This is a genomic window from Streptomyces sp. NPDC058773, assembly GCF_042746015.1.
In the GTDB taxonomy this organism is placed as follows: domain Bacteria; phylum Actinomycetota; class Actinomycetes; order Streptomycetales; family Streptomycetaceae; genus Streptomyces.
Genome location: NZ_JBHYPE010000049.1, coordinates 1 through 50,521 on the forward strand (window position 1 = coordinate 1; position 50,521 = coordinate 50,521).

Consider the following 50,521-nt stretch of genomic DNA (forward strand, 5'->3'; position numbering starts at 1 on the left):
TCAGCTTCACACCCCGCTGTTACCGGCGACGCATGTGAGCGCGGGAACGGATATGGACACTAATCCGGGGTCAGCACATCTCTCCTTCCTTCGCGACTTTCCCACTTAACGTGTGCGACTTCGTGTCGCACCTTCAGGCGGTTGATGCACCGCTCGACGGTGTTGCGCTGCTTGTAGGTCTCACGGTCGAAGGCCGGCGGCCTGCCGCCCCGGCTGCCCCGTCGCAGCCGGTGCCCGCGCTGATCCGCCGGAACCGGGATCACCATCAGGATGCCGCGTTTGCGCAGGTGGTCGCGTAGGGCGCGTGAGGAGTACGCCTTGTCCGCCCGGACCACGTCCGGCCGGGTCCGTGGCCTTCCGCGGCGGCGGGGAACGCGCAAGCGGGCCATCACGTCCGTGAAAGCGGGTGCATCGCCGGCCTGTCCGGCGGTGAGAACGAACGCGAGGGGCCGGCAGCGGGCATCTGCGGCGAGATGAATCGTCGTGCTCAGCCCGCCGCGGGACCGGCCGATGGCATGGTCGGCCGGTTCTCCGTCCAGGGCCCCTTTTTGCGGGCCCCGGCCGCGTGCTGGTGAGCCCGCCCGACACCCGCGTGCACAAACACGCGGGAACTCCAGGGAAACCGCAGGTACGGGAGGGAAGGCCACCGGGACGCACAATGGCTCCACCCATGACATTTGTCCAGGTCAGAGCCGTAATGGCGGACGAGTCGGCCTGTACGCCGGGTTCTGTCGCCCCCGGTCCTTGCGGGCCGGGGGGAGACGGCCATCCATCTAGGGCTGTCGTTGCCGGCAGCCTCGTGCGGTCTACCCGCGGACTCGGGCGGGCAGCCCTCGGTCGTCCGCGCAGGGGCATCAAACGATGCCCCCTCTTGACCTTGCTCCGGGTGGGGTTTACCTAGCCCTCCGAGTCACCTCGGAGGCTGGTGGTCTCTTACACCACCGTTTCACCCTTACCGGAGGCCGAAGCCTCCGGCGGTTTGCTTTCTGTGGCACTGTCCCGCGGGTCACCCCGGGTGGGCGTTACCCACCACCCTGCCCTGTGGAGCCCGGACGTTCCTCGGGAGGATCGTGAGATCCCCACGCGGCCGTCCGGCCGGCTCGTCCGCCGTGCCGACCATGCTACCCGTAGGGGACACCGGTCCCCGCCAGGGCCGTTCCCCTCCCCCGCGCCCCTGCTCCCGCGTTCCCGGCGGGAACGTGCTTGACCTTGTCGCAGCGGCAACGTTTCTACTGAGCGCATGAGAATCGGTGAGCTTGCAGGGCTGATCGGGATCAGCACCCGTGCCGTACGCCACTACCACCACCTCGGGCTGCTGCCCGAGCCGGAACGCCGGGCCAACGGCTACCGGGAGTACGGGCTGCGGGACGCGGTGGAGCTCGCGCGGGTGCGGCGGCTGACGGAGCTGGGGCTCGGGCTGGACGAGGTGCGGGACGTGCTCGCCGAGGACGCCGGGCGCGAACTGCACGAGGTGCTGGACGAGCTGGACGCGGATCTGGCCCGTCAGGAGGAGGCGCTCCGGGTGCGGCGGGCCCGGCTGGCCGCCGTGCGGCGGCAGGCCGACGAGCACGGCGGGCTGCCCGCCGAGGGGCCCGTGTCGGACGAACTGGCGGCGCTCTTCGCGGAGATGGCCCGCACCTCGGCGGCACAGCCGGGCCCGGAGCCCGCCATGGCGTCGAAGGAGCGGGAGCTGCTGGCGCTGCTGGAGTCGACGGGTGGGGAGGGGGGCAACCAGCGGATGCTGGAGATGCTCGGGCAGGCGACCGCGGAGCCGGGGGCGATGGCGCGGATGTACGAGGTGTACGGGCTGCTCGATGCGCTGGTGGACGTCGGGGTGGACGATCCGCGGGTGGAGCAGGCAGCGCGGGCACTCGCCGACTGCATTCCGGACGCGGTGGTCGCGGAGGTCGGCGCGGAGCACTGGGGGCAGGCCGCCGCGCCGGACGCGGGCGACAGCTTCATGGCGGCGTACTACGCGGAGTTCGCGCCCGCGCAGGCCGGGGCCGTGCGCCGGGCGATCCAGCTGGTCGCGGAGCGGGCACGATGAGCCGGGGTACCGCGCTGCGCCGGCTGGCCGCCCATGAGGGGCGGTGGCTGCGGAGCCTGGCCTGGTGGGTGGCCCGGCGGCGGATCGGGGTGGCGCCTGGTGAGCGGGCCCTCGGGTACGCGGGGGCGCAGGCGGCGATGGTCTACGGGCTGACGTTCGTGTGCGTGGTGGAGACGGTCGGGCTCGGGGTGCTGCTCGCCGGGAAGCCGGTGGTGCACGAGGTGGTGCTGTTCCTCGATGTGTACACGGTGCTGGCGGTTCTGGGGCTCCAGGCGGCGGCGGTCACCCGGCCGCATGTGCTGGGGGCGGAGGAACTGCGGCTGCGGGACGGCGCGCGCCGGGAGATCCGCATACCGCTGGAGCGGATCGCCGCGGTCCGCTCCGACCTCCGGTTCACCAGGGAGCAGCAGAGGGGCGGCGGCGCCGAAGTGGCCGAACTGCCGGTCGGCGGGCAGACCTCGGTCACCGTCGAGCTGACCGAACCGGTGGTGGCCGTACGGCTGTTGGGGCAGCGGGAGACGGTCCGTACGGTGCGGTTCCACGCCGATGACGCGCGGGCGGTGGTGGCGGCCGTACGGGACGGGATGGCGGCGCGGGGCGGGACGCCGGAGACGGCCGAGGCGGCGTGAGCGGGGGGGGGCGGGGAGACGGGAGCCGGGGGCAGAGGCTCCGCACACGCACGAAGCGCCGCGAGCCGGCGGGATGCCGGTGAGCCGGCCGACCGCCGGACGTCGGCGACCGCCCGGAGCCGCCCGCCGTCACGCCGTCACGCCGTCACGCCGTCACGCCGTCACGCCGGAGTGAAACGGACCGGATGGTGGCCCGGTTCGGCCTCGGTGAGGCGGACCGGGATGCGGTGGCCCAGGGGCAGGGCGGGGCCTTCGGGGGCGGCTTCGACGGTGCCGATGACGGCCGGGTCGTAGAGGTGGACGGTGCCGTGGGTGGGGTCCTTCTCCTGGATCTCGACGACCAGTGCCTCGAAGATCTCGCCGACCCGGTCGCGCAGCAGCGCCGCCTCGACGAGGTCGACACAGGCCCGCTCCACCTGGTTGGCCCGCTGGGTGCCCAGCTCCATCTCCCGCGGCAGCGCGGGCAGCGCCGTACGGACCCAGGCGGGCGGTGCGGCGCCGGCCGACGCCGCGAGGCACAGCTCGGAGGTGTAGCGGTCCACCAGGCGCCGCAGCGGTGCGGTGGCATGGGCGTACGGGGCGGCGACGGCGGCGTGCAGGGCGTGGTCGGCGGGGGGCGGGGTGCCGTCGAAGACGGTGTAGCCGGCGCCGCGCAGCAGGGCGGTGCACTCCTGGAGGAAGGCGGCGTGCGCGGCACGGCGCGGGTCGAGGGTGCGGATCAGCGCCGCGTACGAGGTGTGGTGGGGCCAGTCGACGCCGAGCGCACGGGCGGTCAGCCGGAGGCGGGCGACCGAGCCGTCCGGGGCGGTGGGGAGCGTACGGAGGATGCCGGTGCCGGAGGCGAGCATCAGGTCGGCCGCGGCCATTCCGGTGAGCAGGGAGAGCTGCGCGTTCCAGGCGTAGGCGGGCAGCGGGGCGCGGTAGACGAGGCGGTAGTGGCCGTCCTGCTCGGCGATCTCCTGCTCGGGGACGTTCAGGGATATCGCGCCACGGGCGACCTCCCGCTCCTCCCGCAGCCGCCCGATCTCACGCAGCAGGGCGAGGGGCTCCTCGGCCGTGTCGTCGTCGAGGACCCGCTGCACGCCCGCGTAGTCCAGCTTGGCCCGCGAGCGGACCAGGGCACGGCGTACCGAGACCTCGGTCAGGGCGCCGTCCGCGTCGAGGTCGAGCTGCCACAGGACGGCCGGGCGGTCGCGGTCGGGCAGCAGGCTGGCGGCGCCCTCGCTGAGGATGTACGGGTGCAGCGGGACCCGCTCGTCAGGGAAGTAGAGGGTGGTCACGCGGTGGTGCGCCTCGGCGTCCAGGGCCCCGCCGGGGGTCACGAAGGAGGCGACATCGGCGATGGCGTAGTGGACGCGGTAGCCGCCCCGGCCCTTCGCCCCGGGCGGCGCCGGGCGCCGGGACAGGAACACCGCCTGGTCGAGGTCGAGCGAGCCGGGCGGGTCGATGGTGAAGAGCGGGAGGTCGGTGGCGTCCTCCAGGGTGTGCTCGGTCGCCACGGCACCGTCGGCGGCCGGGATGCGCGGCGCGCGGGCCGCGCTGTCCGCCTCGGCCTGTGCCGTGGGCGGGAAGTGGTCCGGGATCTCCAGCGCGCCGCGCAGCTCATGCAGCGCGACACGCAGCGGGGCCTCGGCTGCGTCGGTCACATGCATATGGAGACGGGGCATGACACCGAGCGTATGGCGGGCGGCGGCGCACGGCGCGCCGTGCGGGCCGCCCCCGGGCCGCGGGCGGTCTTCACCCGGCCCCACCAAGCTCTAGGCTTTTCCGGGGGCCGCACCCCCGCCCGTACCGCCGTGAAGGAGAAACACCGTGCTCGTGCTGTTGCCGCCGTCCGAAGGGAAGGCCGCCGGGGAGGCCGGGGCGCCGCTGGACACCGGTGCGCTGTCGTTGCCGGGGCTGACCGCGGCGCGGGAGACGGTGCTGACGGAGCTCGTCGAGCTGTGCGCGGCGGACGAGACCAAGGCCCAGGAGGTGCTGGGGCTCAGCGACGGGCTCCGGGGCGAGATCGCCAAGAACGCGGGGCTGCGGACGGCGGGGACCCGGCCGGCCGGGGAGATCTACACCGGGGTGCTCTACGACGCGCTGGGCCTGGCGACGCTGGACGCGGCGGCGCGGCAGCGGGCCGAGCGGTCGCTGCTGGTGTTCTCGGGCCTGTGGGGCGCGGTACGGATCGGTGACCGGATTCCGTCGTACCGCTGCTCGATGGGCGTGAAGCTGCCGGGGCTGGGTGCGCTGGGCGCCTACTGGCGGGCGCCGATGGCCGAGGTGCTGCCGGCCGCGGCCGGTGAGGGACTGGTGCTCGATCTGCGGTCTGCGGCGTATGCCACGGCGTGGAAGCCCAAGGGTGAGGTGGCCGGGCGGACCGCGACGGTGCGGGTGCTCCAGTCGAAGACCGTGGCCGGCGTGGAGAAGCGCACGGTGGTCAGCCACTTCAACAAGGCGACCAAGGGCCGCCTGGTGCGGGACCTGCTGTCGGCGGGGCTCGATCCGGAGGGTCCGGCGGAGCTGGTCGCCGCACTGCGCCAGCTGGGATACGCGGTGGAGGCGGAGGCCCCCGCGAAGGGCGGCAAGGCATGGGCCGTCGATGTGATCGTCACGGAGCTGTAGCGGGAGCTGCGGAGGGTGCCCGCCCGCGGGCCATCACTGACGTTGCAGCATGTGCAACTCTCGTTGCGGAGAGTGGGATGCGGGCGCACCATGGGCGGCGTGACCAGCGCCGCCGGTTCCTCCGCGTCCTCTGCCCCCTCGGTTCTCGGGCTCGCCCCCGTCATCCCGGTCGTTGTGCTGCACGATGCCGCCGACGCCGTGCCGCTCGCCCGTGCGCTGGTCGCCGGCGGGCTGCGCGCGATCGAGGTGACGCTGCGGACGCCCACGGCGCTCGACGCGCTCCGCGCCGTCGCCGAGGAGGTCCCCGAGGCGGTGACCGGTGCGGGCACGGTGCTCACCCCCGAGCAGGTCGAGGACGCGCTCGTGGCCGGCGCGCGGTTCCTGGTCAGCCCCGGGTGGTCGCCGCGGCTGCTGGGCGCGATGAAGGACTCCGGGGTGCCGTTCCTGCCGGGGGTCTCGACGGCCTCCGAGGTGGTGACCCTGCTGGACGAGGGCGTCACCGAGATGAAGTTCTTTCCCGCGGAGGCGGCGGGCGGCACACCGTATCTGCACTCGCTGGCCGCGCCCCTCCCCCGGGCCCGCTTCTGCCCGACCGGCGGCATCGGCCGGGCGTCGGCGCCGTCCTATCTGGCGCTGCCCAACGTCGGCTGCGTCGGCGGCACCTGGATGCTGCCGGCCGACGCCCTGGCCGCGAAGGACTGGGACCGGGTGCGCCAACTCGCCCGGGAGGCGGCTGCGTTGGCGGCCTGAGGGCGGTGTGTACGGTGGCGGGGCCGGGCGCCTCGGTGTGGCCCGGCGCGCCTCGGTCCGCGCCTCCGTGCGTACGCGCAGGGGCCCGGCACCTCGCTCATCCGAGGTGCCGGGCCCCTGTACGTACGACAGGTACGCGACGGCGCACGACTGGTGCGCGACGGCGTGCGGGAGACGGGGGCAAAGCCCCTACCGCAGATGCGACGTGTCGTTCAGCAGTCGCACCGAGGCGTTGCCGTCGGAGAAGTACGCGACCGCGGAGAGCGACGCCGCGGAGAGCTCCATCCGGAAGAGCGACTCCGGCGGGGCACCCAGCGCCAGCCGGACCAGGGTCTTGACCGGTGTCACATGCGTGACCAGCAGCACCGTCTTGCCCGCGTACCGGGCCAGGAGCTTGTCGCGGACGACGGCGACCCGGCGGGCGACCGCCGCGAAGGACTCGCCGCCGCCGGTGGGCGCGACCCGGGCGGAGCCGAGCCAGGCGTCGAGGTCCTCGGGGAAGCGCTCGCGCACCTCGGCGAAGGTCAGCCCCTCCCACGCCCCGAAGTCGGTCTCGCGCAGGCCCTCTTCGATCCGGACCTCCAGGCCGAGCCGGACCGCGACCGCCTCGGCGGTCTCCCGGCAGCGCCGCAGTGGTGAGCTGACGACGGCCTGGACCGTGCCCCGGGCGGCCAGCGCGGCGGCGGTCACCTCGGCCTGGCGGCGTCCGGCCGCGGAGAGTTCGGGGTCGGTGCCGCCGCTGCCGGAGAACCGCTTCTCGGGCGTCAGCGCGGTCTCGCCGTGCCGGAGCAGGACGAAGGTCGCGGGCGGGCCGAGGTCGGGGGCGCCCCAGCCGGCCGGCGGGGCGCCCGGGGCCGCGTCCGCCGCCTCGGCGGCCTCGTCGGCGGCGCGGGCCGCGGCGCTGCGGGCGGGCGCGGCGGCCGTGTCGAGCGCCGCCCTGGAGTCGCGCGGCTCCCACTGCCTGCCCGCCTTGCCGGCGTCCATCGCCTCGTTGGCGAGCCGGTCGGCGTGCTTGTTCTGGGCGCGGGGAATCCACTCGTACGTGACCCGGTCGGCCGGGAAGACCGACCGGGCCTCGGCGGCCAGCGGCTTCATGCCCGGGTGCTTGATCTGCCAGCGCCCGGACATCTGCTCGACGACGAGCTTGGAGTCCATCCGCACCCGGATGCACGCCTCGGGGTCGAGGGCCAGCGCCGCCCGCAGACCGGCCACCAGGCCCCGGTACTCCGCGACGTTGTTGGTCGCGGTACCGATGAATTCGGCGGCCTCGGCCAGCGCCTCGCCGGACTCCGGGTCGAGGACGACCGCGCCGTAGCCGGCCGGTCCCGGGTTGCCCCGGGAGCCGCCGTCCGCCTCGACGATCAGCGTGCGGGCCACGGGCTACAGACCCGAGTCGGGCGTGCGGACCAGGATGCGGCTGCAGTTCTCGCAGCGCACGACGGTATCGGCGGCGGCCGCGCGGACGTCGTTGAGTTCGGTGATGTTCAGCTCCAGCCGGCAGCCCTCGCAGCGGCGCTGGTAGAGACGGGCCGCGCCGACGCCGCCCTCCTTGGAGCGGATCTTGTCGTAGAGCTTGAGCAGATCGGCCGGGATGTCGGCGACGGTCAGCTCACGCTCCTTGGCGACCGTCGCGCGCTCGGCGTCGATCTCGGTGTACGCGGCGTCCCGGCGCGCGGTGGCGTCGTCGACCTTGGCCTGGATGGCCTCGACCCGGGAGGTCAGCTCGGTGACCCGCTCCTGGGCGGACTCCCGGCGCTCCATGACCTCCAGGACGACGTCCTCCAGGTCACCCTGGCGCTTGGCCAGCGAGGCCAGTTCGCGCTGGAGGTTCTCCAGGTCCTTGGGGGAGGTGACGGCGCCGGAGTCCAGCCGCTTCTGGTCGCGGGCGGCGCGCTGGCGCACCTGGTCCACGTCCTGCTCGGCCTTGGTCTGCTCGCGGCTGGTGTCGCTCTCCTCGGTCTGCGCGGCGACGAGCAGGTCGCGCTGCTGGATGAGGTCGGCCTCCAAGGTCTGCAGCTCGGCCAGCTCGGGGAGGTTGTTGCGCCGGTGGGCGAGCTGGGTGAGCCTCACGTCCAGGGCCTGGACGTCGAGGAGGCGGATCTGGTCGGCGGGCGCGGCGTTCAGCGTGGGGCTCCTGTGGTGTGCGTCGGGGTGACGAATCGGGTGGACGCCGCGTGGGCGGTCCAGGGGTCGGTGACCGTACGGGAGACATGCGTGCGCAGTCCCCAGTCGTGCCGGTCGGAGACCGCGTCGAGCTGGGCCGCGGCCTGCTCGCACCACGGCCATTCGGTGGCCCAGTGGGCGGCGTCGAGCAGCGCCAGCGAGCTCTTCTGGGTGGCCTCGGAGGCCGGGTGGTGACGCAGGTCGGCGGTGAGGAACGCGTCCACACCGGCCGCCCGTACGTCATCGAAGAGGCTGTCGCCGGAGCCGCCGGAGACGGCGAGGGTCCGGATCTCGCGGTCCGGGTCGCCGGCCGCCCGGATGCCCTGCGCGGTGGCGGGCAGCCGCTCGGCGGCGTGGGCGGCCAGCTCGGCCAGCGTCATCGGGTGCGGCAGCTCGCAGATCCGGCCGAGGCCGCGGCGGCCCGCCGGGTCGCTCGGATCCGGGACCAGCGGGCCGGTGATGCGCAGGTCCAGCGCGCCGGCCAGGGCGTCGGAGACACCGGGGTCGGCGGTGTCGGCGTTGGTGTGCGCGACGTGCAGGGCGATGTCGTGCTTGATGAGGGTGTGCACGGCCTTGCCCTTGAAGGTCGAGGCCGCCACCGTCGTCGTACCGCGCAGATAGAGCGGGTGGTGGGTGACGAGGAGGTCGGCGCCGAGCGTCACCGCCTCGTCGACGATCTCCTGGACGGGGTCGACGGCGAACAGCACGCGGCGGACCTCCGCGCCGGGATCTCCGCAGACCGTGCCGACGGCGTCCCACCCTTCGGCCCGCTCGGGGGGCCAGAGGGCGTCGAGCGCGGTGAGGACTTCAGACAGTACGGGCACGGAGGGAAGGTTACCCCCCGGCTGTGACATGGCGTCGGGTCCTCCGGCCCTCCCCTCTGCCGCCTCCCCCCGGCGGCGCGCAAGGACGGTCGGCACGAGCCCGCTCGCGCCCGCGACCCCCGCCCCGCGACGGGCCCGGAGCACAACCACGCCGCCCGGCACCGACGAACCGGACAACTGCCACCCTTATGCGTGAAGTGTCACAACTTGCAGTGTTCGGCCGGAAGTACGAAAACTAGCTTCGGTTGCCGACTGGAGGTAACCACTCGATGACGATCTGTGCCACCGAGGAGACCATCGCGCCGGCCGGCCCGCTCGCCGGGCGCCTGACGATCGCCGCCGACGGCTCGTACGCCGCCCGGCTCGCCCGGCACGACGACGCCGCCGGAAGCTGGTTCCCGGAGCGCTGGACGCTGAGCGGCCCCGCTCCGTACGCCGTGCCCCTGCAGGGCACCCAGCCCGAGGAGCCGGACAGCGCGCTGCTGCCGCTCGCGGACGGCCGGGTGCTGATTCTGCGCCGGGTCGCCGACCGCTGCGCCGTCTCCCTGCTCTACCCGGCGGGCCCCGGAACCGGCGAACTCCTGCTGGGCGCCGTGGCGGCCCCCCGGCTGACCCTGCTGCCGCCCGCCCCCGGCGGGAGCCGCGCCTACGCGCTCGCCACCGAGGCGGAGCACACCACGCTGTGGCTGGTGCACGGCGGGGCGAGCGGGCGGCCCGAGCCGGTCACCCGCGTGCCGGGACGCTGCGCGGGCGGCGTCTGGCTGGACCGCTGCGGCCGACTGCTGGCGCTGGACCGGGAGTTGGCCGGCCGGACCAAGACCGTGCTGGTCGACCTGGAGCGGGGCGGCGAAACCGTTCCGCTGCCGCAGATCACCGAGGAGAGCAACGACCGGCTGCTGCTGGCCGATCCGGACAGCGGGCTGCTGCTCGTGCTCTCGGACGCCCCGGGGTACGACCGGCTGGGCTGGTGCGTCCTGGGCAGCAGCCTGCCGGTGCGCTTCCCCGACTGCCTGCGGCCCGCCGACGGGACGGTCACCCCGTTCGCCGTGCAACCGGGACAGATGCTGGCACCGGAGAGCTGCGCGGTGGCCTGTCGGGTCACTACGGCGAGCGGCAGCCGGCTCGGCGTCTGGCGCCCCTCGGAACGGCAGTTGCGGCAGTACCCGGCCCCGGAGGGCTGGCTGGCCGGAACCGGCCTGTGGACGGCGGCCGGTGAACTGCTCCTGCCGTACGCGACGCAGGCGGAGCCGTGCGGGGTGGCGCGGATGAGGGTGGGGGCGGAGCCGGTGGGGCCGGTGACCCCGCCGCGGCCTGTGGCACCAGTGGTGGCCGTGGAACCGGTACCGGCGGTGGAGGCCGTACGCCCCATGGGCCCCATGGGGCCCGTGCGGCAAGTGGTGGCGCCGGGGGCTGCGTGGCGCGTTGCGGCCGGAGCACCGCCGGGGTCCGGCGAGCCGGTGACGCCCGGCGGCCCCGTGGCACTCGCCGAGCCGGTGACAGCGGCGCCCTCAGGCGACGCCCCCTGGAACGGAGGGGAGATTGTCCCGGAAGCAGCGGATGCCGACAACCGCTGCACAGCATCTGCACATCCTCAGACCGTGGACGCGGAACCGGTACCCCTCCCCGGACATCCCCACATGTGCAGGCCAGTTCCCTTGCAGGAGGCACCTCTGGCGGCCCGGTAGACCCGGTGGAGAGCGATTTCCGGCCCCGTTAGAATTTCGGGCGGGGGCTCCGCAGCCGGTTGACCGGCCACCGGCAGTGCCGCTCGGGAGCAGCCGTGGCGGTCGTCGGGCGAGGTCCCGACGCGTACAGCTGTAAGCGAACTGACGGAGTGACTCTCTTCATGTCCGAAGCCCGAACCGACACGACCCAGGCGCGCCCCCAGGAGGCATCCGCCCAGGCCGCCGAGGCCGCAAGCTCCGGCAGGCACCGTGGCCCGGCCGCCACGGAGGAGTCCGGCTCCACCCCTCATGGCCGGCACCGCCGGGACAAGCAGCCGCAGGACGCGTGACGCCGCCCCGGCGCGCCCGGACCGGCGGACCACACCACGGCCGTGACCGCCGCACCGCTGAACGGCGGGCGGTGCTCACGGCCGTGGTGCGTTATCGGCCTCGCTTCCCGTCGTGCTTGAGGCCCAGCACCTCCGGCGCCGCGAAGGTTTCGTCCGCCGGGCGCCGTGCGTAGTACGGCGTCAGCAGATCGTCGAGCTCCTGGAAGCTGAAGACCTCCTTGCCGGTGTCGAACTTGGCGGCGATCCGCGGGCGTTCGGCGATGGCGACCATGCCGCCGTGGACGACCAGCAGCTGGCCGTTGACCCGGGCCGCGGCAGGAGAGGCGAGATAGCCGACGAGCGGGGCGACATGTTCGGGCGAGAGCGGGTCGAGCCTGCCGTCCGTGGTCTCCTGGCCGCCCTGCCCTCCAGGGAGGCCGGCGAAGACGTCCTCGGTCATACGGGTGCGGGCGCGGGGACAGATCGCGTTGGCGGTCACTCCGTATTTGGCCAGCGCCAGCGCCGTGGAGGTGGTCAGGCCGACGATGCCGCCCTTGGCCGCGGCGTAGTTGGGCTGGCCCGCCGAGCCCGCGAGGAACGCCTCGGAGGAGGTGTTGACGATCCGGCCGTGGACCGGGGCGCCGGCCGCCTTGGCGCGCTCGCGCCAGTGCGCCGCGGCGAAGTGGGTGGTGTTGAAGTGGCCCTTGAGGTGCACCCGGATGACCGAGTCCCACTCGTTCTCGGTCATCGAGAAGACCATCCGGTCGCGCAGGATGCCCGCGTTGTTGACCAGGATGTCGAGCTGCCCGTAGGTCTCGACGGCGAGCCGCACCAGGGCGCGGGCCTGGGCGTGGTCGGCGACGTCTCCGAGGTGGGCGACGGCGGTGCCGCCCGCCGCGCGGATCTCGGCGACGACGCCCTCGGCGGGCGCCGCGGAGGCCTCGCCGGAGCCGTCGCGGTGCGGCTGTCCGTAGTCGTTGACCACGACCTGGGCGCCGAGACGGGCGAGTTCGAGGGCTTCGGCGCGGCCCAGACCGCGCCCGGCGCCGGTGACGATCGCGGTCAGGCCCTCCAGTGGCTGTGCCATTCCTGTCCTCTCCAGTGGTCGCGGCACGCGGTGCGGTGCGGGCGCTGCGAGGGGTGAACGGTGGGCGTCAGAGCTCTATGCAGGTGCGCAGCGCGGTGCCGGAGCGCATCTGGTCGAGCGCGTCGTTGATCTCGGCGAGCCGGACGCGATGGGTGATCAGGCCTTCGAGGTCGATCCGGCCGGCCCGCCACAGGGCGATGGCCCGCTCGTAGGAACGCAGGACGTCCGCGCCGCCGTACAGGGACGGCAGGATCCGCTTCTCGTCGAAGAAGAGCTCGAACATATTGACCTGGAAGGTGTCGTCCATGGCGCCCGCGCCGACCACACACAGGGTGCCGCCGCGCCGGGTCATCTCGTAGGCGGTGCGGGCGGTGGCGGACTTGCCGACCACCTCGAAGACGTAGTCGAAGCCCTCCCCGGCGGTGATCCGGGCCTTGGCGTCGGCGAACTCCTCCGGGGCGACCGCCTCGGTGGCGCCGAAGCGCAGCGCGGCCTCCCGGCGGGCGGGCACCGGGTCGACGGCGATGATCTGGGCCGCGCCACAGGCCCTCGCGCCCTGGATGACGGAGATGCCGACGCCGCCGCACCCGATGACCGCCACCGAGGAAGCGGCCGTCACCTGGGCGGTGTTGAGGGCCGCGCCCAGCCCGGTGGTGACACCGCAGCCGATCAGCGCGGCGATCTCGTACGGGACGTCGTCCGGGATCGGGACCGCGCAGTTGGCGGCGACCACGACCTCCTCGGCGAAGGTGCCGGTGCCGGCGAAGCCGAAGACGTCGGAAGGTTCGGCTCCGGTGCGCCGGAAGTTGGGCGTGCCGGCGTTCGTGAATCCGGCCAGGCACAGATGGGTCTGGCCGCGCCGGCAGGACGGACAGCTGCCGCAGGCGGGCAGCCAGCACATCAGGACGCGGTCCCCCCGGTCGAGTCCGGTGACGCCGTCGCCGACGTCGAGGATCTCCCCGGCGCCCTCGTGGCCGGGAACGAAGGGCGCGGGCTGCGGCAGCACCCCGTTCATCGCCGAGAGGTCGGAGTGGCACAGTCCGGTCGCCCGGATACGGATCTTCACCTTGCCGGGCCCGAACCCCACCGCCTCGATGTCGTCGAGGACTTCGAGCTTGTCCTGCCCTGTCTCGTGCTGTACGGCTGCGCGCATGTCACGGCTCCTCTCGTACGGACGGCACTCCGGACCGGTCGGGGGTTGTCTCAGCCGTGCTCCACCACGGTGTCCGCCAGCACGGGCGCCTCCTCGCGGTCGGCCGCGGTGACCGACACCAGGACCCGGCCGGGCTCCCGCCACATACGGATGCGCAGCGCCTCCCCGGGGAAGACCACGCCGGCGAACCGGGTCGTGTAGGACCGCACCCGTGCGACATCGCCGCCGAGGACGGTGTCGACGACGGCCTTGAGCGTGACGCCGTAGGTGCACAACCCGTGCAGGATCGGCCGGTCGAACCCGGCGAGCTTGGCGAACCCGGGGTCGGCGTGCAGCGGGTTCCAGTCGCCGGAGAGGCGGTAGAGCAGCGCCTGATCCGGGCGGATGTGGCGTTCGGTGCTCAGGTCGGGGGCGCGGTCGGGGAGTTCGAGCCGGTTGGAGGGGCCGCGCTCGCCGCCGAAGCCGCCCTCGCCGCGGACGAAGATCTGGGTGTCGCAGGTCCACAGGGGACCGTCGTCGTCGGCCACTTCGGAGCGCAGCACGATGACGGCGGCCTTGCCCTTGTCGTAGACGGCGGGGACGGAGGAGGTCTGGGTGGCGCGGCCGCCCACCGGGAGGGCGCGGTGCACGGTGACGGTCTGGCCGCCGTGCAGGACCGCGGCGAGGTCGACGTCGATGCCGGGTGCGGAGAGCCCGCCGGCCAGCGCCATCCCCCCGCCGGCGACTGTGGCGAAGCTGGGCAGGACGTGCAGTGCGCTCTCCAGGGTGTAGCGCAGTTCGTCCGGGTCGGTGGCCGGGTGGGCGTTCTCCGGGGTGGCCGCGCCGGCGCCGATGCCCAGGTGGTAGAGCTGGACGTCCTTGTGGTCCCAGGCGAGTTCGGTGGTCCGCGGTTCGGCGGAGGTGGCCTTGGCGGCGTCGATGGGCATGGGGCTGCTGGCTCCTTCACCACGAGAGGAAGACCCCGGCCCGGCCGTCCGCACCGTCGACCGTGCCGGGGTCGTATCTGGTCGGCGCGGCCGCGCTCCGACAACGCACAGGGCACACTTCTAGAACGCGTTCTAGCCGATGGCTCTCATGTATAGCCGATCCGCCCGGCACCCGGAAGGCCCCTGACGGATTGTCAGATATGGGTCGCGCGAACGGCGGAGACCGCGCCCCGAGTCCCTGCTCCGGATCCCGCAGCGCAGCCTGCTTCTCTGCCGCGCGCCGGCCCGGCGGCACCTGCGCTGCGTTCACCGAGTTCACCGAGTTCACCGAGTTCACCGCGCCGAACCATGACATTTGTCAGAGGACTTCATACACATTCGCCCCTGCCGCGGCGCGGCCACGCTCCGTAACGTCGAAGACAGGCAGACGAGAGGCGGGGGAAGCATGGCAGGGGAGACACGACCGGTCAGCACGGCGGGAAGGGCGCGCGGCGCGACGGCGGTGACCTTCTCCGGGGTGACGCGGAGTTACGGCGCGGTGCGGGCCGTGGACGGGCTGGAGCTGGAGATCGCGGCGGGCGGGACGGTGGCGCTCCTCGGGCGCAACGGCGCCGGGAAATCCACCGCCCTCAACATGCTGCTGGGGCTGCTGCCGCCCGGCTCGGGCACGGTCCGGCTGTTCGGCGGCACCCCGGAGTCGGCGGTGCGCGCGGGCCGGGTGGGCGCCATGCTGCAGGACGGCAAGGCCATCCCGCGGGTCACCGTCCGCGAACTGCTCACCTTCGTCGCCGCCACCTACCCGGACCCGATGGAGGTCGATGAGGCCCTGCGGCTGGCGGGCCTGGAGAAGTTCGGCGGGCGGCGGGTGGACGGGCTGTCCGGCGGGCAGGCCCAGCGGGTCCGCTTCGCGGTGGCGCTGGCCGGCAACCCCGAACTGCTGGTGCTCGACGAGCCGACCGCGGCGCTGGACGTCGAGGCGCGCCGCGCCTTCTGGCACTCCATGCGGGCCTACACCCGCCGCGGCCGCACCGCCCTGTTCTCCACCCACTATCTGGAGGAGGCGGACGAGCACGCCGACCGAATTGTGGTGATGGACCGCGGCCGGGTGGTCGCCGACGGCAGCGGCGCGGCCATCAGGCGGCGGGCCGGCGGCTCGCGGGTCTCCTTCGACCTCGCGGGCGCGGCCACCGGAGCACTGTCCGGACTGCCCGGCGTGAGCGCCGTGGAAGTGCGCGGCGACCGCGCGCTGCTGCGGACGGCCGACTCCGATGCGACGGTCCTGGCCCTGGCCGGGCTCGGACTCGTCCGCGGACTGCAGGTCACCCCCGCCAGCCTGGAGGACGCGTTCCTGGCGCTCACCTCCGCCGAAACCACCCCCGAAGCCCCGGCGACCGCCGCCGGCTCCCGGGCCGCGAAGGAGCGCGTGTGATGCTCGACTACGTCCGTCTCGAAGTCCGCCGCACCCTCCGCGACCGCGGCTTCGTCCTCTTCGGTATCGGGATGCCGGTGGTGATGTATGTGCTGATGACCAACATCGGGGCGGGGCCGGGCGGCGCCGACCCGGAGTGGAAGCTCGCCGCGATGGTCGGCATGGCCGCGTACGGCGCGCTGGGCTCGGCGGTCGGCACCGGCACCGGCGTCGCCGAGGACAAGCAGCTGGGCTGGCTGCGCCAGCTGCGCATCACGCCGCTCAGCCCCCTCCGGGTGGTGGTGGGACGCGGGCTGACCGGCTCGGTGACGGTGCTGCCCAGCCTCGCCGCCGTCCTGCTGGTGGGCGCGCTGGTCAACGACGTCCGGATGCCGGCCTGGCAGTGGGTGGCGCTGGCGGGGCTGCTGTGGATCGGCACCGCCCCCTTCACCCTGCTCGGTCTCGGCAACGGCTACGGCCTGTCCGCGCAGACCACCGGCGTGGTCAACACGGGCTGTGTGCTGCTGCTGTCGATCGTCGGCGGTCTGTGGTTCCCGCCCGAGCTGTTCCCCGGCTGGCTGCGCTCGCTGTCCGCGTGGACCCCCGGCAACCGCTTCGCCGAGCTCGGCCGGAGCGTCACCCACGGCAGCGCACCGGAGCCGGCGACGGTAGCGGTGCTGGCCGTCTGGCTGGCAGTCTTCGGCGGATACGCGGTGTACGCGTACCGTCGGGCCGCACGAACGGTCTGACCGGCGATGGCGCAGACCCGGGAAGCGACAGTGCAGCACACGCAACGACGGACCGCGGGCGAGCGGGACCCCGACGGCGCGGACGGCGCCGAGGGCTCCTGCCGGCCCCCTCGGACCGGGCCCATGGGCCGGAAGCTGGGCCGCGGGCCGGGCAAGTACGCGTTCCTGCCCTGGCTGCTGATCGGCCTGGGCGCCTTCTCCAACATCATCCAGGGCAAGACGGGCAGCCCCTGGCTGGCCGGTCTCGGCCTGCTCGCCTTCAACTCCCTCTACATCAGCGTCGTCTTCACCTCCTTCAACCCACGGCTGCGGTTCTCCCGCCGCCCGCTGTACGCCCTGGGGCTGCTGACCGCCGTCACCTTCGCCATCGCGCTCGGGTTCGGCGGCAACTGGTTCATGTTCTTCCCGCTGCTGTCGCTGGCCTCCGGCACGGTCCGGTCACTGCGCGGCAGGAAGCTCGGCATCTGGCTGATCTCGCTCAGCGGGGTGGCCGGATTTCTGGCTGCCTGGCACGACGGTGACCCGTGGGGCGGGTTCAGCATCGGATACGGCACCTTCCTGTCCGGCATGGTGACGTCCACGGTCCTGAGCCTGTTCGACACCATCCAGGAGCTCAACACCACCCGCCAGGAACTGGCCCGCAGCGCCGTCGAACAGGAGCGGCTGCGCTTCTCCCGCGATCTGCACGACCTGCTCGGTCACACCCTGTCCGTGGTCGTCGTCAAGGCCGAGGCGGTCCGCAGGCTCGCCCCCCGCAATCTGGACGCGGCGCTCACCCAGGCCGCCGATATCGAGGCGGTCGGCCGGCAGGCGCTGACCGAGATCCGCGAGGCGGTCACCGGCTACCGCGAGGGCAGCCTCACCACCGAGCTGGACCGGGCCCGTTCGGCGCTGGAGGCTGCCGGCATCGAGCCCGCCGTACGGCAGGCCGGTCCGCCGCCGCCCCCGCAGGCCGGCGCCCTGCTGGGCTGGGTGGTCCGCGAGGGCGTCACCAACACCGTCCGGCACAGCGGCGCCACCCGCTGCGAGATCGCGGTACACGCCGACGAGGAGCGGGTCCGTCTCACCATCACGGACGACGGCCGCGGCCCCCTGCCCGCCGCCGCTGCCACCGCCCCTGGCCTGAGCTGGCTCCGCGACCGGGTGCCTGGGCGCGGTGGCGAGGGGGAGGGGGAGGGGGTTGAGGAGGGACACGTATACGGACGCGGGCCCGGAGACGGGGGCAGTGGCCGGGAGGCCGGCCGCATATCTGTCGCGGGCGGCATCGGTGGGGCTTCGGCTTCGGACGGTACGGGTGGAGCTGCCGCTTCGGACGGCACCGGTGGCCGGGCCGCTTCGGACGGCACCGGTGGCCGGGCCTCTTCGGACGGCACCGGCAGCCGGGCCGGTTCGGACGGTGCCGGCGGCTCGGGCCGTGCGGACGGCACGGGCGGCCCGGCGCCCACGGACGACACCGGTGGCTGGGCCCCTCTGGGCGCCACGGACCGTGCCGACAGCGGCGGGGCGCCGGCCGACCGCCCGGGGCCGGTGGGTGGCACCGGGCTGAAGGGGCTGGCCGAGCGCCTGGCCGCGGCGGGCGGAACACTACGGAGCGGCCCGGACGGCCGGCACGGCTTCCGGGTCACGGCCGAACTCCCGGTCGGCACGGGCGATATGGCGGATGTGGAGGAGTGGACCAGGTGATCAAGGTCCTGCTGGCGGAGGACCAGGGAATGATGCGGGGCGCGCTGGCGCTGCTGCTCGACCTGGAAGCGGATATGCAGGTGGTGGCGCAGGTCGCGGCGGGCGACCGGATCGTTGCCGCCGCCCTCGAAGCGCGCCCCGATATCGCCCTCCTGGACATCGAGCTCCCCGGCCGCAGCGGTCTGGACGCCGCGGCCGATCTGCGCGAACAACTGCCGTCCTGCAAGGTGCTGATCGTGACGACGTTCGGCCGCCCCGGCTATCTGCGCCGCGCCATGGAGGCCGGGGCGTCGGGCTTCCTGGTGAAGGACGGCCCGGTGGAGGAGCTGGCGGCGGCGATCCGCCGGGTGCTGGCCGGCGAACGGGTCATCGACCCCGGCCTCGCCGCGGCAGCGCTGAGCGCCGGCCCCAATCCGCTGACCCAGCGGGAGCGCGATGTCCTCACCGCCGCCGTGGACGGCGCCACGGTCGCCGACATCGCCGGCCGCCTCCACCTCTCCCGGGCCACCGTCCGCAACTACCTCTCCGCAGCCATCGGCAAGACCGGCACCCGCAACCGCATGGAGGCAGTACGGGCGGCCCGGCAGAACGGCTGGCTGTAGTTGCGCGCCCGCGCAATCCCGTACGGCTCGCGACGAACGCCCGCCGCGCACGCGGTTCGTTGGGGAGGGCACGGCCGGACGGGGAAGCTCAAGTCCCGGCCCGCACACCCACACCCACATCCCACCCCATCCGGCCGACGCCGACCGCCACCGGGCCCCGCCGTCAGCCGCTCGTCGTATCCGCCCGTCGCTGCGGCAGTGCGAAGAGCATCAGCAGAATGCTGCCGAGCAGGACCACCGAGCCGACCTGGAAGGCCAGCCCGTAGCCGTCCGCGAGGGCCTTCGGGCCGTGGCCCGTCTCGATCCGGGCCGCGGCGACGGTGGACAGTACCGACAGCCCCAGCGCGCCGCCCATCTGGCGGGAGGTGTTGATCAGGCCGGAGACCAGGCCCTGGTCGGCGGGGTCGGCCCCGGCGGTCGCGATCGAGGCGATCGGAGTGGCGGTCAGCCCCGCACCCAGCGCCATCAGGATGCCGGGCCCGAGGATGGTGCCGAGGTAGGTGCCGTCGACGTCCATCGTGCCCTGCCAGACCATGCCGCAGGCGGAGATCACCGCACCGGTGACGGCCAGTGGCTTGGCGCCCACCCGGTTCATCAGCCGTGGCGCGATCTTGGAGCCCAGGACGATGGACAGCGAATGGGGGATGAAGGAGAGCCCGGCCTCCAGCGGCCGGTAACCCAGCACGTTCTGCACGTAGAGGGACAGGAAGTACCACATGGAGAACATCGCCGCGCCGGACAGCACCATCGCCCCGTTCGCCGAGGAGACCGAGCGCAGCCGGAAGAGCCCCAGCGGCATCAGCGGCGCCTTGGCGCGCGCCTCCACGGCGAGGAAGACCGCGACCACCACCAGCCCGGCCGCCAGCGGCAGCAGCGCGGACAGCGACCTCCAGCCGTCCGTCTCGGTCTGCACGATCCCGTAGGCCACCAGCCCGAGCCCGGCCGTCACCAGCAGTGCACCGGGCACATCGAGCCGCCGCCCGGCACCCTGCCGGCTCTCGGTGAGCCACAGCACCGCACCGCACAGCACCAGCGCCCCGGTCGGCACATTGATCAGCAACACCCAGCGCCACGACAGGAATTCGGTGAGCACCCCGCCCACCAGGCCACCCGCCGCGCCGCCGCCGGCGCCGACCGCCGTCCACGTGGCGATGGCGCGGGTACGGGCCGGGCCGGCCGGGAACGACGTGGTCAGAATGGTGAGGGTGGCCGGTGCGAGCACGGCCGCGCCGATGCCCTGGACCGTACGGGCCGCGATCAGCTGCCAGGGCTGCTGCGCCAGCCCGCCTCCCAGGCTCGCGACCGTGAACAGCGCCAGCCCCAGCACGAAGATCCGCTTGCGGCCGAAGAGGTCGGCGGCCCGGCCGCCGAGCAGCATGAAGCCCGCGAAGGTGATGACGTAGGCGTTGACGATCCACTGGAGGCCCAGTTCGCTCAGCCCCAGACCCGTGCTCATGGCGGGCAGCGCCACATTCACCACGGAGACGTCCAGGACGACCAGGAACTGCCCGGAGCAGACCAGCAGCATCACCAGCCAGGCCGGGGGCGCCGCCCTCCTGCGCGCGGTTTCGGGCAGGGTCGCAGAGGTGGCTATCGGCGGCATGCCGACCATGCTCGCATTCGTCGCTCGCATCGCGCATCGGTATATCGCTGCATGAACCACCTGACAGGAGACTTAGGCCGGAAGTCCAGGGGGTGGGCGTACGGGGCGGCGGGCGGGGAGCTTGAAGGGTGCGGGCGCCTTGCGGGGTGGGGCCTTAGGGGGCGAGGGGGCTGGGCCCCTAGGGGTTGAGAGGGCCCCCGGGAGGCCAACTACCCACCACGCAATGCAAGTTAACGCACACCCGCCGAGCCGGCACCCCCGCATCGCCTCACCCACGGGCTCACCGGCGCATTGGCTCACCGCCTCACCGCCCCACCGCCTCACCACCTCACCACCTCACCGCCCCACCGCCCCACCGCCCCACCGCCCCACCGCCTCACCGCCTCAGCATCGTCACCACCGCGGCGCCGCCCAGGCCGATGTTGTGGGCCAGGCCGACCCGGGCGCCGGGGACCTGGCGTTCGCCCGCGGTGCCGCGCAGCTGCCAGACCAGCTCGGCGGCCTGCGCCAGGCCCGTCGCGCCCAGCGGATGCCCCTTGGAGATCAGGCCGCCGGACGGATTGACCACCCAGCGGCCCCCGTAGGTCGTGGCGCCGTCGGCGACCAGCTTCCCCGACTCCCCGTCCGGGCACATGCCCAACGCCTCATAGGTCAGCAGCTCATTGACCGAGAAGCAGTCGTGCAGCTCGATGACGTCCACGTCCTCGATGCCGAGCCCGGCGGCCGCGTACACCTGCCGGGCCGCGGCCCGGGACATCGGCTTGCCGACGACATCGATGCAGGAACCGCTCGCGAAACTCTCCTCGGTGTCCGTCGTCATGGCCTGTGCGACGATCTCCACCGCCCGGTTGGCCAGCCCGTGTTCCCTGACGAACCGCTCGGAGGCGACCACCGCCGCGGCCGCCCCGTCGGAGGTCGGCGAGCACTGGAGCTTGGTCAGCGGCCGGTGGATGGTCTTGGCGGCGAGGACCTCCTCGACCGTGTAGACGTCCTGGAACTGGGCGTTCGGGTTGTGGGGGGAGTGGCGGTGGTTCTTGGCGCCGACGGCGGCGAGCTGTTCGGCGGTGGTGCCGTAGCGCTCCATGTGCTCCCGGGCCGCGTTGCCAAAGATCTGGGCGGTGGGCGGGGTCATCTCGAAGCCGTGGGCGGCGGCCATCACCCCGTAGTGGCGCGCGACCGGCGAGGTGCTGAAATCACCGCTGTCCGCGCCGCCGCCCAGCGCGCCCCGCTTCATCTTCTCGAAGCCCAGGGCCAGGACACAGTCGTTGAGACCCGAGCCGACGAACTGGCGGGCCATCATCAGCGCGGTCGAGGCGGTCGCGCAGTTGTTGTTGACGTTGTAGACGGGGATGCCGGTCAGGCCCAGTTCGTAGGCGGCGCGCTGGCCGGCCGTCGAGGCCTGGTAGCAGTAGCCGACCGGCAGTTGCTCGACCGCCTCGTAGCCGATCCCGGCGTCCGCGAGCGCCCTGCCGCCCGCCTCCTTCGCCATGTCCCAGTACTGCCACTCACGGGTCTCGGGCTTCTCGAAGCGGGTCATCCCGACGCCGACGATGTACGCCTTGCCAGCCATATGTGTCCTCCTGGAGGTGGCCGAGTCCGGGGAGTCAGAAAGGAGTCAGAGCGGAACCGGAAGGGCGCGGAGGGGGTCAGATCAGGGGGCGGGGCTCCGGGTCGCGGGGCAGGCCCAGCAGCCGCTCCGCGACGACGTTGAGCTGCACCTGGGTGGTACCCCCGGCGATGGTCAGACAGCGCGACATCAGGAAGCCGTGCAGCGCCCGTTCGCCGGCCCCTTCCCGCACCGCGCCGGCCGGGCCGAGCAGCTCCAGCGCCAGCTCGGCGACCTTCTGCTGGTGCGGGGTCTGCACCAGCTTGCGGATGCTGGCACCGGCGCCCGGCTCCAGCCCCGACACCTGCTGGAGCGTGGTGCGCAGCCCGATGCAGCCCAGCGCGTGCGCCTCGGCGGCCAGCGCCCCCACCCGCGCCCGCACCGATCCGTCCAGCCCGGCCGCCCGGTCCAGCAGCGCCGACAGGCCGGTGTCGAAGGTCAACTGGTCGGCCATGTGGACGCGTTCGTTGTCCAGGGTGGTGCGGGCGACCTTCCAGCCGTTGTCGACCTCGCCGACCACCGCGTCGGCCGGCAGCAGCACCTCGTCGAAGTAGACCTCGTTGAAGAGCGAGTCGCCGGTGATCTCCTTCAGCGGGCGGACGTCGATGCCCGGGGCCATCATGTCCACGAGGAAGAAAGTCAGCCCCTTGTGCTTGGGCGCGTCCGGGTTCGTGCGGGCCAGCAGGATGCCGTGACTCGCACCCTGCGCGGCCGAGGTCCACACCTTCTGGCCGTTGATCCGCCAGCCGCCGTCCGCCGTCCGCTCGGCGCGGGTGCGCAGGGCGGCCAGGTCCGAACCGGCCTCGGGTTCGGAGAACAGCTGGCACCAGAGCAGATCGCCGCGCAGCGACGGCAGCAGATAGCGCTCCCGCTGCTCCGCGGTGCCATGGGCGATCAGCGAGGGGACGACCCAGGTGGCGATGCCCAGATCGCTGATCCGGACCCCGGCGGCCGCCAGCTCCTGCTGGATCGCGAGCTGTTGCACGGGGCCCGCGCCCAGCCCGTGGGGCGCGGGGAGGTGCGGGGCGGCGTAGCCGGTGGGGGCCAGTGCGCGGCGCACGGCGGCGGGGTCGAGGCCGCGGACGCCGTCGATGACGGTCCGGGCCGCGTCCCGGAACTCCGTGGCTGCGGCGGGGAGTTCGAGGTGCAGGGGGCGCCGGGCACCGTCGGCTGCGAGCCGGGCGGCGCGCTGCCGGTGGGTGTCGCCGCCGCCGAGCAGCTGACGGGCGACGGTCGCCCGCCGCAGATGGAGATGGACGTCGTGTTCCCAGGTGAAGCCGATGCCGCCGAGGATCTGGAGGCAGTCCTTGGCGCAGCTGACGGCGGCGTCCAGGGCGGTCGCGGTGGCCAGCGCCGCGACCAGTCCGCGGACCGCGGACGGCTCGTGCAGGGCGCGGGCCGCGTCCCAGACCAGGGCGGCGGCCTGCTCGTAGCGGACGAGCATGTCGGCGCAGAGGTGTTTGACCGCCTGGAACTGGCCGATGGGGCGGCCGAACTGCTCGCGCACGGCGGCGTATTCGGCGGCGGTGCGCAGCGCCCACGCGGCCGTGCCGCAGCTCTCGGCGGCCCACAGCACCCCGGCCAGATCGCGGACCAGATCACCGTCGACGCCGAGCCGCCGCTCGCGGGGCACCGGCACTCCGTCCGCGCTCACCTCGGCGGTCGGCCGGGTCGGGTCGGCGCTCTCCTGGACACGTACGGTCAACGAGGCGGCGTCGACGGCCAGCCAGACCGTCTCACCGGGGCGGCCACCCCGAACGGGACCGTCCGCCGCCCCGCCGACGCCGGCCGCTCCCCCGGCGCGCGCCGCCTCTCCGGCACCCGCCGCCGCTCCCGCACCGTCCGCTTCCCCGCCCTCCGCTTCCGCGACGACCTCCGCGGCCAGCACGATCAGATCCGCGTCGGCGCCGGCCAGGACCGGGGGCGCGGTGCCGTCCAGGACGTAGCCGCCGGGGCGTTCGACGGCGGTGAGTGAACCCGCGCCGAGCGCGACGGCGCCGATGCGGGTGCCGGTGGCGAGGTCCCGTACGAGGGCCGGGGCTCCGCCGCGGTGCAGGAGGGCGGCGGCGAGGGTGGTGGGCAGATAGGGGCCGGGGAACGCGGCACGGCCCCATTCCTCCAGCACGACGGCGAGATCGAGCAGTTCGCCGCCCCCGCCGCCGTCGGCCTCGGGCAGATGGAGCCCGAGCAGGCCCTGGGCGGCGAGGCCGTCCCAGTACGCGGGCCGCCCGGGGCGCGCGGGCGCGGTGTCGAGCAGCTTGCGCACCGCTTCGGGCGGCATGGTCCGTGTGGCCCAGCCGCCCGCCGCCTCGGCCAGGTCACGGTGTTCCGGTGTGATTCCGATGCCCATGCGGGGCAGGCTAGAACACGTTGCATTCTGACGGAAGGTCAGAATTACATGGCGTCGGGCACACCGCCCGGGAGCCCGCGGCACCCGCCCCGGCCGGCGAGGGCCCACACCCTCGGGGACCCGGCCCCTCGGAGCCCCCGAGCCCTCCACCGCCGATCAGGTCCACCCCGCCCCGGCAAGGACCGGCCGGACCCCACAGCAACCACCCGGCATTCCCCGGGAAACGGTTCGGATGCGAACAGGAGACGGTCCGATGAATTCCGCCGTCGCGAACGCATTTCCGCCCCCTTCCGCTTCCCCGGTTTCCCCCCCTTCCACCTCTCCGTTTCCACCCCCTTCGCCTCCCCCGGCCCCCGCAACTCCCGCGACTCCCGCGCCTCCGGAATTCGCCGCCTTCGGGCCTCACGGAAACCGCCGGCGCCAAAACGGCGGGAACAGTCCGGGAACGCACCGGAACCCGGCGGGAACCGACACTGCGGGAACCGACAGGAACTGCCCGCCTCCCGGCACGGAAATACGAACCGCCGTTCCGATATCCGAATGCCGCGCACCGGGACACCCGCACACCACCCGCGCCGCCCCGTACGGCACGATGAGCCCCTGACCGCACCACAGGAGGAAGCCCATGCCCGCTCCCACGGCTCCGACCGCTCCGCAGCCGGAGATACTCGCCGCGTTCGAGGCGGCGAAGGGCTTCATGCCCGTGGACGAGGGCCTCGCCCTGTACGCGGCGGCGGCCGAGGCGGCGACGCTCGGGCTGCCGCTGGTGGAGGTCGGCACCTACTGCGGCCGGTCCACGATCCTGCTCGCCGACGCCGCGCGCACCGCCGGGGTCGTCGCCGTCACCGTGGACCACCACCGGGGCAGCGAGGAGCAGCAGCCCGGCTGGGAGTACCACGACCCGGCCGTCGTCGACCCCGAGGTCGGCCGGATGGACACGCTGCCCACCTTCCGCCGCACCCTGCACGCCGCGGGCCTGGAGGACCAGGTGATCGCCCTGGTGGGCCGGTCCCCGCAGGCCGCGGCGGTCTGGCAGGCCCCGGTGGGACTGGTCTTCATCGACGGCGGGCACACCGACGAGCACGCCACCGCCGACTACGAGGGCTGGGCGCCGCATGTCGCGCCCGACGGACTGCTGGTCATCCACGACGTCTTCGCGGACCCGGCGGACGGCGGCCAGGCCCCGTACCGCATCTACCGCAGGGCCCTGGAGTCCGGCGCCTTCACCGAGGTCTCGGCCCATCGCTCGCTGCACGTTCTGCGGCGCACCGGACCGGGCATCTGAGCGGGCTACGATCGCCAACGTGTCGAACGGCAGTTCTCTCCCTCCGCCCCGCCGCCTGCGCGGCACCCTCCTCGTAGTCCTGGCCGCCGTGGTGGTCGCCGGCCTGGGGGGTGGCTGGCTGGCCTGGCGCTCGGCGGGCGGCCACGGCTGGCCCGGCGCCGGGAAGCCCGCGCCGAGCGACCCGGCGCACGACGCCGCCGGGGGCGCGACCGGCCCCGGCGACAGCCACGCCCCCGGCGGCAAAAGCGACAAGGGCGGCAAGGGCGACGCCCCGCACGACCGCCTCAAGGGCAAGGTCGTGGTGATCGACCCCGGTCACAACCCGCACAACAACGAGCACGGCCGGGAGATCGCCCGGCAGGTCGACATCGGCAACGACCGCAAGGAGTGCGACACCACCGGCACCTCCACCAACGACGGTTACGCCGAGGCGTCCTTCACCCTGGACGTCGCCCGCCGGGCGCGTACGCTCCTCCGGGCCGAGGGGGCGAAGGTCGTCCTCACCCAGGACGGCGACCGCCCCTACGGGCCGTGCGTGGACAAGCGTGCGGAGATCGGGAACAAGGCGCACGCCGATGCCGCACTGTCCCTCCACGCCGACGGTTCCGGCACCGGCAACCGCGGCTTCCACGTGATCCTGCCCGCCCGCGTCACGGCCGGACCGGCCGACACCGCCGCGATCGCCGGGCCCTCACGGCAGTTGGGCGAGGGACTGGCCGACCGGTTCCGCGCGATAACCGGAAGCGAGCCCTCCAATTACATCGGCCACGGCACCGGACTCGACAAGCGCTCCGATCTCGGCGGCCTCAACCTCTCCACGGTGCCGAAGGTGTTCATCGAGTGCGGCAATATGCGCGACCCGAAGGACGCCGCGCAATTGACCGACGCCCACTGGCGGCAAAAAGCGGCCCGCGGGATCACCGAGGGCATTACGGACTTCTTGGTGCACTGACCGGAGCACCGAACCGGCTCCGGAACTCACCCGATACCCGGTCCGTTACGACATACCGATAGCGCGCGGAAACAAACAGGACGGGCCGCCGGATTCGGCGACAGGTTCCCCTTTACGATGGGTGCCCACCGCCGTGCCTCGCACGGGCGCACCGCGACAGCAACGACCGGACCACGAAACCGACAAAGGACCCTTACGTGAACATCCGCTCCCTCACTCGAGGCGACGGCGTGGTGATCGGAGCAGCGGTGTTGCTGTTCATCGCCTCGTTCCTCTCTGCCGCCGGCAGCCCGGACTGCTCCGGAGCGCTCGCCAAATACTGCCAGGCCCAGGACTACGCCGGCGCCAACGCCTGGAGTTCGGTGGCCGTCCTGATGAGCATCTATCTGGCCGGGGTGATCGGCGCGGCGATCATCATCGTCAGCCGGGCGCTGCCGCAGGCGCGCAAGGTCGCCGGTCTCGACCTCGGCCAGTTCGGCGTCGCCCTCACCGTGTTCGCCGCGTGGACGGCGTTCTGGACCCTCATCCAGGTCCCCAGCGCCGGTCCCGGCCTCATCATCGGGCTGATCGCCGCCCTGCTCCTGGCCGGTGGCGCCATCGCCGGCCCGCTCCTCCCGCCCCTCCAAGTCGCCCTGATCGGCGCCCCGAAGCCGCAGGCCGCCACCCCCTACGGGGCCGGCCCCAACCCGGGTTACGGCTACCCCGGCGCACAGCAGCAGGCGAGCCAGGGCTACGGCTACCCCGGTGGCGGCCAGCAGCAGCCGCAGGCCGCCCAGCCGCACGGCCAGCAGGCGCCGGCGGCGGACGGCACGGCCGGCGGCCCGGCCGGAGTGACCCAGGCGGTAGGCGTCCCGGCGGAGTTCGCCCCGTTCTGGTTCGCGGTGCCCGTCGCCCGCCCGCTGTACGGCGAGGACGGCTCCCCCGCGCCGATCGCCGAACTGGCCCCCGGCACCTGGTACCTGGCGGTGGACCAGCGCGGCCCGGCCCTGGTCGCGCAGACCCAGGACGGCCGGCGCGGCGTGCTGCAGGACACCACCGGCATCCAGCGCGGCTGACACCGGACACCCAGCGGTCCTTTCCCGGCCCCTCGCCCCTACGGGCGGGGGGCCGTTGCGCTGCCCACGCCCCGGCCGTACAGTCACTCCACTCACCTGACGCACCGTCAGCAAGTAGTCGGCACTGGTCACGCTCGTCAACAGACATCCGTCCGCCGAGAGGGGCGATCGGTATGCGACTCGGTCTGGCACTGGGCTACTGGGGCCGCGGCCCCGACCCCCGGCACCTCGAACTCGCCCGGGAGGCCGAGCGCCTGGGCTACGACTCGGTGTGGACCGCGGAGGCCTGGGGCTCGGACGTGTTCACCGCCCTCACCTGGATCGCCGCCCACACCTCCCGGATCAGACTGGGCACCGGTATCGCGCAGATGGCGGCCCGCACCCCCACCGCCACCGCGATGCACGCGCTCACCCTCGACCATCTCTCCGGCGGCCGGCTGCTGTTGGGGCTGGGGCTGTCCGGGCCGCAGGTCGTCGAGGGGTGGTACGGGCGGCCGTTCCCCAAGAGTCCGCTGACCGCGACCCGCGAGTACGTGGACGTGATCCGCCAAGTGCTGCGCCGGGAAGGGCCGGTGCAGGCGGACGGGGTCTTCCACCCGCACCCCTACCGCGGCCCGGACGGCACCGGCCTCGGCAAACCCCTCAAGCCCATCACCCACCCGCTGCGCGCCGGCCTCCCCCTTCTGCTCGGTGCGGAAGGGCCCAAGAACATCGCCCAGACCACCCGGATCGCCGACGGCTGGCTGCCGCTGTACTGGTCACCGCAGCGCACCGAGGTCTACCGGGCGTCGCTGGCCGGGGCCCCGGAGGGCTTTCTCATCGCCCCCATGGCCCGCGCCGCGGTCTGCGACGACGTCGCCGAGGGGCTGCTCCCGGTCAAGGCGATGCTGGGCTTCTACATCGGCGGGATGGGCCACGCGGCCAAGAACTTCCACGCGGACCTGATGGCGCGGATGGGCTTCGAGGAGGAGGCCCGCCGGGTGCAGCAGCTCTTCCTCGAAGGCCGCAGACAGGAGGCCGTACGGGCCGTGCCGGACGCCTTCGCCGACGAGATCTCGCTGGTCGGTCCGCGGGAAAGGATCGCCGAGCGGCTGGAGTTGTGGCGCGCGGGCCCGGTCACCGACCTGCTGGTCACCGCGCCGGACCCGCACACCCTACGGGTGCTGGCCGAGCTGAACCGCTGACCGCGCCCGGCCGGTCACCCGAAGGTCGCCCAGCTCAGCCACAGGTCGAGCAGGGCGCGGTCGCCCAGCACCTCGACCCGGTCGCTGTCGGCGGGCAGCCTGCGGTGGACGACGCACAGCACGTCGGTGAGCGGGCCGCGCAGGGCGACCGCCGCCTTCTCGTGCGCGCGGCGGTGGGTGGGCCCGGGGCCGGTGAGGTCGAGGACCCATTCGGCGTGCAGTGCGGCCGGGGCGTCGGTGGCGTGGAAGTGGAGGGTGCGGCCGGGGCCGTACAGGGTCTCCCCGGATGCCGCGCGCTCGGCCAGCCGCTGCTGGGCGGCGGGGAGTTCGCAGATCTGCAGCCACTCCTCCAGGCAGTCCGCGGCGAGCTCCGGCGGGACGTCGAAGGCGGCGCCGGCGGCGAGCGCGGCGTCGATCCGGTGGATCACCGTCTCGTGGGCCATCCGGCGGGACCAGAAGCCGGTGCCGCCCTGACCGGCCCAGTTCCACACCGCCACGTCGGGCCCGGCCTCCCGCAGCGCCGTCACGGTCCGTTCGACGCCGTCCGCCAGCCAGGCGTCCAGCTCCGCGGCGTCGTCGCCGGGGCCCTTGGCGTCCGGGACGCCCTCGGGGTCCACGTAGTCCGTGGCGCGGCCGGTGACGACCGCGCCGACCCAGCGGTGTGCCCCGCCGACGTGCCGGGCGAGGTCGGCCAGCGTCCAGTCCGGGCAGGTCGGCACGGTCACGGAGAGGTCGGCGGTGCGCACGATCTCCCGGAGCCGGTCGGTCTCGGCGAGGAGATGGGCGCAGTATTCCTCATGGGTGAGGGAGCCTTGGAGTGTCATGTGACGGACAGTACGTGCCCGGCGCCGCCCCGGCCTCTTGATTTCGCCAGGAACGACGTCTGCAGGCCCCGTCCCGGTACCGGGCCCGGCGGCCGGTGCCGCCGGGACCCGTTGCGAGCCCCGGCGGCACCCCGCCTAGCAGCAGTTGGGCGCCAGCCCGGTCGGCAGCCGCTCGCCGCCGAAGACCGTGGTGGTGGCCTCGTCACCGCTCAGGGCGGCCACCGCGAGCAGCAGCGAACCGGCCGTCCAGGAGGTGCGTTCGCGGGGCCAGACCGCGTCGTCGTCGAAGACGTAGCCGGTCCAGTACATGCCGTCCTCGGCGCGGAGGTGCTGAATCCACTTGAGGATCTGCACGGACCGCTCGGACTCGCCCATCGCCCAGAGGGCGAGTGCCAGTTCCGCGCTCTCGCCGCCGGTGACCCAGGGGTTGGGCAGCACACAGCGCACGCCCAGACCGGGCACGACGAACCGCTCCCACTCCGCGTCGATGCGCTCGCGGGCCTGCGCGCCGCGGACCGCGCCGCCGAGGATCGGGTAGTACCAGTCCATGGAGTAGCGGGACTTGTCCAGGAACCGCTCGGGGTGGCTGCGTATCGCGTGGCCGAGGCGGCCGGCGGCCAGCTCCCAGTCGGGCTGCGGCTCCTCGCGCTGCTCGGCGAGCGCCAGTGCGCAGCGCAGCGCCTGGTAGATGGAGGACGAGCCGGTCAGCAGCGCGTCGTTGACGGGGGTGCCGTCGTCCTCGCGCTTCCAGCCGATCTCGCCGCCGGGCTGCTGGAGCCCCAGGACGAACTCGGTCGCGGCGTGGACCGCCGGCCACATCCGGTCGAGGAAGGTGTCATCCCCGGTGGACAGGTAGTGGTGCCAGACGCCGACCGCGAGGTACGCGCAGAAGTTGGTCTCCCGGCCGCGGTCGGTGGGGGCTTCGGCGTCGCCGTCGTCGTAGGCCGCGTACCAGGACCCGTCCGGGTTCTGGTGCCGCACCAGCCAGTCGTACGCGGCCTCGGCACGCTCGTGTTCGCCGGCCGCGTCCAGGGCCATGGCGGCCTCGGTGTGGTCCCACGGATCGAGGTGGTGGCCCCGGAACCAGGGGATCGCGCCGTCCGGCCGCTGGGTCGCCAGGATGCCGGCCACCGTGCGGGCGGCCTGCTCCGCGGTGAGCACCCCCGGCAGGACGAGCCGTTCGGTACGCCCGGGACTTGTCACTTGGCGGCCCCGGCGGAGGACTTGGCGGAGGACTTGGCGGCGCGCCGGGAGGCGGGCTCGGCGGGGGCCTTGGCGGCGGCCGCGGTACCGGACTTGGCACCGGACTTGCTGGCCGGTGCGGACTTCCGGGGCTTCGCGGCGGTCCCGGCCTCCGGCTCGGCGGCCGGGGCGGCAGCAGGGGTGGCGGGTGCGTCGGCGGACTCGCCCGTCGCCTCCGTGGTGGCCGGCTCCGCGGCGGTCTCGCCGGGCAGCTGCGGCTTGGTGGCGTAGACGACGAAGCTCTTGCCGATGACGGGGTTCAGCGCCCGCTCGGCGAGCCGGGTGGCCAGCGGCTTCTTCATGATGTCCCAGACCAGCAGCTTGTGGTACGCCTGCACCGGCAGCGCCTTGTCGTTGTCCACCCCGAAGGCGCACTTCAGCCACCAGTAGGGGCTGTGCAGCGCATGGGCATGGTGGGTGCCGTACGGCTCCAGACCGGCTTCCCGTATCTTGCCGAGGAGTTCGTCCCCGCGGTAGATGCGGATGTGGCCGCCCTCGACCTCGTGGTAGGCGTCGCTGAGCGCCCAGCAGACCTTCTCCGGGCCGTAGCGGGGGACGGTGACGGCGATCCGGCCGCCGGGGCGCAGCACCCGCACCATCTCGGCGAGCACGCCCTTGTCGTCCGGGATGTGCTCCATCACCTCGGAGATGATCACGACGTCGAAGCTGTCGTCGGGGAACGGCAGGTTCAGCGCGTCGCCCTCCATGGCGGTGGCGGAGGCACCCGCCGGTGCCTCACCGGCCTCCTCCATCGCGGCGAACCACTTGGCGACCTCGCGGATCTCGTCGCTGTTCTGGTCGAGGGCGACGACCTGCGCGCCGCGCCGGTAACACTCGAAGGCATGCCGGCCGGCGCCGCACCCCAAGTCGAGCACGCGGTCGCCCGGAGCGAGCGGGAAGCGGGAAAAGTCGACGGTCAGCACGGCGTTCTGCTTTCGTCCGGCGGTTGGTGGCGGTTTGGCTGCGGAAGGAGTACGGGCCGGCCGGCCGGCCGCTAGCCGCGGCCGGCCGGGCTCGGCGCGGAGGCGGTGCCGGCGGCTTCTGCGGACGCTCTCCGGGGGAGGGAGCGGCCGCCCTGGCGGGCGATGGCCTCGCGGTAGCGCTCGGCGGTGCCGAGGGCGGCCTGCCGCCAGGTGAAGCGGGCCAGCACCCGCTCCCGGCCGGCCGCGCCGAGCCGGCGGCGCAGCGTCTCGTCGCCCAGGAGGCGGAGCAGGCCGCCCGCCAGCGCACCGGCGTCCCCCGGGGGCACCGCGAGACAGGTCTCACCGTCCGGTCCGGCGACCTCGGGGATGGCGCCGCCCGTGGTGGCCAGCAGCGGCGTGCCGGTGGCCATCGCCTCGGCGGCGGGCAGCGAGAAGCCCTCGTACAGCGAGGGGACGCAGGCGATCTGGGCGCTGCGCACCAGGTCGACGAGTTCGGGGTCACTGATGCCCTTGACGAACTCGACGGCGCCGGACAGCCCGAGCCGCTCGATGGCGGCGGCGACCGGCCCGTCGTCGGCGCGCTTGCCGACGACCACCAGATGCGCGTCGGGGTGCTCGGTGCGCACCTTGGCGAGCGCCTCGACGAGGTGGATCAGTCCCTTGAGGGGGACGTCGGCGCTGGAGGTGGTGACGATCCGGCCCGGCACCTCGGGCACCGAGGCATCCGGCGCGAACAGGTCGGTGTCGGCGCCGATGTGCACCACGTGGATGCGGTCGGCGGACACCCCGAGGTCGTCGACGATCTCCTGGCGGGAGGAGCCGGAGACGGTCAGCACGGACGGCAGCCGCCGGGCCACCCGCTTCTGCATCCGGGTGAAGCCGTACCAGCGGCGCACGGAGGCCCGGCGCTTCCAGCCGTCGGCGGCCGCCAGGTCGAGCCGGCGGTCGACGGTGATGGGGTGGTGGATGGTGGTGACGAGCGGGGCGCCGAGCGCGCCGGTGCCGCCGAGCAGGCCGTAGCCGAGGGTCTGGTTGTCGTGGACCACGTCGAACTGGCCGCGGCGGGCGGCAAGATGGCGCCGGGCCCGCAGCGAGAAGGTCAGCGGCTCGGGGAAGCCGCCGGTCCACATCGTGCCGACCTCAAGGGCGTCGATCCAGTCGCGGTACTCGCCGCGCTTCGGCGTACGGAACGGGTCGGGCTGGCGGTAGAGGTCGAGGCTGGGCACCTCGGTCAGGGTCACCCCGTCGTCGACGACGGGGTAGGGCTGGGCGCCGATGACCTCGACGGTGTGGCCGAGGCGGGCCAGTTCGCGCGAGAGGTGGCGTACGTAGACGCCCTGGCCGCCGCAGAACGGGTTCCCCTTATACGTGAGCATCGCGATCCGCAGGGGACGCTCGCCGTTCGTCGGGGCGGAGGCCGGGGAGGCCTCTGCGGGGCGAGGCGCGGCTGCCTGGACGGCCTCTGCGGTCACGCTCGGCCCCCTTCTCACTGGACTTTCGCCGGAGCGTAACCGCTGGCGGTAATCTAGAACAAGTTTCAGAACTGATTGGCTACTGATCAGTTCAGCGAGCTTCGAATCTACCGGCCGAGAACGAGGCGAAAAGAGCCGCACCAGGTGATTCGCGCCACCACCCGCCCCCCTGCCATGCTGTGCCGAGCACACCACCGGCACTCGCCGCATCGCGGACGGAATGCCACGGAATGGGAAATATGACTACGGAATCCAAGGCGGCCAGACCGACCCTTCCCGCGAGTCCTCCCCTGACCGAGCGTCAGGAGGCCAGGCGCCGCCGCATCCTGCACACCAGCGCCAAGCTGGCGTCCCGTGGCGGCTTCGACGCCGTGCAGATGCGCGAGGTCGCCGAGTCCTCGGGCGTCGCCCTCGGCACCCTCTACCGCTACTTCCCCTCCAAGGTGCATCTGCTGGTCGCCACCATGCAGGACCAGCTCCAGCACATGCACGAGACGCTGCGCAAACGCCCGCCGTCGGAACAGGACCCGGGCGCGCGGGTCGCCCAGACCCTGATGCGGGCCTTCCGCGCGCTGCAGCGCGAACCGCATCTGGCGGACGCGATGGTGCGCGCGCTGACCTTCGCGGACCGGTCGGTGAGCCCGGAGGTGGACACCGTGTCCCGGCTGACGACGGCGATCATCCTGGACGCGATGGGGCTGGACGCCCCGCCCACCCCCGAACAGCTCTCCGCGGTCCGGGTCATCGAGCACACCTGGCACTCGGCCCTGATCACCTGGCTGTCGGGCCGGGCCTCGATCGCCCAGGTGAAGATAGACATCGAGACGGTGTGCCGGCTGATCGAGGTCACATCGCCGGAGCGGGGGCGCTGACTCGCCGGTCCCTCACGGTCCGCGGGCGCTGACTCCGCCCCCCCGCCGGTGAGCGTGGGCCCCGCCCCGGAAGCGGACGTTAACTCCGCCGCCGCTGCGGGTAGTTGGCCCGCAAGGGGCCCACCGGCCCCCTACGGGACACCGCCCCACACCCCCTACGGGCCCCGCCCCGGGGCTTTCGCCCCGCACCCCGGGCCCGCCCCTCACTCCTCCGGAGGGAAGACCGCCTCGCCGCTGTCGGCCACGGTGAGGGTGATCGCCTCCACGGGGCACCCCTCGGCCGCCGCCAGCACGTTCTCGGCGGCGTCCGTCTCCGGTGCCACCGGGTGCGACTGCCGGGCCGAGTCCAGCCGGAAGCCGTCCGGGGCCGCGGCCGCGCACATCCCCGACCCGATGCAGACGTTCCGGTCCACCACCACCTCCCAGCGGTCCCCCATCAGGCACCCGCCGGCAGATGGATCATCTTGTGCTCCAGGTATTCGCCGAAGCCCTCGGGCCCGAATTCCCGCCCGATACCGGAGTTCTTGTAGCCGCCGAACGGACCGAGCATGTCGATGCTGAAGGTGTTCACCGAGTACGTACCGGTGCGCACCTGCCGGGCGATCTCGATGCCGTGGTCGACATCGGCCGTCCACACCGAGCCGGAGAGCCCGTAGTCGGAGTCGTTGGCGATCCGCACCGCCTCCGCCTCGTCGTCGTACGGCAGCAGGCAGATGACCGGGCCGAAGATCTCCTCGCGGGCGATCCGCATGCCGTTGGACACCTCGCCGAAGAGCGTCGGCTCGACGTACCAGCCGGTGGTCTGCCCCTTCGGGCGGCCGCCGCCGGTCAGCACCTTGGCGCCCTCCCGCTGACCGAGCGCGATGTAGTCGAGTGAGCGCTGCTGCTGGCGACGGGCGACCAGCGGGCCGACCTCGGTGGCCGGATCGAGCGGGTCGCCGACGGTGAGCGCCGAGGCCGCCGCGGTGAACCGTTCGGCGATCTCGTCATAGTGGCCGCGCGGGGCGAGAATCCGCGTCTGGGCCACACAGGCCTGGCCGTTGATCATCCAGGCGAACGGCACGATCCCGGCCACCGCCGCGTCCAGATCCGCGTCCGGCAGGATCACCGCGGCCGACTTGCCGCCGAGCTCCAGCGTGACCCGGCTGAGGTTGCGGGCCGCGACCTCCATGACCCGCTTGCCGGCCGCCACAGAGCCGGTGAACGACACCTTGTCCACGCCCGGGTGCCCGACCAGGTATTCGCTCACCTCGCGGTCCGCGGGCAGGATCGACAGCACGCCGTCCGGCAGCCCGGCCTCGGTGGCGATCTCCGCGAGGAGGTACGCATCGAGCGGCGTCTCCGGCGACACCTTCAGCACCACCGAGCAGCCGGCCAGCAGCGCCGGCGCGAGCTTGGCGGCGGCGGTGAACTGCGGGACGTTCCACGGCACCACGGCCGCGACCACACCGGCCGGCTCCCGGCGCACCAGCAGCTGCCCGAGCACCCCGCTGCGGCGCTCCTCGAACGGGAAGTCACGGGCCACCGTGAGCGCCGCGTCCCACACCAGCATCGCGGCCAGCGACTGCACCATGACGCCGGAGGTGAACGGGGTGCCGTTCTCCGCGCTGATGACCTTGGCGATCTCCTCACTGCGGGCCGCGAAGGCGTCCTTGATGCGGGCCACCACCGCGATCCGGTCCGCCAGCGGGGCGTTCGCCCACACCCCGGACGCGAAGGACGTACGGGCCGCGGTCACCGCACGGTCGACATCGGCCCGCGAGGCGTGCGGTACCCGGCCGATGACCTCTTCGGTGTGCGGCGAGACGACCTCGATCGTGTCCCGGCCGGCCGGGTCGGCCCACTCACCGCCTATGTAGAGCTTTCCGTGCTCGACGAGGTCGCTCATCGCTGCCGCCTCCTGCGGGTTGGCCGCCTGTCCGGCGATCCCTGCCGGTTCCGGTGGTTGCTGACGTGCGTGGGACGTTGCCGACGTACGGGGGACGCGTGTGCCGGCAGACCATCGGGTGCTGATGCGGCGGGGTGGGTCCCCCGCACCGCATCAGGAACTGATACCAGTTCTAGTTGGAGGAGTCCACGGCGCCGACCGAATCCCGACTCCACCGCGCGGGCAGGGCACTTCAGGACACTTTGAAACCAGTTCTAGTTATAGTGAGGCCGGGTACCGGGTGTATGGCACACCGAAAGGGGACCGGGATGACCACACAGGTGACCGACCACAAGGGCGGGGTGTGGAGCATCGCCGTCCCCATCCCGGACAACCCGCTCGGTCACACCCTCGTCCACCTCCTGGAGACCGACCGGGGGCCGGTGCTCATCGACACCGGCTGGGACGACCCGGACTCCTGGGACACCCTCGTCGCCGGCGTCACCGCCTGCGGATTCGCCCTCACCGACCTCCACGGCGTCCTGATCACCCACCACCATCCGGACCACCACGGCCTGTCCGCCAAGGTCCGGGAGGCCTCCGGCGCCTGGATCGCGATGCATGCCGCCGACACCGCGGTGGTCCGCCGCACCCGCGCCGCCGAACCGGGCCAGTGGCTCGACTACCTGCTCGCCAAGCTCACGGCGGCGGGCGCACCGGACGAGCATCTGGCACCCCTGCGGACCGCACGCGCCACCGGGGGCGGCCGGAAGCTGCCCGGCCGGCGGGCCGCGCTGCCGGACCGCGGGATCGACCCCGGTGAACTCCTCGGCCTGCCGGGGCGCCGGGTGCGCGCCATCTGGACGCCCGGCCACACCCCCGGGCATGTGTGCCTCCACCTGGAGGAGGAGCATCCCTCGGCGCGCACCCCCGGCTTCGGCCGGCTGTTCTCCGGCGATCATCTGCTGCCCGGCATCACCCCGCACATCGGCCTGTACGAGGCTCCGGACGGTGACGATGGGCCGCCCGGCCCGCACGGCATGGGGAGCCCGGGCGAGGACGCCGATCCGCTCGGTGACTACCTCGACTCCCTCGAACGCGTCGGCCGGCTCGCGCCCGCCGAGGTGCTGCCCGCGCACCAGCACGCCTTCACCGACGCCGGCGGGCGGGTGCGGGCGCTGCTCGCCCACCACGAGGAGCGGCTGGCCCGGCTGCGGGACCTGCTCCGGGAACCGCGGACCGTATGGGAGCTGGCCGTGGCCATGGAGTGGAACCGGCCCTGGGAGCAGATTCCTTACGGCTCCCGCAACATCGCCGTATCGGAGGCGGAGGCCCATCTGCGGCGGCTGGTGAAGCTGGGGCGGGCGGAGTGGGTGCCGGGGTCCGATCCGGTGCGGTATCGCGCGGTGTGAGGGCGGGGGCTATCCGGCGGGCGGGCCGGTTCGGTGGTGGGCGGTTCCGGTGCGGCGGGCGGGGGCGGTTCGGTGGGAGGGGCGGTTCGGTGGGAGGGGCGGTTCGGTGGGAGGGGCGGTTCGGTGGGAGGGGCGGTTCGGTGGGAGGGGCGGTTCGCACGCCCGGTTCGTATCCGCCCGGCTCGCGGCTGATTCCGCCGGCTCGTACGTGCGAGCGAGCGCCCTACGGGTGCCGGTTAAGGTGTGCGGGACAATTTCATCCGTACCCGATCGGGGAAAGCCGGTGGAAATCCGGCGCTGACCCGCAACCGTGAGAACGGACCCTCCGCAGGCGCCGGCCGGCCCGGCGGGGGCGGCCGTACGAGCCGGAGCACCCGAAGGGGCACAACCAAGGCTCCCGCCACCGGAAACGTCCGCCACAGGGACGGCCGGTGCGCGGCACCGTCGAGGTATACGGAGCTGAGCCCGGTGCCACCGCGTCCATGATCCCTGGGATCGGCGCGCGGGTGGCCGGCCGAGCGCGGCTGCGTACATCGCCGCGACCCGACCCGAGAGGCACCGACCCGATGGCCCCCATGGCTTCCATGGCTCACCAGGCCCCCCTGACGCACCCCGTCGCCTTCCTGGCGCGCCGCGCCGCCACGGCGCTGGCCGCCGCGGTGGTGCTGGGCGCGGCCGCTGCCCCCGCCGCGTACGCCGCCGAGTCCCCGTCCGCGTCCGCGAAGAAGCTGCCGGACGGCCTCTACGGCACCACGGACCCGAAGTACGACGGGGTCTGGCGGCAGTCGCTCGCGCTGCTGGCGCAGGACTCGGTGGGGCTGCGGCCCGCGGCGTCCGCCGTGCGCTGGCTGGCCGGGCAGCAGTGCGCCGACGGCGCGTTCACCGCCTTCCGCGCCGACCCCGGCAAGGCCTGTGACGCCAAGACCATGCGGGACACCAATCAGACGGCCGCCGCGGTGCAGGCGCTGGCCGCGCTCGGCGGGCACGGCGAGGCCGTGAAGAAGGCCGTGGACTGGCTGAAGTCGGTGCAGAACGACGACGGCGGCTGGAGCTCGATGCCCGGTTCGGCGAGCGACGCCAACTCCACGTCCGTGGTCATCGGCGCGCTCGCGGCGGCGGGTGAGAAGCCGCAGTCGGTGACGTCGAAGAAGGGCGGCAAGACCCCCTACGACGGGCTGCTCACCTTCCAGCTGGGCTGCGACGAGAAGGAGGGCGAGCGCGGCGCGTTCACCTTCCAGCTCAAGGGCGCCGCCCCGAACGCCGACGCCACCGCGGCCGCCGCCACCGGAGCGCTCGGCAAGGGCTTTGTCGTCGCGCCCGCCGGCCCGCGGGCCAACACCCCGGTCAAGGCGCTGAACTGCAAGGACGGCGGGGACAAGCAGGCAGAGAAGGTCGATGAGGCGGGCAAGGGCGATCCGGGGCAGGCCGCGGAGGGCGGTGCCGCCTACCTCGTCGCGCAGCTCGACAAGAATGGGCAGCATCTGCTGTCCGCGATGCCGGGCGCCGAGAAGCAGCCCGATGTCGGCAACACCGCCGACGCCGTGGTGGCGCTGGCGGCCGGCGGGCACGGTGCCGCCGCCGCGAAGCCGCTGAAGTGGCTGGAGAAGAACGCGGCGGACTGGGCGAAGCAGAGCGGCCCCGCCGCGTACGCGCAGCTGGTGCTGGCCGCGCACGCCACCGGCACCGACCCGCGCTCCTTCGGCGGCACCGACCTGGTGGCCGCGCTCAACGCCACCGGCCCCAAGCCGGGCGCCGCACCCGCGAAGGACTCCGGGGACGACGCTTCGGACGGCGGCGGGATGGGCATGTGGTGGGTCATCGGTGTCGGTCTCGCCCTCGGCGCCGGCATCGGGTTCCTGCTGAGCGGCCGTAAGAAGAGCCGGCTCTGATGCGGCGCACCAGGATCGCCGCGGCCGTGCTGCTGGCCGGTACGGTCACCGGCCTGGCCGCCGGGCCCGCGCAGGCGCAGGAGTACCGCTACTGGTCGTTCTGGGACGGCAAGGGCAGTTCCTGGACGTATGCCACCGAAGGGCCGGCCACGCTGCGGCCGGCCGACGGAGCGGTCCAGGGCTTCCGCTTCACCGTCGGCGCCGACTCCGCCGCGGCCGGAAAGCCGCGCGCGGCCGCCGACTTCGACGCGATCTGCCGGAACACCCCGGCCGAGGACGGCCGCAAGCGGATCGGCATCGTCCTGGACTTCGGCACCACGGCGGACGCGCCCGGCGGCGAACGGCCGCCGAAGGCCAGGACGGAGTGTGCGCGGGTGCCGGAGGACGCCTCGGCGGGCGAGGCGCTGGCCGCGGTCGCCCGGCGGCTGCGCTATGACGCCAACGCCCTGCTGTGCGCCATCGCCGGCTACCCGAAGGCGGGATGCGCGGAGGCCGTGAGCGGATCGCGGGACGGGGCGAAGAGGTCCGGGACTTCGGCTGCGTCCTCCGCGGGGGCGGCGGGGGACCGTGACGGTGCGAAGGACGGGGGCGGCGGGAGCGGTGACGGCGGGCCGTCCGCCGGGCTGCTCGGTGGGGTCGCGGCCGTCGTCGTGCTGGGTGCGGCAGCGGTGTGGCAGGCACGCCGCCGACGCGGATGAGCGCCCCGCAGGCGACCCGTACCACCGCGCTGCACGCCGGCGCCTGGTGGGTGTGGGCGCTGGGCCTGGCCACCGCGGCCTCCCGCACCACCGACCCGCTGTTGCTGGGGCTGCTGGTGGGGGTGGCCGGTTATGTGGTCGCGGCCCGTCGCACGGATGCGCCGTGGGCCCGCTCGTACGGCGCGTTCGTCAAGCTCGGGCTGGTCGTGATCGCCGTCCGGCTGGTCTTCGCCTTCTTCCTCGGCTCGCCGGTCCCCGGTACGCACACCCTCGTCACCCTGCCCGAAGTGCCGCTGCCGGACTGGGCGAAGGGCGTCCGGATCGGCGGCCGGGTCACCGCGGAGGGCATGGTCTTCGCCCTGTACGACGGGCTGAAACTGGCCACCCTCCTCATCTGTGTCGGCGCCGCCAACGCGCTGGCCAATCCCGCCCGGCTGCTGAAGTCCCTGCCCGGCGCGCTGTACGAAGCGGGCGTCGCGGTCGTCGTCGCGATGACCTTCGCACCGAATCTGGTCGCCGACGTCCAGCGGCTGCGCGCCGCCCGCCGGCTGCGCGGGCGTCCCGACCGCGGGGTCAAGGCGCTCCTCCAGGTCGGACTGCCCGTGCTGGAGGGCGCGTTGGAGCGGTCGGTGGCGCTGGCCGCCGCCATGGACGCACGGGGCTACGGCCGCAGCGCCCAGGTTCCGCCCTCCGTCCGCCACACCACGTCCGTGCTCACCCTCGGCGGGCTGCTCGGCGTCTGCGCCGGGACCTATGGGCTGTTGGGCGACACCGGCGGCGGTTACGGGCTGCCGCTGCTGGTCGCCGGGCTGGCGGCGGCGCTCGCCGGGCTGTGGCTCGGTGGCCGCCGGTCGGTGCGCAGCCGTTACCGGCCCGAGCGGTGGGGCGCTCGCGCCTGGCTGGTCGCGGGCTCCGGTATGGCCGTCGCCGCCCTGATGGTCTGGGCGAGCGACTATGCGCCGGCCGCGCTGCATCCGCCCGCCGTCCCGCTCACCGCCCCCGTCCTCCCTCTCTGGCCGGCCGTTTCCGTCCTGGTGGGGCTGCTGCCCGCGTTCGTCGCCCCGCTCCCGTCGAGCGCGGACCGTACCGGGTCCCGTGCCGCCGCCCCTGAGCGTCGCCGCCGTGCCTCTGCTGTCGACCCGCATATGAAGGAGCCCACCCAGTGATCCGGTTCGAGCAGGTCTCGGTCACCTACGGCGATGCCGCGGCGCCCGCCGTCCAGGACGTCGACCTGACCGTCCCCGAGGGCGAACTGTGTCTTCTGGTCGGCCCCTCCGGCGTCGGCAAGTCCACCGTCCTGAACGCCGTCTGCGGCCTCGTCCCGCACTTCACCGGCGGCACGCTGCGCGGCCGGGTCACCGTCGACGGCTTGGACACCCGCACCCACAAGCCGCGCGAACTGGCCGATGTCGTCGGCACCGTGGGCCAGGACCCACTGGCGCACTTCGTCACCGACACCGTCGAGGACGAACTCGCCTACGGCATGGAATCGCTCGGCCTCGCCCCCGAGGTGATGCGCCGCCGGGTCGAGGAGACCCTCGATCTGCTGGGCCTGGCCGAGCTGCGCGACCGTGCGATCGGCACGCTCTCGGGCGGCCAGATGCAGCGGGTCGCGATCGGGTCCGTCCTGACCACCCACCCCAAGGTCCTGGTCCTCGACGAGCCGACCTCCGCACTCGACCCCGCCGCCGCCGAGGAGGTGCTGTCCGTCCTCCAGCGGCTGGTCCATGACCTCGGCACCACGGTGCTGCTGGCCGAACACCGGCTGGAGCGCGTGGTCCAGTACGCCGACCAGGTCATCCTCCTTCCTTCTCCGGGCGCGCCCCCCGTCATGGGCGCACCCGCCGACATCATGGCCGTCTCCCCCGTCCACCCCCCGGTCGTGGCCCTCGGCCGCCTCGCCCACTGGTCTCCCCTCCCCCTCTCTGTCCGCGACGCCCGCCGCAAGGCCGCTCCGTTGCGCGAGCGGCTGGCGGACGTCCCACCGCAGGGGCCGCGAAGGAACGCGGGCGGCACACCGGCCACTTCGGGTGCCGCCGACGCCTCGGGGGCCGCCGGTGTTTCTAGGGCCGCCGGTGTTTCGGGGGCCGCCGGCTCTTCGCGTGCTGCCGCGGAGGTCTCCGGGCTCGGTGTGCGCCGGGGGCGGACCGAGGCGCTGCACGGGGTGGATCTGACCGTGCGGGGCGGCGAGACGATCGCTCTGATGGGACGCAACGGTGCGGGGAAGTCCACCCTGCTCACCACTCTCGTCGGGATGCATGAGCCGTCCTCCGGCACGGTGCGGGTCGGTGGCACCGTCCCGCACCGCACCAGCCCCCGGACCCTCCTGCGGCATGTCGGGCTGGTGCCCCAGGAGCCGCGTGACCTTCTCTACGCGGACACCGTCGCCGCCGAGTGCATCGCGGCCGACCAGGACGCGGGCGCCCCCGCGGGCAGTTGCCGGGAACTGATCGCGCGGCTGCTGCCGGATGTCCCGGAATCCGTTCACCCCCGTGATCTGTCCGAGGGCCAACGGCTCGCCCTTGCCCTCGCGGTCGTGCTGACCGCCCGTCCACCACTGCTCCTTCTCGACGAGCCCACCCGCGGCCTGGACTACGCCGCCAAGGCCCGTCTGATCGAGGTGCTGCGCACCCTGGCCGACGAGGGTCACGCCATCGTCCTGGCCACCCATGACGTGGAACTCGCCGCCGAACTGGCGCACCGTGTCGTCATCCTCGCCGACGGCGAGATCGTCGCCGACGGCCCGACCGACGAGGTCGTGGTCTCCTCTCCCTCCTTCGCGCCCCAGGTCGCCAAGGTCCTCGCCCCACTGCCCTGGCTGACCGTTCCCCAGGTCGCCCGCGCCCTGGAGGCCCGCCCATGACCGTCCCCTCAGCCCGCCCGGAGGACCCCACACCCGGCTCCGACCCCGACCGGCCCGGCTCCGGTAACCACGGCTCCGGAGGTCTCGGCTCCGGAGGTCTCGGCTCCGGCCACCCCGGCTCCGGCCCCCCCGACTCCGGCCGCCCCGGCTCCGGCCGCCAGGCGCGTGCCGTTCGGCTCGGTCCGCGCTCCGTCGCCGCCCTGGCGCTGATCTCGGCGATCGGCGTGATGGCGTTCGGCTGGCCGCTGCTCGCCGACTCCGCCTCCGGACTCGCCCATTCCAAGGACGCGCCCTGGCTGTTCGCCGCGCTGCTGCCGATGCTGCTCGCCGTGGTCGTGGCGACCATCGCCGACACCGGTCTGGACTCCAAGGCCATCGCCATGCTCGGCGTACTGGCCGCGGCCGGGGCCGCGATGCGCCCCCTGGGCGCGGGGACGGCCGGTATCGAGCCGATGTTCTTCCTGATGGTGCTGTCGGGGCGGGTCCTCGGGCCCGGGTTCGGGTTCGTCCTGGGTTCCGTGGCGATGTTCGCCTCGGCGCTGCTGACCGGCGGTGTCGGTCCCTGGATGCCGTTCCAGATGCTGACGATGGGGTGGGTGTCGATGGGCGCGGGGCTGCTGCCGGGCCCGGCCCGGCTGCGCGGGCGCGCTGAACTCGCCCTGCTCGCCGTCTACGGAGCCGTCTCCGCCGTCCTCTACGGTCTGGTCATGAACCTCCAGGGCTGGCCCTATATCGCCGGACTGGCCTCAGGGGTCTCCTTCGTCCCCGGCGATCCGCTCGATCAGAATCTCGCCCGCTACCTCGCCTACTGCCTTGCCACCTCCCTCGGCTGGGACCTCCCCCGGGCCCTGGTCACCGTCGTCCTCACCTGCACCCTCGGGGGCACCGTCCTCAGGGCCCTCCGCCGCGCCACCCGCCGCGCGGCCTTCGACGTGCCTGCCTCCTTCACCCCCGATCCCGGTCCGACGCGAGGGGCCGCCACCGGGTGACCGGCGCGCGGGGGCCCGCTCCCTGGGCCCCGCAGGCCGCCTCTGTCCTCGCGTACGTCCCTGGCCTTCCGGGCCGTGTCAGCGGGCGACGGGCAGCAAGCAGGCGATGGACGGCTGTGAGCGCAGGAATGCCGTGTGGTGGTCGGCAGCGGCACCGTGGTCGACCACCGTGGCCTTGGTGCCGTGGCCGGCCGGCTCCCGTGCGCAGGTACGAGCGTCGGCTATCGGAACGTCTCGGTCGTCGGTGGCGGAGTAGAGAGTTATTCGCACACCCCGGCCCGGCTTCCCGTCGCAGGTGCGGTCGTTGGCACGGACCGCTTTCAGCAGTGCCCCGGAAGGGTGCTTCAGCTCTTGGTACCAGGTGTCGGTCACGCGGCGCCGACGGCCAGGCCACGGGGGACGCGTCGTCGTCGCCTCGCGGTGCCGGACCGGGCCGGAGCGGAGGAGGCTTCGAGGGGATGAAATGGAGACGGAGGGATGCCGTCGCGGTGCTCTGTTCGTCATGTCATCGACGGTAGGGAGATCGCGAGCCTCGCGGTATACAGCTCTCTCCCCAAGTCAGTTGCAGTTTTCCCCAGGTCGGGGAGGGGAGTTAGGTCCACCCCCGCCTCCCTCCCCGCGCGCCGTGGACGGCCGCCGGACCCGGCCCCGCGCCCGCACCCGCACCCGCACCCGCACCCGCATCCACATCCGCCGCGACCAAACGCCTACAGCCGCTGAATGATCGTCCCCGTCGCCAGTGCCCCGCCCGCGCACATGGTGATCAGGGCGAACTCCTTGTCGCGGCGTTCGAGTTCATGGAGTGCGGTGGTGATGAGCCGGGCACCGGTGGCACCGACCGGGTGGCCGAGGGCGATGGCGCCGCCGTTCACATTGACCTTCTCCAGGTCCTGTTCGAAGACCTGCGCCCAGGACAGCACGACGGAGGCGAAGGCCTCGTTGATCTCGACGAGGTCGATGTCCTTGAGGGACATGCCGGCCTTGCCGAGCACCGCGCGGGTGGCGTCGATGGGGCCGTCCAGGTGGAAGTGCGGATCGGCGCCGACCAGAGCCTGGGCCACGATGCGGGCCCGTGGCTTGAGCTTGAGGGCGCGTGCCATGCGCTTGGAGGCCCACATCAGTGCGGCGGCGCCGTCGGATATCTGCGAGGAGTTGCCCGCAGTGTGGACGGCGGTGGGCATGACGGGCTTGAGGCCGCCCAGCGCCTCCATGCCGGTGTCGCGCAGGCCCTCGTCACGGTCGACCAGCCGCCACATGCCCTGGCCTGTGGCCTGCTCGTCCTCCGTGGTGGGCACCTGGACGGCGAAGGTCTCCCGTTTGTAGCGCTCCTCGGCCCAGGCGGCGGCCGCCCGCTCCTGGGAGATCAGGCCGAGGGAGTCGACGTTCTCCCTGGTCAGCCCCCGGTTGCGGGCAATGCGCTCGGCCGCTTCGAACTGGTTGGGCAGATCGACGTTCCACTCATCGGGCCAGGGTTTGCCGGGGCCGTGCTTGGAGCCGCTGCCGAGCGGCACCCGGGACATCGCCTCGACGCCACATCCGATGCCGATGTCGATGACTCCAGCCGCGATCATGTTGGCGACCATATGGTTGGCCTGTTGGGAGGATCCGCATTGACAGTCCACGGTGGTCGCGGCGGTCTCGTACGGGAGGCCCATGGTCAGCCAGGCGTTGCGTGCCGGGTTCATGGACTGTTCGCCGGCGTGGGTGACGGTGCCGCCGACGATCTGTTCGACGCAGTCGGGCTGGATGCCCGTACGGGCGAGGAGCTCGCGGTAGGTCTCACCAAGGAGATAGGCGGGGTGAAGATTGGCGAGCGCACCGCCGCGCTTGCCGATGGGGGTGCGTACTGCTTCGACGATGACGGGTTCCGCGGCCATGACTGACTCGTCCTCTCCTCGCGTCCGCGGATGTCCCGGCACCCACGGAAGAAGAACTAGTACGCGTTCTACTTCTACAAACAGTCTTATGAGGCGTCCTCCGGGGCGCAAGAGGCGTGCAACACCCTGACCCACAACCGGAGTCGCCGCACCCCTTGCCACTTGCAGAGCTCGTCATTACCTTCACCGCGGACCCAAATCTGATGAACCGTCAGACGTCCCGGATGGACCAGGAGTCGCCGATGCCATGTCCCGCGCTGCCCGACGGGTTCGACTTCACCGACCCCGACGTCTACCAGTCCCGCGTACCGCTCCCCGAGTTCGCCCAGCTGCGGCGGACCGCGCCCGTGTGGTGGAACGCCCAGCCGCACGGCATCGCCGGTTTCAATGACGACGGGTACTGGGTCGTCACCCGTCACGCGGACGTCAAAGAGGTGTCCACCAAGCCGGAGATCTTCTCCGCGAACCTCAATACGTCGATCATCCGGTTCAACGCGGCCATGACCCGTGACCAAATCGACGTACAGAAACTCATCATGCTGAACATGGACCCGCCCGAGCACACCAGGGTCCGGCAGATCGTGCAGCGCGGTTTCACCCCGCGCTCGATCCGGGCGCTGGAGGACGCGCTGCGCCACCGGGCGGCCCAGATCGTCGCCGGGGCGCGCCGGAAGGGTTCGGGGGACTTCGTCACCGACGTGGCCTGCGAACTCCCGCTCCAGGCCATCGCGGAACTCATCGGCATCCCGCAGGACGACCGGGCGCGCATCTTCGACTGGTCGAACAAGATGGTCGCGTACGACGATCCCGAACTGGCCATCACCGAAGAGGTCGGCCTCAATGCGGCCACGGAGCTGATCTCGTACGCGATGAACCTCGCCGCCGAGCGCAAGGAGTGCCCGGCCAAGGACATCGTCAGCCAACTGGTGGCGGCGGAGCACGAGGGCAACCTCGGCTCCGACGAGTTCGGCTTCTTCGTGCTGCTGCTGGCGGTGGCCGGTAACGAGACGACACGTAACGCGATCACGCACGGGATGCATGCCTTCCTCACCCACCCCGAGCAGTGGGAGCTCTTCAAGCGCGAGCGCCCCGCGACGACGGCCGAGGAGATCGTGCGGTGGGCCACCCCGGTGGTCTCCTTCCAGCGCACCGCCACCCAGGACACCGAGCTGGGCGGGGCGGAGATCAAGGAGGGGCAGCGGGTGGGCATCTTCTACTCCTCCGCCAACCACGACCCGGAGGTGTTCGACGCCCCGGAGGTCTTCGACATCACCCGGGACCCCAACCCGCATCTGGGGTTCGGCGGCGGCGGTCCCCACTTCTGCCTCGGCAAATCCCTCGCGGTGCTGGAAATCAACCTGATCTTCGGCGCCATCGCGGACGCCATGCCCGGCATCTCGCTGGCGGGCGGCCCGCGCCGGCTCCGCTCGGCCTGGCTCAACGGGGTCAAGGAGCTGCAGGTTCACTACGGCTGACGGCTGCGCGCGCCGCGCGCCAAGAGGGCGGCGGCGCGGAGGCGTGCCGGCATACGGGTGGGGCGCTCATCCCGATCATGGGGGTGGGCGTCCCGTCGGCGCGTGCCCCATGGGCGGCCGCCCCTACGCCCGCCCGTAGTGGCCATCGGGCCGTGGCGGCAGCCAATCCGCAGTGGCCGCCCACCCGAATGAGGCGTCAGCCCGCGCCCATATACATGAAGCCGGACCGGAGGAAAGCCGGACCAGCGGTATGTCCGAAAACGTTCCCCCCTCAACCTTGCCAGCTGTCATTGGCGGACTTACATTCAACTCGCCAGTAACACACGGCAGTTCACCCATGCGCGCACCGATCGGCACCGTCTGCGCCCGAGCCGCACGCTCCCCCCATGCGCCCCCGGCTTCCCCGCACCCCTCCAGCGCCATGCGCAACCCTGTGCCCACGCATCCCCCCACATGTTTCGACAGCGCGCTCCACCGCTCTTCGAAGGGGACATATCACCATGAAGGACGCACACGGCAGACCGGTCACGGGACGCATCAGCTGGCGGAAGTTCGCCGTGCTGTCCGTCCCGGCGCTCGCCGGCACCGCCGCTCTGGGCATCGCCCTGGCCAACGGGGCACTGGCGGCATCATTCGCCGTCTCGGGACAGCAGTTCAAGGTCTCCGCGGACAGCCTGAAAGGCGACGGCTTCGCCCAGTACGGCAGTGTGGACGCGAACGCCAGGGGAGATCTCCTGCCGGTCGCCGTCACGGCCATCAAGACCGCCCAGCTGAACCATCTGTGCCAGTCGGTCGTCACCCATCTTCCGGTCGTCGGCGACATCTCGCTCAATCTCAGCGCCGGAACCGGCAGCACACCCGTGGAGGCGACCGACCTCTTCGTGGACGCCACCCAGCTCTCCGGCAACGCGTCCTTCCACCGGATCGAGATCGGCCGGGACGCCTCGACGCTCGACAAGGGACCGGACGGCGCCCAGGGGATGCAGGACCTCTTCGCCCAGCAGGCCGACGACGTCAGCATCAGCAAGCTGCGGCAGACCGCCTGGGCCACCAACGCGGGGACCTTCAAGCTGTCCGGCCTGAACATGAAGATCTCCAAGGGCAAGAAGGAATGCTTCTGACCTGGCGGCGCTGGCGGAGGGGACGGCCCTTCTGGGGCGGGCTGGCCACCGTCGTCGCCGGCGCCGAGATCTGCGCCATCCCCCTGGCGCCGCTGAAGATCATGCTGCAACAGGGGATCGCCGGTATCCCCTCGGTCCTCATGGGGCTGGTGATGATCGTGATGGGACTCTCGGCGTGGTTCGCGCCGCATTACCGAGGGCTCGCCGGCGTCCTCACCGTGCTGTGTGCGGCGGCCGCGCTGGTGATGTCCAACCTCGGTGGCTTTCTGATCGGCACCGTCATCGGGATTCTCGGCGGCTCGATGATCTTCGCCTGGCAGCCGGTCGCGCCGACGGAACCCGAAGCCGCCGGGAAACCCGCCGCCCCCGGGGACCCCGGGCCCGCCGCGCCGGGCGACGGCACACCCGCGCCCTGCGAGCCCTAGCCCCCTCCTGCGCGCCACCCGCTGCCCGACAACTGCCGCCCACGGCTCGCCCGTACGCGTACCCCCACGCCTTCGTCCGCGTACGGGGCGGACCGCTGCCCGCCGCACCCACCGCACCCACTCCTCCGGCTCACCCCTCAGAAGGAGAACCGCCATGACGACGACGCACCCCACCCGCCGCATGCCCCGCCGGAACGTCATACGGACCGCCGGAACCGGAAGCGTCGCGGCCCTCGGCCTGGCCCTCGCCATGACGAGCCCCGCGACGGCCCAGCCGGCCGGGACGCCGTCCGGCGCCGCGGCGTCCACCACCGTGACCCCCGCAGGCCACCACTTCACCGCCACCCTCAGCGGCAAGGCGACCTTCAAGGCCGGGCCGGTGACCGTCACTTGTACGACCTCGGTCTCCAGTGGGCAGGTCCCGGCCTCGCCCGGCAACCACAACCCGGCCGGGCCGGTGAGCAGTTCCACCACCCCGGCGACCTATGGCTCCTGCACGACGAGCATGCCGGGGGTCGCCGCGAGCGTCACCACGACCGGCACCTGGGGCGTGGCCATGCAGAACGGGGTGCCGGTGACCGCCGGACTGACCATCCCGGCCGCCGGGTTCGTGCTCAGGACCAGCGGGCTGGCGTCCTGCACGGTGACCGCGGCCCCCACCTCGGCGACGACGGTGAACGGCACCTGGACCAACGGCGCGCCGTCCACCCTCGCCTTCACCAACGCGTCGGTGCCGGTGAAGGTGGTGGGCGGGTTCGGCTGCCCGACCGGTGCGACCACATCGACGTTCAACGCCACCTATACGGTCAGGGACACCACCGACCCCGCGTCCCAGATCACCGTCACGGACTGAGCCGCGCACGTGCCACGGGTGACGGCCGCGGGTCATCTGCGGGCGTCACCCGCTCAGCGTGCGCTCATGCCGATGGCCGCCATGGCCGCCAGAGTCCCCACCGCCAGCGAGCCCGCCACGAACGCGGTGAGCAGCCGCCGCCGCAGGGCCTGGTAGACGCCTTGGTACTCGGTCCGCAAAGCGGCGCTGCGCTGGGCGATGCGCTCCAGGTAGGCCCGCGAAGTCTCGTGCCGGTCCCGGCAGTAGCGCAGCTCCACCTCCCGCCGCTGGGTGTCGGTGAGCCAGGGCAGGCCATCGCAGAAGGCCTTCGCACGGGTGCGTGCGCGGTCCTTCTCCGCCTCCCAGAGGAGAAATCCCTCGATCTCGTTGACGGCCTGGTCCAGCTGCATTTCTGCGGCCTTCCGCATTCCTCCGCCGGTCGCCGCCGTCCCGGCATTCCGCACGCCCTCGCCCGTCCGCATATCTTTGCCCATCCGCGTTCCCTCGCTCATGTGCGTGCCCCGATTTCGGTGGCGGCGGTGTCGCCGGCGTCCGCCATGGCCGCGATCTCGTGGGCGATCTCCGGGTGGTGCAGATCGAATGCCGGGGATTCGGAGCGAATGCGCGGCAGCGTGAGGAAGTTGTGCCGTGGCGGCGGGCAGGAGGTCGCCCATTCCAGCGAGCGGCCATAGCCCCACGGGTCGTCGGTCTCGACCTTCTTGCCGTACTTCGCGGTCTTCCAGACGTTGTACAGGAACGGCAGGATCGACAGGCCGAGGAGGAAGGAGAAGATGCTGGAGACGGTGTTCAGGGTGGTGAATCCGTCGGCGGCGAGATAGTCGGGGATACGGCGCATCATGCCTTCAGCGCCGAGCCAGTGCTGGACGAGGAAGGTGCCGTGGAAGCCCACGAACAGCGTCCAGAAGGTGATCTTGCCGAGGCGCTCGTCCAGCATCTTGCCGGTGAACTTCGGCCACCAGAAGTGAAAGCCGGCGAACATCGCGAAGACGACCGTGCCGAAGACCACGTAGTGGAAGTGCGCCACCACGAAGTACGAGTCCGAGACGTGGAAGTCCATCGG

43 protein-coding genes, 1 other RNA gene, 3 pseudogenes and 1 riboswitch are annotated in these 50,521 nt (G+C 73.0%); of the genes and pseudogenes, 25 read left to right on the forward strand and 22 right to left on the reverse strand.

What is annotated here, in order from left to right:
• Positions 1-113: 113 nt before the first annotated feature.
• A pseudogene (locus tag ACFW5B_RS29705) lies at positions 114-604 on the reverse strand (IS5 family transposase); the annotation flags it as partial.
• Between the two features lie 97 nt (positions 605-701).
• An RNA gene (gene rnpB, locus ACFW5B_RS29710) (RNase P RNA component class A) lies at positions 702-1,103 on the reverse strand.
• Positions 1,104-1,240: 137 nt separating this feature from the next.
• Here rnpB and ACFW5B_RS29715 point away from each other — a divergent pair.
• Positions 1,241-2,047: a MerR family transcriptional regulator gene (locus ACFW5B_RS29715; protein WP_386446196.1), complete on the forward strand. Its 807-nt coding sequence runs from the start codon at positions 1,241-1,243 to the stop codon at positions 2,045-2,047.
• A complete protein-coding gene (locus tag ACFW5B_RS29720) occupies positions 2,044-2,676 on the forward strand; it encodes a hypothetical protein (protein WP_386446199.1) in 633 nt (210 codons plus the stop codon). The genes ACFW5B_RS29715 and ACFW5B_RS29720 overlap by 4 nt, the downstream gene beginning before the upstream one ends.
• A gap of 161 nt (positions 2,677-2,837) precedes the next feature.
• On the opposite strand, the gene ACFW5B_RS29725 is transcribed toward ACFW5B_RS29720, so the two are convergent.
• Positions 2,838-4,343, reverse strand: a complete 1,506-nt coding sequence (locus ACFW5B_RS29725; protein ID WP_386446202.1) for an RNB domain-containing ribonuclease — start codon at positions 4,341-4,343, stop codon at positions 2,838-2,840.
• Positions 4,344-4,488: 145 nt separating this feature from the next.
• On the opposite strand from ACFW5B_RS29725, the gene yaaA reads away from it, so the two are divergent.
• Both yaaA and eda read left to right on the forward strand, forming a co-directional pair.
• Positions 4,489-5,286, forward strand: coding sequence for a peroxide stress protein YaaA (gene yaaA, locus ACFW5B_RS29730; protein WP_386446205.1), 798 nt, complete (start codon positions 4,489-4,491; stop codon positions 5,284-5,286).
• Between the two features lie 90 nt (positions 5,287-5,376).
• Positions 5,377-6,036: a bifunctional 4-hydroxy-2-oxoglutarate aldolase/2-dehydro-3-deoxy-phosphogluconate aldolase gene (gene eda, locus ACFW5B_RS29735; protein ID WP_386446208.1), complete on the forward strand. Its 660-nt coding sequence runs from the start codon at positions 5,377-5,379 to the stop codon at positions 6,034-6,036.
• Between the two features lie 189 nt (positions 6,037-6,225).
• Here eda and ACFW5B_RS29740 read toward each other — a convergent pair whose 3' ends face one another.
• Genes ACFW5B_RS29740 through ACFW5B_RS29750 form a run of 3 tightly spaced genes read right to left on the reverse strand, consistent with a single transcriptional unit; the run spans position 6,226 to position 9,023 of the window.
• A complete protein-coding gene (locus ACFW5B_RS29740; protein WP_386446210.1) occupies positions 6,226-7,413 on the reverse strand; it encodes a bifunctional RNase H/acid phosphatase in 1,188 nt (395 codons plus the stop codon).
• A 3-nt stretch (positions 7,414-7,416) separates the two neighbouring features.
• Positions 7,417-8,160 carry a zinc ribbon domain-containing protein gene (locus ACFW5B_RS29745; protein WP_386446313.1) on the reverse strand — a complete coding sequence of 248 codons (744 nt, stop codon included), beginning with the start codon at positions 8,158-8,160 and terminating at the stop codon, positions 7,417-7,419.
• Complete coding sequence (locus tag ACFW5B_RS29750; RefSeq protein ID WP_386446213.1) at positions 8,157-9,023, reverse strand: Nif3-like dinuclear metal center hexameric protein; 867 nt, start codon at positions 9,021-9,023, stop codon at positions 8,157-8,159. Before ACFW5B_RS29750 ends, ACFW5B_RS29745 begins: the two co-directional genes overlap by 4 nt.
• A gap of 269 nt (positions 9,024-9,292) precedes the next feature.
• Here ACFW5B_RS29750 and ACFW5B_RS29755 point away from each other — a divergent pair, with 269 nt between their 5' ends.
• Both ACFW5B_RS29755 and ACFW5B_RS29760 read left to right on the forward strand, forming a co-directional pair.
• Entirely contained in the window at positions 9,293-10,708 is a 1,416-nt protein-coding gene (locus ACFW5B_RS29755; protein ID WP_386446216.1) for a hypothetical protein, read from the forward strand.
• Between the two features lie 161 nt (positions 10,709-10,869).
• The gene (locus tag ACFW5B_RS29760) at positions 10,870-11,037 is read left to right on the forward strand and encodes a hypothetical protein (RefSeq protein WP_386446219.1); all 168 of its coding nucleotides are present in this window, start codon (positions 10,870-10,872) and stop codon (positions 11,035-11,037) included.
• A 91-nt stretch (positions 11,038-11,128) separates the two neighbouring features.
• Here the strand turns inward: ACFW5B_RS29760 and ACFW5B_RS29765 are convergent, their stop codons facing one another.
• From ACFW5B_RS29765 to ACFW5B_RS29775, 3 genes are all read right to left on the reverse strand, one after another.
• A complete protein-coding gene (locus ACFW5B_RS29765; protein WP_386446222.1) occupies positions 11,129-12,103 on the reverse strand; it encodes a 3-oxoacyl-ACP reductase in 975 nt (324 codons plus the stop codon).
• A gap of 67 nt (positions 12,104-12,170) precedes the next feature.
• Positions 12,171-13,256, reverse strand: a complete 1,086-nt coding sequence (locus ACFW5B_RS29770) for a Zn-dependent alcohol dehydrogenase (protein ID WP_386446225.1) — start codon at positions 13,254-13,256, stop codon at positions 12,171-12,173.
• Between the two features lie 50 nt (positions 13,257-13,306).
• Positions 13,307-14,182 carry a MaoC/PaaZ C-terminal domain-containing protein gene (locus tag ACFW5B_RS29775; RefSeq protein WP_386446228.1) on the reverse strand — a complete coding sequence of 292 codons (876 nt, stop codon included), beginning with the start codon at positions 14,180-14,182 and terminating at the stop codon, positions 13,307-13,309.
• Between the two features lie 445 nt (positions 14,183-14,627).
• Between ACFW5B_RS29775 and ACFW5B_RS29780 the strand changes: the two genes are divergently transcribed.
• From ACFW5B_RS29780 to ACFW5B_RS29795, 4 genes and pseudogenes are all read left to right on the forward strand, one after another.
• Complete coding sequence (locus ACFW5B_RS29780; protein ID WP_386446231.1) at positions 14,628-15,611, forward strand: ABC transporter ATP-binding protein; 984 nt, start codon at positions 14,628-14,630, stop codon at positions 15,609-15,611.
• Positions 15,611-16,339: an ABC transporter permease gene (locus ACFW5B_RS29785; protein WP_386446234.1), complete on the forward strand. Its 729-nt coding sequence runs from the start codon at positions 15,611-15,613 to the stop codon at positions 16,337-16,339. Before ACFW5B_RS29780 ends, ACFW5B_RS29785 begins: the two co-directional genes overlap by 1 nt.
• Before the next feature lie 6 nt (positions 16,340-16,345).
• Positions 16,346-17,626, forward strand: a pseudogene (locus ACFW5B_RS29790) (histidine kinase); the annotation flags it as partial.
• 392 nt (positions 17,627-18,018) lie between these two features.
• Positions 18,019-18,624: a response regulator gene (locus ACFW5B_RS29795; RefSeq protein WP_386446237.1), complete on the forward strand. Its 606-nt coding sequence runs from the start codon at positions 18,019-18,021 to the stop codon at positions 18,622-18,624.
• Between the two features lie 163 nt (positions 18,625-18,787).
• Here ACFW5B_RS29795 and ACFW5B_RS29800 read toward each other — a convergent pair whose 3' ends face one another.
• From ACFW5B_RS29800 to ACFW5B_RS29810, 3 genes are all read right to left on the reverse strand, one after another.
• Positions 18,788-20,236: an MFS transporter gene (locus ACFW5B_RS29800; protein ID WP_386446315.1), complete on the reverse strand. Its 1,449-nt coding sequence runs from the start codon at positions 20,234-20,236 to the stop codon at positions 18,788-18,790.
• A gap of 367 nt (positions 20,237-20,603) precedes the next feature.
• Positions 20,604-21,797: a lipid-transfer protein gene (locus ACFW5B_RS29805; protein WP_386446240.1), complete on the reverse strand. Its 1,194-nt coding sequence runs from the start codon at positions 21,795-21,797 to the stop codon at positions 20,604-20,606.
• Positions 21,798-21,873: 76 nt separating this feature from the next.
• On the reverse strand, positions 21,874-24,183 hold the full coding sequence (locus tag ACFW5B_RS29810; RefSeq protein WP_386446242.1) for an acyl-CoA dehydrogenase: 2,310 nt from the start codon (positions 24,181-24,183) through the stop codon (positions 21,874-21,876).
• A gap of 625 nt (positions 24,184-24,808) precedes the next feature.
• Between ACFW5B_RS29810 and ACFW5B_RS29815 the strand changes: the two genes are divergently transcribed.
• The 4 genes from ACFW5B_RS29815 to ACFW5B_RS29830 all read left to right on the forward strand — a co-directional run bounded on the left by ACFW5B_RS29815 (position 24,809) and on the right by ACFW5B_RS29830 (position 28,659).
• Complete coding sequence (locus tag ACFW5B_RS29815; protein ID WP_386446245.1) at positions 24,809-25,468, forward strand: class I SAM-dependent methyltransferase; 660 nt, start codon at positions 24,809-24,811, stop codon at positions 25,466-25,468.
• A 19-nt stretch (positions 25,469-25,487) separates the two neighbouring features.
• Positions 25,488-26,420, forward strand: a complete 933-nt coding sequence (locus ACFW5B_RS29820; protein ID WP_386446248.1) for an N-acetylmuramoyl-L-alanine amidase — start codon at positions 25,488-25,490, stop codon at positions 26,418-26,420.
• A gap of 197 nt (positions 26,421-26,617) precedes the next feature.
• The gene (locus ACFW5B_RS29825; protein WP_386446251.1) at positions 26,618-27,475 is read left to right on the forward strand and encodes a hypothetical protein; all 858 of its coding nucleotides are present in this window, start codon (positions 26,618-26,620) and stop codon (positions 27,473-27,475) included.
• A gap of 173 nt (positions 27,476-27,648) precedes the next feature.
• A complete protein-coding gene (locus ACFW5B_RS29830; RefSeq protein ID WP_386446254.1) occupies positions 27,649-28,659 on the forward strand; it encodes an LLM class F420-dependent oxidoreductase in 1,011 nt (336 codons plus the stop codon).
• A 14-nt stretch (positions 28,660-28,673) separates the two neighbouring features.
• On the opposite strand, the gene ACFW5B_RS29835 is transcribed toward ACFW5B_RS29830, so the two are convergent.
• The 4 genes and pseudogenes from ACFW5B_RS29835 to ACFW5B_RS29850 form a co-directional block, all read right to left on the reverse strand.
• Positions 28,674-29,483, reverse strand: a complete 810-nt coding sequence (locus ACFW5B_RS29835) for a maleylpyruvate isomerase family mycothiol-dependent enzyme (RefSeq protein ID WP_386446257.1) — start codon at positions 29,481-29,483, stop codon at positions 28,674-28,676.
• 135 nt (positions 29,484-29,618) lie between these two features.
• The gene (locus tag ACFW5B_RS29840; protein WP_386446260.1) at positions 29,619-30,686 is read right to left on the reverse strand and encodes a prenyltransferase/squalene oxidase repeat-containing protein; all 1,068 of its coding nucleotides are present in this window, start codon (positions 30,684-30,686) and stop codon (positions 29,619-29,621) included.
• Between the two features lie 233 nt (positions 30,687-30,919).
• Positions 30,920-31,648: pseudogene (locus tag ACFW5B_RS29845) on the reverse strand (class I SAM-dependent methyltransferase); the annotation flags it as partial.
• A 71-nt stretch (positions 31,649-31,719) separates the two neighbouring features.
• A complete protein-coding gene (locus tag ACFW5B_RS29850) occupies positions 31,720-33,120 on the reverse strand; it encodes a glycosyltransferase family 4 protein (RefSeq protein WP_386446263.1) in 1,401 nt (466 codons plus the stop codon).
• Positions 33,121-33,359: 239 nt separating this feature from the next.
• Here ACFW5B_RS29850 and ACFW5B_RS29855 point away from each other — a divergent pair, with 239 nt between their 5' ends.
• Positions 33,360-33,992 (forward strand): TetR family transcriptional regulator, encoded by a 633-nt coding sequence (locus ACFW5B_RS29855; protein WP_386446265.1) that lies wholly within the window; start codon positions 33,360-33,362, stop codon positions 33,990-33,992.
• A 203-nt stretch (positions 33,993-34,195) separates the two neighbouring features.
• Here the strand turns inward: ACFW5B_RS29855 and ACFW5B_RS29860 are convergent, their stop codons facing one another.
• Together ACFW5B_RS29860 and ACFW5B_RS29865 are read right to left on the reverse strand one after the other, a co-directional pair.
• Positions 34,196-34,429 (reverse strand): ferredoxin, encoded by a 234-nt coding sequence (locus tag ACFW5B_RS29860; protein WP_386446268.1) that lies wholly within the window; start codon positions 34,427-34,429, stop codon positions 34,196-34,198.
• Entirely contained in the window at positions 34,429-35,880 is a 1,452-nt protein-coding gene (locus ACFW5B_RS29865; protein WP_386446271.1) for an aldehyde dehydrogenase, read from the reverse strand. The genes ACFW5B_RS29860 and ACFW5B_RS29865 overlap by 1 nt, the downstream gene beginning before the upstream one ends.
• Positions 35,881-36,188: 308 nt before the next feature.
• Between ACFW5B_RS29865 and ACFW5B_RS29870 the strand changes: the two genes are divergently transcribed.
• The 6 genes from ACFW5B_RS29870 (at position 36,189) to ACFW5B_RS29895 (ending at position 43,710) form a co-directional block, all read left to right on the forward strand.
• Complete coding sequence (locus ACFW5B_RS29870; RefSeq protein WP_386446274.1) at positions 36,189-37,271, forward strand: MBL fold metallo-hydrolase; 1,083 nt, start codon at positions 36,189-36,191, stop codon at positions 37,269-37,271.
• A 236-nt stretch (positions 37,272-37,507) separates the two neighbouring features.
• Positions 37,508-37,668, forward strand: a riboswitch (cobalamin riboswitch).
• Between the two features lie 169 nt (positions 37,669-37,837).
• A complete protein-coding gene (locus ACFW5B_RS29875; protein ID WP_386446277.1) occupies positions 37,838-39,160 on the forward strand; it encodes a prenyltransferase/squalene oxidase repeat-containing protein in 1,323 nt (440 codons plus the stop codon).
• Entirely contained in the window at positions 39,160-39,858 is a 699-nt protein-coding gene (locus tag ACFW5B_RS29880) for an SCO2322 family protein (protein WP_386446280.1), read from the forward strand. Before ACFW5B_RS29875 ends, ACFW5B_RS29880 begins: the two co-directional genes overlap by 1 nt.
• Entirely contained in the window at positions 39,855-41,024 is a 1,170-nt protein-coding gene (locus ACFW5B_RS29885; RefSeq protein ID WP_386446283.1) for a CbiQ family ECF transporter T component, read from the forward strand. Before ACFW5B_RS29880 ends, ACFW5B_RS29885 begins: the two co-directional genes overlap by 4 nt.
• Entirely contained in the window at positions 41,021-42,721 is a 1,701-nt protein-coding gene (locus ACFW5B_RS29890) for an ABC transporter ATP-binding protein (protein ID WP_386446286.1), read from the forward strand. The genes ACFW5B_RS29885 and ACFW5B_RS29890 overlap by 4 nt, the downstream gene beginning before the upstream one ends.
• Positions 42,718-43,710 (forward strand): ECF transporter S component, encoded by a 993-nt coding sequence (locus tag ACFW5B_RS29895; protein WP_386446289.1) that lies wholly within the window; start codon positions 42,718-42,720, stop codon positions 43,708-43,710. The genes ACFW5B_RS29890 and ACFW5B_RS29895 overlap by 4 nt, the downstream gene beginning before the upstream one ends.
• Before the next feature lie 78 nt (positions 43,711-43,788).
• Here ACFW5B_RS29895 and ACFW5B_RS29900 read toward each other — a convergent pair whose 3' ends face one another.
• Together ACFW5B_RS29900 and ACFW5B_RS29905 are read right to left on the reverse strand one after the other, a co-directional pair.
• On the reverse strand, positions 43,789-43,980 hold the full coding sequence (locus ACFW5B_RS29900; protein ID WP_386446292.1) for a hypothetical protein: 192 nt from the start codon (positions 43,978-43,980) through the stop codon (positions 43,789-43,791).
• Positions 43,981-44,417: 437 nt separating this feature from the next.
• A complete protein-coding gene (locus tag ACFW5B_RS29905) occupies positions 44,418-45,587 on the reverse strand; it encodes a steroid 3-ketoacyl-CoA thiolase (protein WP_386446295.1) in 1,170 nt (389 codons plus the stop codon).
• 242 nt (positions 45,588-45,829) lie between these two features.
• Here ACFW5B_RS29905 and ACFW5B_RS29910 point away from each other — a divergent pair, with 242 nt between their 5' ends.
• The 4 genes from ACFW5B_RS29910 (at position 45,830) to ACFW5B_RS29925 (ending at position 49,461) form a co-directional block, all read left to right on the forward strand.
• Positions 45,830-47,062, forward strand: a complete 1,233-nt coding sequence (locus ACFW5B_RS29910) for a cytochrome P450 (protein WP_386446317.1) — start codon at positions 45,830-45,832, stop codon at positions 47,060-47,062.
• A gap of 500 nt (positions 47,063-47,562) precedes the next feature.
• Complete coding sequence (locus ACFW5B_RS29915; protein WP_386446298.1) at positions 47,563-48,183, forward strand: DUF6230 family protein; 621 nt, start codon at positions 47,563-47,565, stop codon at positions 48,181-48,183.
• Positions 48,174-48,608, forward strand: coding sequence for a DUF6114 domain-containing protein (locus ACFW5B_RS29920; RefSeq protein ID WP_386446301.1), 435 nt, complete (start codon positions 48,174-48,176; stop codon positions 48,606-48,608). The genes ACFW5B_RS29915 and ACFW5B_RS29920 overlap by 10 nt, the downstream gene beginning before the upstream one ends.
• A gap of 154 nt (positions 48,609-48,762) precedes the next feature.
• The gene (locus tag ACFW5B_RS29925; RefSeq protein ID WP_386446304.1) at positions 48,763-49,461 is read left to right on the forward strand and encodes a hypothetical protein; all 699 of its coding nucleotides are present in this window, start codon (positions 48,763-48,765) and stop codon (positions 49,459-49,461) included.
• A gap of 53 nt (positions 49,462-49,514) precedes the next feature.
• On the opposite strand, the gene ACFW5B_RS29930 is transcribed toward ACFW5B_RS29925, so the two are convergent.
• Entirely contained in the window at positions 49,515-49,850 is a 336-nt protein-coding gene (locus tag ACFW5B_RS29930; protein WP_386446307.1) for a hypothetical protein, read from the reverse strand.
• 98 nt (positions 49,851-49,948) lie between these two features.
• Positions 49,949-50,521: cbb3-type cytochrome c oxidase subunit I (locus ACFW5B_RS29935; protein ID WP_386446310.1), on the reverse strand; the 573-nt coding region annotated here is incomplete at its 5' end.

Coding starts and splice junctions, on each gene's coding strand:
- ACFW5B_RS29830 (WP_386446254.1), top strand. CDS start 27,649: ATGCGACTCGGTCTGGCACTGGGCTACTGGGGCCGCGGCCCCGACCCC.
- ACFW5B_RS29930 (WP_386446307.1), bottom strand. CDS start 49,850: ATGCAGCTGGACCAGGCCGTCAACGAGATCGAGGGATTTCTCCTCTGG.
- ACFW5B_RS29875 (WP_386446277.1), top strand. CDS start 37,838: ATGGCCCCCATGGCTTCCATGGCTCACCAGGCCCCCCTGACGCACCCC.
- ACFW5B_RS29905 (WP_386446295.1), bottom strand. CDS start 45,587: ATGGCCGCGGAACCCGTCATCGTCGAAGCAGTACGCACCCCCATCGGC.
- ACFW5B_RS29770 (WP_386446225.1), bottom strand. CDS start 13,256: ATGCGCGCAGCCGTACAGCACGAGACAGGGCAGGACAAGCTCGAAGTC.
- ACFW5B_RS29715 (WP_386446196.1), top strand. CDS start 1,241: ATGAGAATCGGTGAGCTTGCAGGGCTGATCGGGATCAGCACCCGTGCC.
- ACFW5B_RS29865 (WP_386446271.1), bottom strand. CDS start 35,880: ATGAGCGACCTCGTCGAGCACGGAAAGCTCTACATAGGCGGTGAGTGG.
- ACFW5B_RS29775 (WP_386446228.1), bottom strand. CDS start 14,182: ATGCCCATCGACGCCGCCAAGGCCACCTCCGCCGAACCGCGGACCACC.
- ACFW5B_RS29915 (WP_386446298.1), top strand. CDS start 47,563: ATGAAGGACGCACACGGCAGACCGGTCACGGGACGCATCAGCTGGCGG.
- ACFW5B_RS29720 (WP_386446199.1), top strand. CDS start 2,044: ATGAGCCGGGGTACCGCGCTGCGCCGGCTGGCCGCCCATGAGGGGCGG.
- ACFW5B_RS29870 (WP_386446274.1), top strand. CDS start 36,189: ATGACCACACAGGTGACCGACCACAAGGGCGGGGTGTGGAGCATCGCC.
- ACFW5B_RS29835 (WP_386446257.1), bottom strand. CDS start 29,483: ATGACACTCCAAGGCTCCCTCACCCATGAGGAATACTGCGCCCATCTC.
- ACFW5B_RS29780 (WP_386446231.1), top strand. CDS start 14,628: ATGGCAGGGGAGACACGACCGGTCAGCACGGCGGGAAGGGCGCGCGGC.
- ACFW5B_RS29855 (WP_386446265.1), top strand. CDS start 33,360: ATGACTACGGAATCCAAGGCGGCCAGACCGACCCTTCCCGCGAGTCCT.
- ACFW5B_RS29755 (WP_386446216.1), top strand. CDS start 9,293: ATGACGATCTGTGCCACCGAGGAGACCATCGCGCCGGCCGGCCCGCTC.
- ACFW5B_RS29925 (WP_386446304.1), top strand. CDS start 48,763: ATGACGACGACGCACCCCACCCGCCGCATGCCCCGCCGGAACGTCATA.
- ACFW5B_RS29910 (WP_386446317.1), top strand. CDS start 45,830: ATGCCATGTCCCGCGCTGCCCGACGGGTTCGACTTCACCGACCCCGAC.
- eda (WP_386446208.1), top strand. CDS start 5,377: ATGGGCGGCGTGACCAGCGCCGCCGGTTCCTCCGCGTCCTCTGCCCCC.
- ACFW5B_RS29805 (WP_386446240.1), bottom strand. CDS start 21,797: ATGGCTGGCAAGGCGTACATCGTCGGCGTCGGGATGACCCGCTTCGAG.
- ACFW5B_RS29860 (WP_386446268.1), bottom strand. CDS start 34,429: ATGGGGGACCGCTGGGAGGTGGTGGTGGACCGGAACGTCTGCATCGGG.
- ACFW5B_RS29760 (WP_386446219.1), top strand. CDS start 10,870: ATGTCCGAAGCCCGAACCGACACGACCCAGGCGCGCCCCCAGGAGGCA.
- ACFW5B_RS29880 (WP_386446280.1), top strand. CDS start 39,160: ATGCGGCGCACCAGGATCGCCGCGGCCGTGCTGCTGGCCGGTACGGTC.
- ACFW5B_RS29785 (WP_386446234.1), top strand. CDS start 15,611: ATGCTCGACTACGTCCGTCTCGAAGTCCGCCGCACCCTCCGCGACCGC.
- ACFW5B_RS29810 (WP_386446242.1), bottom strand. CDS start 24,183: ATGGGCATCGGAATCACACCGGAACACCGTGACCTGGCCGAGGCGGCG.
- ACFW5B_RS29885 (WP_386446283.1), top strand. CDS start 39,855: ATGAGCGCCCCGCAGGCGACCCGTACCACCGCGCTGCACGCCGGCGCC.
- ACFW5B_RS29895 (WP_386446289.1), top strand. CDS start 42,718: ATGACCGTCCCCTCAGCCCGCCCGGAGGACCCCACACCCGGCTCCGAC.
- ACFW5B_RS29815 (WP_386446245.1), top strand. CDS start 24,809: ATGCCCGCTCCCACGGCTCCGACCGCTCCGCAGCCGGAGATACTCGCC.
- ACFW5B_RS29920 (WP_386446301.1), top strand. CDS start 48,174: ATGCTTCTGACCTGGCGGCGCTGGCGGAGGGGACGGCCCTTCTGGGGC.
- ACFW5B_RS29800 (WP_386446315.1), bottom strand. CDS start 20,236: ATGGTCGGCATGCCGCCGATAGCCACCTCTGCGACCCTGCCCGAAACC.
- ACFW5B_RS29765 (WP_386446222.1), bottom strand. CDS start 12,103: ATGGCACAGCCACTGGAGGGCCTGACCGCGATCGTCACCGGCGCCGGG.
- ACFW5B_RS29725 (WP_386446202.1), bottom strand. CDS start 4,343: ATGCCCCGTCTCCATATGCATGTGACCGACGCAGCCGAGGCCCCGCTG.